This is a genomic window from Bacillus sp. FJAT-27445 (genome assembly GCF_001510665.1).
Lineage (GTDB): Bacteria > Bacillota > Bacilli > Bacillales > Cytobacillaceae > Bacillus_D.
Window position 1 is genome coordinate 55,893 of sequence record NZ_LMTI01000008.1, and the last position, 44,443, is coordinate 100,335.

General features: G+C 39.5%; 42 protein-coding genes and 1 other annotated feature. Of the genes, 9 read left to right on the forward strand and 33 right to left on the reverse strand.

All coding sequences use genetic code 11. The annotated features are described in order from the left end of the window. Window positions 1–54: 54 nt before the first annotated feature. The 3 genes from AR337_RS21000 to AR337_RS21010 form a co-directional block, all read right to left on the reverse strand. On the reverse strand, window positions 55–735 hold the full coding sequence (locus tag AR337_RS21000; protein WP_059174010.1) for a hypothetical protein: 681 nt from the start codon (window positions 733–735) through the stop codon (window positions 55–57). Between the two features lie 112 nt (window positions 736–847). Continuing rightward, a complete protein-coding gene (locus AR337_RS21005; protein WP_301335737.1) occupies window positions 848–1,303 on the reverse strand; it encodes a GNAT family N-acetyltransferase in 456 nt (151 codons plus the stop codon). Between the two features lie 81 nt (window positions 1,304–1,384). Continuing rightward, window positions 1,385–2,851: an amidase family protein gene (locus AR337_RS21010; RefSeq protein ID WP_059174012.1), complete on the reverse strand. Its 1,467-nt coding sequence runs from the start codon at window positions 2,849–2,851 to the stop codon at window positions 1,385–1,387. Between the two features lie 126 nt (window positions 2,852–2,977). After that, window positions 2,978–3,217, forward strand: a binding site (T-box leader). Between the two features lie 59 nt (window positions 3,218–3,276). On the opposite strand from AR337_RS21010, the gene ileS reads away from it, so the two are divergent. Continuing rightward, window positions 3,277–6,369, forward strand: a complete 3,093-nt coding sequence (ileS, locus tag AR337_RS21015) for an isoleucine--tRNA ligase (protein ID WP_059174013.1) — start codon at window positions 3,277–3,279, stop codon at window positions 6,367–6,369. Between the two features lie 166 nt (window positions 6,370–6,535). Here the strand turns inward: ileS and AR337_RS21020 are convergent, their stop codons facing one another. From AR337_RS21020 to AR337_RS22940, 6 genes are all read right to left on the reverse strand, one after another. Continuing rightward, entirely contained in the window at window positions 6,536–7,867 is a 1,332-nt protein-coding gene (locus AR337_RS21020; RefSeq protein ID WP_059174014.1) for an FtsW/RodA/SpoVE family cell cycle protein, read from the reverse strand. Further along, window positions 7,864–8,298 (reverse strand): PadR family transcriptional regulator, encoded by a 435-nt coding sequence (locus tag AR337_RS21025; RefSeq protein WP_059174015.1) that lies wholly within the window; start codon window positions 8,296–8,298, stop codon window positions 7,864–7,866. The genes AR337_RS21020 and AR337_RS21025 overlap by 4 nt, the downstream gene beginning before the upstream one ends. Before the next feature lie 3 nt (window positions 8,299–8,301). Continuing rightward, window positions 8,302–8,853, reverse strand: coding sequence for a sigma-70 family RNA polymerase sigma factor (locus tag AR337_RS21030; RefSeq protein WP_059174016.1), 552 nt, complete (start codon window positions 8,851–8,853; stop codon window positions 8,302–8,304). A gap of 384 nt (window positions 8,854–9,237) precedes the next feature. Further along, window positions 9,238–9,636: a VOC family protein gene (locus tag AR337_RS21035; protein ID WP_059174017.1), complete on the reverse strand. Its 399-nt coding sequence runs from the start codon at window positions 9,634–9,636 to the stop codon at window positions 9,238–9,240. 1,037 nt (window positions 9,637–10,673) lie between these two features. Next, entirely contained in the window at window positions 10,674–11,057 is a 384-nt protein-coding gene (locus AR337_RS21050; RefSeq protein WP_059174020.1) for a VOC family protein, read from the reverse strand. 212 nt (window positions 11,058–11,269) lie between these two features. Then, entirely contained in the window at window positions 11,270–11,431 is a 162-nt protein-coding gene (locus AR337_RS22940) for a DUF3934 domain-containing protein (RefSeq protein WP_082687108.1), read from the reverse strand. A 549-nt stretch (window positions 11,432–11,980) separates the two neighbouring features. On the opposite strand from AR337_RS22940, the gene AR337_RS21055 reads away from it, so the two are divergent. Further along, window positions 11,981–12,865, forward strand: a complete 885-nt coding sequence (locus AR337_RS21055; protein ID WP_059174021.1) for a TIGR01777 family oxidoreductase — start codon at window positions 11,981–11,983, stop codon at window positions 12,863–12,865. Window positions 12,866–12,918: 53 nt separating this feature from the next. On the opposite strand, the gene AR337_RS21060 is transcribed toward AR337_RS21055, so the two are convergent. The 6 genes from AR337_RS21060 to AR337_RS21085 form a co-directional block, all read right to left on the reverse strand. Next, window positions 12,919–13,182, reverse strand: coding sequence for a hypothetical protein (locus tag AR337_RS21060; protein WP_059174022.1), 264 nt, complete (start codon window positions 13,180–13,182; stop codon window positions 12,919–12,921). A 34-nt stretch (window positions 13,183–13,216) separates the two neighbouring features. Continuing rightward, a complete protein-coding gene (locus tag AR337_RS21065; RefSeq protein WP_059174023.1) occupies window positions 13,217–13,633 on the reverse strand; it encodes a hypothetical protein in 417 nt (138 codons plus the stop codon). A gap of 107 nt (window positions 13,634–13,740) precedes the next feature. Then, a complete protein-coding gene (locus AR337_RS21070; protein WP_059174024.1) occupies window positions 13,741–14,343 on the reverse strand; it encodes a VanZ family protein in 603 nt (200 codons plus the stop codon). 497 nt (window positions 14,344–14,840) lie between these two features. After that, the gene (locus AR337_RS21075; protein WP_059174025.1) at window positions 14,841–15,389 is read right to left on the reverse strand and encodes a DUF4240 domain-containing protein; all 549 of its coding nucleotides are present in this window, start codon (window positions 15,387–15,389) and stop codon (window positions 14,841–14,843) included. Window positions 15,390–15,484: 95 nt separating this feature from the next. Beyond that, a complete protein-coding gene (locus AR337_RS21080; protein WP_253702048.1) occupies window positions 15,485–15,919 on the reverse strand; it encodes a hypothetical protein in 435 nt (144 codons plus the stop codon). A 104-nt stretch (window positions 15,920–16,023) separates the two neighbouring features. Continuing rightward, window positions 16,024–16,260: a hypothetical protein gene (locus AR337_RS21085; RefSeq protein ID WP_082687120.1), complete on the reverse strand. Its 237-nt coding sequence runs from the start codon at window positions 16,258–16,260 to the stop codon at window positions 16,024–16,026. Between the two features lie 784 nt (window positions 16,261–17,044). Between AR337_RS21085 and AR337_RS21095 the strand changes: the two genes are divergently transcribed. Then, window positions 17,045–18,307, forward strand: coding sequence for an NAD(P)/FAD-dependent oxidoreductase (locus tag AR337_RS21095; protein ID WP_059174027.1), 1,263 nt, complete (start codon window positions 17,045–17,047; stop codon window positions 18,305–18,307). Between the two features lie 24 nt (window positions 18,308–18,331). After that, entirely contained in the window at window positions 18,332–19,198 is an 867-nt protein-coding gene (locus tag AR337_RS21100; RefSeq protein WP_059174028.1) for an RNA polymerase sigma-70 factor, read from the forward strand. 134 nt (window positions 19,199–19,332) lie between these two features. On the opposite strand, the gene AR337_RS21105 is transcribed toward AR337_RS21100, so the two are convergent. The 9 genes from AR337_RS21105 to AR337_RS21145 form a co-directional block, all read right to left on the reverse strand. Beyond that, window positions 19,333–19,794: a GNAT family N-acetyltransferase gene (locus AR337_RS21105; protein WP_059174029.1), complete on the reverse strand. Its 462-nt coding sequence runs from the start codon at window positions 19,792–19,794 to the stop codon at window positions 19,333–19,335. Between the two features lie 204 nt (window positions 19,795–19,998). Beyond that, on the reverse strand, window positions 19,999–20,958 hold the full coding sequence (locus AR337_RS21110) for an NAD(P)-dependent alcohol dehydrogenase (RefSeq protein ID WP_059174030.1): 960 nt from the start codon (window positions 20,956–20,958) through the stop codon (window positions 19,999–20,001). Window positions 20,959–21,605: 647 nt separating this feature from the next. Beyond that, the gene (locus AR337_RS21115) at window positions 21,606–21,806 is read right to left on the reverse strand and encodes a hypothetical protein (RefSeq protein WP_059174031.1); all 201 of its coding nucleotides are present in this window, start codon (window positions 21,804–21,806) and stop codon (window positions 21,606–21,608) included. Window positions 21,807–21,892: 86 nt separating this feature from the next. Next, entirely contained in the window at window positions 21,893–22,459 is a 567-nt protein-coding gene (locus AR337_RS21120) for a dihydrofolate reductase family protein (RefSeq protein WP_059174032.1), read from the reverse strand. Between the two features lie 373 nt (window positions 22,460–22,832). Then, window positions 22,833–23,762: a nucleoside hydrolase gene (locus AR337_RS21125; protein ID WP_059174033.1), complete on the reverse strand. Its 930-nt coding sequence runs from the start codon at window positions 23,760–23,762 to the stop codon at window positions 22,833–22,835. 22 nt (window positions 23,763–23,784) lie between these two features. Beyond that, window positions 23,785–24,966 carry a NupC/NupG family nucleoside CNT transporter gene (locus tag AR337_RS21130; protein WP_059174034.1) on the reverse strand — a complete coding sequence of 394 codons (1,182 nt, stop codon included), beginning with the start codon at window positions 24,964–24,966 and terminating at the stop codon, window positions 23,785–23,787. 111 nt (window positions 24,967–25,077) lie between these two features. Then, window positions 25,078–25,995, reverse strand: a complete 918-nt coding sequence (locus AR337_RS21135) for a pseudouridine-5'-phosphate glycosidase (RefSeq protein ID WP_059174035.1) — start codon at window positions 25,993–25,995, stop codon at window positions 25,078–25,080. Then, window positions 25,979–27,091, reverse strand: coding sequence for a carbohydrate kinase (locus tag AR337_RS21140; RefSeq protein WP_059174091.1), 1,113 nt, complete (start codon window positions 27,089–27,091; stop codon window positions 25,979–25,981). The genes AR337_RS21135 and AR337_RS21140 overlap by 17 nt, the downstream gene beginning before the upstream one ends. 208 nt (window positions 27,092–27,299) lie before the next feature. After that, window positions 27,300–28,247 (reverse strand): DMT family transporter, encoded by a 948-nt coding sequence (locus tag AR337_RS21145; protein ID WP_059174092.1) that lies wholly within the window; start codon window positions 28,245–28,247, stop codon window positions 27,300–27,302. A 372-nt stretch (window positions 28,248–28,619) separates the two neighbouring features. Between AR337_RS21145 and AR337_RS21150 the strand changes: the two genes are divergently transcribed. Further along, window positions 28,620–29,717, forward strand: a complete 1,098-nt coding sequence (locus tag AR337_RS21150; protein ID WP_059174036.1) for a carbohydrate kinase — start codon at window positions 28,620–28,622, stop codon at window positions 29,715–29,717. A 1,186-nt stretch (window positions 29,718–30,903) separates the two neighbouring features. On the opposite strand, the gene AR337_RS21155 is transcribed toward AR337_RS21150, so the two are convergent. Next, entirely contained in the window at window positions 30,904–31,881 is a 978-nt protein-coding gene (locus AR337_RS21155) for an NAD(P)-dependent alcohol dehydrogenase (RefSeq protein WP_059174037.1), read from the reverse strand. A gap of 510 nt (window positions 31,882–32,391) precedes the next feature. After that, window positions 32,392–32,622 carry a hypothetical protein gene (locus tag AR337_RS21160; protein WP_156424494.1) on the reverse strand — a complete coding sequence of 77 codons (231 nt, stop codon included), beginning with the start codon at window positions 32,620–32,622 and terminating at the stop codon, window positions 32,392–32,394. Window positions 32,623–32,782: 160 nt separating this feature from the next. Here AR337_RS21160 and AR337_RS21165 point away from each other — a divergent pair, with 160 nt between their 5' ends. Beyond that, window positions 32,783–33,088, forward strand: coding sequence for a monooxygenase (locus AR337_RS21165; protein ID WP_059174039.1), 306 nt, complete (start codon window positions 32,783–32,785; stop codon window positions 33,086–33,088). Window positions 33,089–33,171: 83 nt separating this feature from the next. Here the strand turns inward: AR337_RS21165 and AR337_RS21170 are convergent, their stop codons facing one another. From AR337_RS21170 to AR337_RS21200, 7 genes are all read right to left on the reverse strand, one after another. Beyond that, entirely contained in the window at window positions 33,172–33,588 is a 417-nt protein-coding gene (locus tag AR337_RS21170; RefSeq protein ID WP_059174040.1) for a hypothetical protein, read from the reverse strand. Between the two features lie 162 nt (window positions 33,589–33,750). Beyond that, window positions 33,751–34,332, reverse strand: coding sequence for a hypothetical protein (locus AR337_RS21175; protein WP_059174041.1), 582 nt, complete (start codon window positions 34,330–34,332; stop codon window positions 33,751–33,753). A gap of 91 nt (window positions 34,333–34,423) precedes the next feature. Then, complete coding sequence (locus AR337_RS21180; RefSeq protein WP_059174042.1) at window positions 34,424–34,633, reverse strand: hypothetical protein; 210 nt, start codon at window positions 34,631–34,633, stop codon at window positions 34,424–34,426. 33 nt (window positions 34,634–34,666) lie between these two features. Then, a complete protein-coding gene (locus AR337_RS21185) occupies window positions 34,667–35,044 on the reverse strand; it encodes an SET domain-containing protein (RefSeq protein WP_059174043.1) in 378 nt (125 codons plus the stop codon). A 221-nt stretch (window positions 35,045–35,265) separates the two neighbouring features. Beyond that, entirely contained in the window at window positions 35,266–36,498 is a 1,233-nt protein-coding gene (locus tag AR337_RS21190; protein ID WP_059174044.1) for an RtcB family protein, read from the reverse strand. Between the two features lie 93 nt (window positions 36,499–36,591). Beyond that, complete coding sequence (locus tag AR337_RS21195; RefSeq protein WP_059174045.1) at window positions 36,592–37,209, reverse strand: NUDIX hydrolase; 618 nt, start codon at window positions 37,207–37,209, stop codon at window positions 36,592–36,594. Between the two features lie 215 nt (window positions 37,210–37,424). Continuing rightward, entirely contained in the window at window positions 37,425–38,009 is a 585-nt protein-coding gene (locus AR337_RS21200) for a Crp/Fnr family transcriptional regulator (RefSeq protein ID WP_059174093.1), read from the reverse strand. Window positions 38,010–38,166: 157 nt separating this feature from the next. On the opposite strand from AR337_RS21200, the gene AR337_RS21205 reads away from it, so the two are divergent. The 3 genes from AR337_RS21205 to AR337_RS21215 form a co-directional block, all read left to right on the forward strand. After that, window positions 38,167–39,129 (forward strand): NAD(P)-dependent alcohol dehydrogenase, encoded by a 963-nt coding sequence (locus AR337_RS21205; protein WP_059174046.1) that lies wholly within the window; start codon window positions 38,167–38,169, stop codon window positions 39,127–39,129. A gap of 379 nt (window positions 39,130–39,508) precedes the next feature. After that, window positions 39,509–43,624 carry an Ig-like domain-containing protein gene (locus tag AR337_RS21210; RefSeq protein WP_059174047.1) on the forward strand — a complete coding sequence of 1,372 codons (4,116 nt, stop codon included), beginning with the start codon at window positions 39,509–39,511 and terminating at the stop codon, window positions 43,622–43,624. Window positions 43,625–44,010: 386 nt separating this feature from the next. Continuing rightward, window positions 44,011–44,443, forward strand: a 433-nt coding sequence (locus AR337_RS21215) for a sigma-70 family RNA polymerase sigma factor (protein ID WP_216637396.1), incomplete at its 3' end; no start/stop codon positions are given.

Here is a 44,443-nt window from a genome sequence, read left to right on the forward strand (position 1 = left end):
CAGCTCTATCTTTATATATATTTATACAACTTTTCATCCTTTAGTTCCTAAGTATTAATCGAGGAGTATCAATCTCAGAATTTCTACTTCTCCATTTCCAAAATCATTGTCCGCATCTACTGGTTTTTCAAGTGCTACCAAGACTTTTTTCCCTTCTGTAAAGTCTTCAATGCCCAGGTAATTGCCAACTTCATCAGTAAATGTTGTGTTTTCTGTAATTTTTGCGGTACAAGGTTTACCCGGTTTTCCTTGATAAGTCTTAGAACAATCGACTTCTAAAAGGTCATCCTTAACTGCAGTAATTTTTCCGTCAAAGGCTTTTGTTAAAAGATTGGTGGTCACTCCAAGCCAAGCTGTTTTTGTTTCATCAAGGAACTTTACTTTTACTTTAACTTTTTTCCCATCCACCTCTACCACCTTAAGCGGTCTATCCTCCCCAACAGTGCAGTCAATTGTATTTTCTTCCATATCCATTTCAAATAATGTTGTCATGTCATTGTTTGCTAGAGCTTCGAAGTATTTTTCAAGGTCCTCTTTTTCATAAACCAAACAAGTGCCACCCAATAAAACTGCCCTGTCACCTGGTTTAAAAACGGGATCCAAATATCTCTCCTGGCTGATTTTATTGTTAGTTGCATCTGCTTTCCCTTTAACTTTCTTTTCTTCGGTCCCACACCCATACAAAAACAATGGCAAAACGAGCAATAAAGCAAACAATTGACAGTACTTTTTCATCTTTTCCCCCAAAAAAATAAATTTATATTCATTTAATTCTCCGTGATACCATAATATTCCTGCGAGGAGGAATCTACGCGCTTGAATTATTTAGGGGGAAGTTTATATAACCTTAGTTAATTTCATACACCAACCACTCCGATTGTTTCCCACCCATTTTCTCATACAGGGATTGGGCTACCAAATTATCCTTTGAGGTTTCCCAGGTCATGGATGCAAAATTGTTTTTCCGTATGTACTCCAGGCTAGCTTGAAAAAGCTTTTCTCCGACCTTTTTGCCTCTCGCCTTTGAAACCACAAATAAATCATTTAGGATTGCCTGTCTTTTTACTTTCAGGGTGCTGAGTGTAAAATACAAAGTGGCGAATCCGATCAACTCCCCATTTTCCTCCGCCACAAACTGAAGCCCGCTTGAAGGGTTTTCAAGTAAATGATTGATTAAGCCCTTTAATTTATTTTCTTCAGGTCCAGGCTGCTCGTAAAAATCAACGATGTACTGTCTCATCAGTTCATACAACTCACTCACATCTTTTACTGTTGCTGGCCTTATTTCTATATTTTTTTTCACACGGTTTCTCTCCCAATGGCAGATTTTTTGAAACATATTATCTCTTTTTTTGAAATTAATTTATTTAAAGACACTCTAGCGTCAATTCAATTTGGGAGGCTTCCGATGCTTGGCAGCCTGTTCAAAAGCATATGCAAATGTAATTAATGCGCCTTCACTATAGGCTGTGCCAGCAAATGTAATTCCAAACGGTCTGCCGCTTTCCTTATAGCCTGCTGGGACTGCAATCGAGGGATACCCCGCTTTTGCGCTGATTGTTGATCCTATATATGAAGGGAATAGAATTGCATCCAAATTGTATTTTTTCAACGCAAGGTCGATGCCCTGCTCCTGGGAAAAATACAAGTCTTCCAACTTTGCCCGTAAATATTCGGGATCCCTTAATGTGTTTGGAAAGGCCGCTCGCTGTTCCAACTTATCCTGTCCATATTTCAGGGCCGTTTCTTTATTGAGCTGATTGTATTGAATCAACTCCTTGATTGAATGTACTGGCAGATTCGCCGATAGTTTAGAAAGATAGTTTTCCAGACTATGTTTCAGTTCGTAATAATTCACTCCCCACTCCCACTCTCTATGGAAGGAAGGGATATCTATTTCTTCTAAAATAGCACCTTGGTCTCTCAGAACTTGAATAGCTGCTATGAACAGGCCTTCATCGTACTCATCCGATTCAAGAAATTCACTGGATGCATGATTAAAGACGCCGATTCGGGCTCCATTAAGGCCATTGGAATCAAGGTAACTTGCATAGTCTTTCTCGATTCTACCTTCGCTTTTTAAAGTTGCAGGGTCATTTTTATCGACACTGGCAAGTACACCGAGCAGAATGGCAGCATCGGCAACTGTCCTTGCCATTGGCCCAGCCGTATCCTGCGAATAGGTAAAAGGGATAATGCCGCTTCGGCTAATCAATCCGACAGTTGGCTTGATTCCCACCACCGAGTTTTGTGTTGCTGGGCTAAGAATGGAAGCGTCTGTTTCTGTACCAACTGACACTACGGTGAAATTGGCAGCAACCGCCACAGCGGAACCCGAACTGGAGCCGCCCACAAACAGGTCAGCGTCACCATAAGGATTTACTGTCTGGCCGCCTCTTGAACTATAGCCGGCCCACATTGTAGTAGACATGGCATTTGCCAGCTCAGTCATATTCGCCTTTCCTAAAATGACCGCACCTGCTTTACGGAGCTTTTCAACAAGAAATGCATCTTTGGCCGCAAGATTATTTTCCAAAGCAATCGTCCCTGCACTGGTATGCATGGAATCTAAAGTTTCGATATTATCTTTTAAAACAACAGGAATTCCGTGCAACGGTCCCCTTATCCCTTTTATGTTTCTTTCATGATCAAGAGCTTCGGCAATAAAAATTGCATCTGGATTTATTTCAAGGACGGAGTTTAGTTTTTGTCCGTCCTGATCATATTTCGCTATCCGGTCTAAATAGTACATCACCAATTCCTTAGAAGTTATCACCCCTTCTTTCATAGTATTTTGTATATCCTTTATCGTTAATTCTTCTTTTAAAAAATCGTTAAATTTAATTGTCATTCATATACCCCTTTAGAAATCACATTTGCCTAATTTTAACATACAATATAATCCATAGTTTCCGATAAAAATTAATACCTTGACGGTTCAACCACAAGTTGTTACAATAAATTCCAATAAAAGCATACAAATTCGTTGATGAGAAAAAGTAGCGTTTCGTCTTGATCCACAGAGAGCCGGCATTTTGGTGGAAGCCGGCGTTCGAGTGTTGCGTGAAAATCCTCTCTGAGAAGCCAGGCTGAAAAGATTGAGTAAGCCTGGACGGGAGTCCGCCGTTACAAGGAACGCGTATGATTGTACGTTGCTAAGTGCTATTGATCGGATCAATAGAATTAGGGTGGTATCGCGGTTAACCCCGTCCCTTGCTTGGGATGGGGTTTTTTGTGTGCTTTTAGAATACTTTTTTTAAAAAAGGAGCGATATCAATGAACTCTAATGAAAAGCAGGAATCCGTTGTTCGGCGCGAGGAACGGATTCGGAGCTACTGGACGGAAATGAATACTTTCAGGGAGTCGGTTCAATTAAGGCAAAGCGATACCCCGTTCGTTTTTTACGAAGGACCTCCGACAGCCAATGGCCTTCCCCATGTTGGCCACGCCTTTGGACGGACAATTAAGGACGTGGTTGCCCGGTACAAGACGATGCAGGGATTTCTCGTTGAACGAAAGGCCGGCTGGGATACGCATGGGCTTCCCGTCGAGCTTGGGGTTGAAAAACAGCTCGGTATATCCGGCAAGCAGGAAATCGAGAACTATGGCGTTGAGGATTTTATAAACAAATGCAAGGAGAGCGTGTTCACCTACGAGAAGAAATGGCGTTCTTTTACGGAGGAATTGGGTTATTGGGTCGATATGGACCAGCCATATTTAACGTTGAGCAACGAGTATATCGAAAGTGTTTGGAACATCCTGAGCAAGGTCCATAATGATGGCCTTTTATATAAGGGCCATCGTGTTTCGCCCTACTGCCCAAGCTGCCAGACATCGTTAAGCTCGCACGAGGTTGCCCAGGGCTATAAGGATGTGAAGGATTTATCGGCGACCGTGAAATTCAAACGGACTGATAAGGAAAATGAATATTTCCTTGGCTGGACCACCACGCCATGGACGCTGCCGACAAACGTCGCGCTGGCCATGAATCCTGAATTGGCGTATGTCCGGGCACAAAAGGATGATAACGTCTATGTTGTCGCAAAATCGCTCGCTGAAAAGGTGCTCGGGGACTGCGAACTGCTTAGTGAGCATAATGGGCGGGAATTTGAAGGAACAGGTTATATTCCACCCTTCAATTATGCTGCTGTCGAGAAAGGCCACCAGGTTGTAATGGCGGATTATGTGACGGATAACAGCGGGACCGGGATTGTCCATATTGCCCCCGCTTATGGCGAGGATGACTATAAAACTATTCAGCAAAATGGGTTTTCGTTTGTGAATGTCGTCGACGCGCGTGGCTGCTATACGGCTGAAGTGACGGAGCTCGCGGGAAGTTTTGTTAAGGATTGCGATGTCGATATCATCAAAATGCTCGCTGAACGGGGAACGCTTTTTCATAAAGAGAAATACGAACACAGCTATCCGCACTGCTGGCGCTGCGACTCTCCCCTGCTTTACTATGCGACCGACAGCTGGTTTATCAAAATGTCTGCGTTGAAGGAAAAAATGCTTGCCAACAATGGTGGGGTGAACTGGTATCCTGATCATATTAAAGAGGGGCGGTTCGGGAACTTCCTTGAAAATCTCGTTGATTGGAACATCAGCCGGAGCCGGTATTGGGGAACGCCTCTAAATGTTTGGGTGTGTTCAAATTGCGGGCATGAGGAATCACCTGGGAGTATCGCCGACCTCAAAAAACTCGCGGCAACAGAAGTGCCGGACGGTATCGAGCTTCACAAGCCGTATATTGACGATGTCCAATGCACTTGCCCTACATGCAGCGGAGTCATGTCACGAACGCCTGAAGTCATTGATGTCTGGTTTGACAGCGGCTCGATGCCGTTTGCCCAGTACCATTATCCGTTTGAAAATAAGGAAAAATTTCATTCTCAGTTCCCTGCGGATGTCGTTATCGAGGGAATCGACCAGACACGAGGGTTTTTCTATAGCCTGCTGGCGGTTTCGACTCTTTTTACAGGAAAAGCGTCTTATAAAAATGTGTTGTCGCTCGGCCATGTCCTTGATGAACACGGCCAGAAAATGTCCAAAAGCAAAGGAAATGCGCTTGACCCTGATGATCTTATGAAGGAGTACGGAGCGGATGCTCTGCGCTGGGCTTTCCTAGTTGACAGTTCGCCGTGGAATCCGAAGCGTTTTTCGAAAAAGATTGTCCAGGACGCCAAATCGAAGCTGATCGATACACTGGATAATACGTATAAGTTCTATGTCATGTATGCGAAAATCGATGGCTTCGCCTATGATCCAGATAAAACAGGAAAACGGACTATTTTGGACCAGTGGGTGCTTTCACGGTTGAATCGGACAGTCAGGGAAGTTGAAGCCTACATGAATCGATTCCAATTCACTCAGGCTGCCCGCGATATTGCGGCATTTGTCGATGAACTAAGCAATTGGTATGTACGGCGGTCGCGGACGAGATTTTGGGCCAGCGGACTTTCCGAGGATAAAATCGCAGCCTATTCTACACTATTTGAATCGATCAGCACCATCAGCCGCTTGCTTGCTCCGTTTGTCCCATATGTTGCCGAGGATATCCATTTGAAGCTGTACCAGAGAAGTGTGCATCTGCAGAACTATCCGAAGGCCAACACGTCACTAATCCATCCTGAGCTGGAAGAAGATATGGAAACAGTTTTGAAAATAGTAGAGCTCGGCCGCAGCATCCGGAACGCCAGTAATCTGAAGGTTAAGCAGCCTCTGCAACAGCTCATTGTGTGGCGTAAAGTTGGGGTACGCGTTTTGGAAGACTATGCCGGCATCATCAAAGATGAGCTTAATGTGAAAGAAATTGTCTTTACGGAAGATTTGTCACGCTACGAAACAACTGTTTTTAAACTAAATTATAAAACTGCAGGTGTGGCGTTCGGAAAACTTGTAAACCATGTCAAAGAATATGTTGACCACATTTCCGATACAGAAAAGAAGGTATTGTTGGAAAATGGCCAGCTTCAAATTGAGGTAAGTGGGCAAAAGGTGGCTTTGGGTAAGGAGCACGTCCATATCGACCATGTCGTTGCAGTGGGCTTCGAGATTGCGGGCGATCAGCAGATGAAGGTCTTATTGGATGTAAAACTCACCCCCGCACTCATGGAAGAAGGCCAGGTCCGGGATTTAATCCGGGCAATCCAGGATACCCGCAAAAAATTGGATTTGCCGGTTGAACAGTATATAGACATTGCACTCTCGGCAAACGAAACCACCCAAGGAATACTCCAGCGGTTTGAGAGGCTCATTAAGGAAAACGTACTTGTACGGCAGGTAAACTTCGGTCAGCTAAATGATACCGATAAATTCATTGAAGTGAAATTCGGGGATGAGGCAGTAAAAGTATCGTTGAGTTATTAACTAAAAAAAGCACTGCGAACAGGGTTAATTTCAACTCTGTTTTCAGTGCTTCTTTTTGGGTGTTTAAAACTATTCTTTTATTCAACTAAAGCACCCGATCAATAAGGGAAGGGCGACAACCATTAATTAGCCGTCGCCCTTTTTATCAACATTTACATGTTTGACTTTAACTTTTAATTTCATCTGCAATCGTGGGTTCTACAAGATCTTTTCTTCTATAAACATTTAAAATGAGTCCTAAAACAGCAGCGTAAAAGAGTATTGCACTGCCTCCATAACTAATAAAAGGCAGAGAAACTCCCATTATCGGCACGACTCCAAAGCTCATCAAGATGTTCCAGGCAGTAGGAACCGCAAATAATGTAGCACCACCAATTACGATCAATCTCCCATACAGGTCCTTTGTTTTAAACGCATTTTTCGATATCCTTGAAATAAATATCAGTAGGATTAAACAAAGAACGATACCGAATGCCCAACCAAGAGAATAGACGAGGAAGGGGAAAGAAAAATCTGTATGTGCTTCTGGCAACATTTTGAAATTCAAATCGTTGGTAAGTCCGTGACCGAACCATCCCGCTTGTGCAAGGACATTTCTAGCTGCCACATACAAATATCCTGCTCCATTTGGATCGGCAGTTGGGTTTATAAAAGCAGATAGTCTCGTAAACAAATAGTCTTGTTTTGAGGTCATAAAGAACATAATAATGAAAATGGTACCAGCCAATAGGTTTGTTAGAGACAAATTTACAGCTAATTTCTTTTGGATTCGAGCGAAAGCAAACATCGCAAGTGTACACAGAAAGTAACTAATACTCATCATAAAGTCTGCCACCATCATGTAAAGCATGATGGGAGTCCAAAACAAGACAAGAAGGAAACCTTGTTTTTTCCAACTCTGAAACTCATTAATCTTGTTAAAAATACCAGCCCATGCAAGAAAAAAGAAAAACAAGCTCAACATGGTGCCATCGACCATCAGGCCTGGGAGGGAAACCCACTTCTTTGCTCCGTTGACCATAATTCCAAATAAATGGAGATATAAATGAATCAGCAAGCCGCCAATATAAAAATACATCCAAAAGTTCTTTAATTTTTGGTAATCAAAGAAAAGGAATCCAATGATTACAAGAACAGAAAGTGTGTACCAAATCGCCTGCCGCCACATAAAATGGGTACTTGATAAGGAGAAATCAGGAATTCCATCAATTAATGGAAGAAAACTAAGGCCAGCAAAAATAACAAATAAAACAATCAAAAGCCAATCCATTTTTGGCTTATGGAGTGGATTTAAATTCTCTCCAATAGTAAATGGATTTCCCATTTCTTGAATGGCCTTTTCATCTGCATCCTCTTGAGAAAATCCTCTCTTTTTATAAGATTGACTCAACTCTTGCAGATGATTAGTAAGCTCTTTTTTTATCTTGTTGTGTGCTTCCTTAGATTTTACTTTGGACATTACTTTACTTAAAAATTCTTCAAATTTGGGAGAACTCATAAGGACGCCTCCTCTAGTAAGTGTTTAAGGGATAACTCTTGTTTTGAGTTATCTTGTTTATAGGTAGCTAAGTATTTTTTTCCTTTGGAATTTAAGGAGTAATATTTCTTTTTGTTTATCCATTTTGAAGTAAGAATTTCTTTATTTTCTAGTAGATGTAGAAGTGTATAAAGCTGCCCTTCATTTTTTTGGAAAGTACGTTCACTTTTTCGAAAAAGTTGGGTAGAAATATTGTAGCCATCCTTTGATTCATGCTGAACCGATTCTAATATAGCTATGATGGTTTCTATCTTCCAAGAATGAAATTGTGATTGAGATTGTCTCATACGAATGGATTCTTTCACCGCATTTTTTCTTTCATTGGAAAAAGAAAAATCCTTGAAAATTGATTTTTTCATTGAACTCTTCAGGTTAGTAAATGGATCATTCATCTCCTAAACCTCCTCGATCATCTTGTCTTTTAATAATTCTTTCGCCCGCTTTAATCTTGTTTTTATTGTATTGATATTTACTGTCGTAATCTTACTTATTTCAGCTAAAGACAGTTCTTCATAATAATGCAGAAATACTACTTCTCTGTACTTTAGAGGTAAATTCATGACAGCATTTGTTAAGTTGTTTTCTTCACTATTCGAGATAATCTCCTCTTCAACCTGTTTTGATTTCGAAGGTATATAATCCAAAATTTTATCGTTAAGCGTTATTTTGCGATAATGCCAGCTTCTTAAGTAGTCCTTACAATGATTACTGGCAATACGATATACCCACGTTTTTATTGTTGACTGCTGATTAAACTGATTTAACTTTTCATAACACTTTAAAAATATCTCCTGCGTTAAATCTTCTGCTGTCGCTCGATTTTTTACATATGTATATACGAGATGCAGAATATCATCGCTATATTCATGCATTAGTTGATCAATTATCTGCTCTCTCTCATCCAGCATACTTTCATCTGTCACCGCCAGTTGTTTTAGTCCATTCATCTAGTTATCACCCTCTCACATATTATAGACGTAGCTAACCTTCATCTGGTTTGAAAAAATAAAAGATTTTTATGACCATCTGTAATCTAGAGTATAAATGGAAAAAGGAACAACCTCTTATCAGATTGTTCCAAAATGTTGTAGGTAGGTTAGATGGCTTATAAGACTACTTATTCGACTAATGATACCTTACTTCTCAGAAGGAACTGCAATGTCAACAGCTCCTAAATTCAGTATTACTTATCGTTGTAAATCTGCATTTTCCTGACGCTACCCCTTTTTCAACTATCCTCCCCTTTAGCTTAATACGGAATTCAACAAAAATAGCGTTAATCCTCCTGGATCAACGCGAGTGGTTGAATACGCCATTATTTTTACAGGATGTTATATTTCAACATTGCCTAATATGGTTCTTATTCTCTCATTTTTCTCCTTTTCACTGATGTATTCAAAGAAGCCAAGTTGGTTTCCCCAAGGATCAGTAAATGTTGCCCATTTTACAGGTACCTCTTCTCTAGAGTAGATTTCAAACGAATCGACATTCAACTCCTTAATCATCCTATTTCGTTCAGTTTCAATAGAAGATACACCAAGGCGTATTGGTCCACTACCTTTGGATGCTGTACCTTCGGCAACCTGGAGCCAGCAACCTGGAATTAGCTCCCATTCCGCAAAACCTGCGTGAGGGGTATAATCAGGTCCTTTATTTAATAATGTTTTATACCACCTTTCCCCTTCTTCAAAATTAGATACGCGAACTTGATAGGTCATCTCATAAATCATTACTGTCACCCCCTGTAATAAAGACCCATTTCTATGTATTTCGTTTAATTAATTACATATTCCTTCTTAAGCTGACCAGCCCGTTAGTTGAAGAAGGGTGCTAAAATTAGCATTATTACTGACCAAAGAATCAGAGAAATGCCAACTTTTTTCGAGAGTTTTACCTTACCTGCTCCTTTGTAAAATCCAGAAAATTGAAGTTTATTTTTATACAAAACAAAAATTAAGATAAGGATCGATATTCCAACTAACCAAGCACCATTGGTATTATCTACATTTATTCCAAAACTCGCATATATTAACTTTACGAACGCTCCTATTAAACCACCAAGAATGAGAAGTATTACTATAACTCGAATAAATTCCAAGATTACTCTCAATTAAGCTCATTCCCTTCCGAAATCCAACAATAAATTCCCGAAAATCAAAATTCACACACTAAACTTATTGCACTGAATTTCCATAAAAATCCATATCCTTGTTCAACTAAACTCCCCGTAGCTGAATAAATCAATTTTGAAAAATACGGTAAATCCATCTTGGATAGAGCACCCTATATTCGAAAAGGGTTAGGTTTTATTTTCAGGATACTCCAACAATCAATGATGCGAAGGTAACAATAATCAAAGTGAAAGAAACCACAAGCCATAGTGAGTTTATACCGGTATTTTCTTCATTTTTTACCTTCTTTAAGATTGAGACTAAATTTAAACAAAAAACAATACTATATAGAGGTAATAAATAAAAACCAATTACTCCAAATATTTGAATCATTAAGATCACTTCCATTTATAAGACTAACCAAATTTTAACATATGTACTATGGGTGACAGATACTTTATATAAATTCTTTTCATACAAAGTCTCCTAGGGCACGAGAAGAGTGAAACCACACGGATTTATTCCCAACTAAGTGGTAGGCTCAGGCAGGATATCAAAAGTATTTCTAAACAAAGAGCAACGCCCCTTATGCGTTGCTCCCCTGCTCTCGTATCCGCTCTTTAATTATAATATTTTACAATTGTGACCCTAGTTGTCTACTCTTTGTATTGAAAACCAATCTCCCAATGGAAACCAAATGGGTCAACCAAGCGTCCCACCCGCCAACCGTGTGCATCTTGCACAGGAAAAACTTCTGATGCACCACCAGCTAGAGCTTTCTGGAATACCAAATCTGGGCTTTGCACTGTCAAGATCATCCGAACTGCATTGCAGTTTTCCGCTCCAGTATCTTCACTTACCCAGAATTCCGCCCCGCCTACTGCAAGCCTTGACACTATAGCACCACTTTGATCTTCTATATGATAGACTTCCTTTGCTTGAAAAGCACTTTTGTAAAATTCGACTGCTCGTTCTCCATTACGTACCGACAGCCAAGGAGCTATCGTACAGACTAACGAAGAAATATCTGTCTCCTTCACGTCAATCAACCTCCTATTCCCAGATTTCAATAGCCAAACAATTAGTTTACGTCTTACATTATAAACTACAATCTAATCAGATAGTCCTATCTTCTACCTTCTTTGCAATCGTGGTCGTTATTAGATGGATTACCTTTTATCCTCAGACGTTGTTGTACTAAGCTCCCGTTATTTGAATAAGAAAAAGCGATCCTTCTTTCGGAAAAGTGACTTTACCTATTGCTCGTGGAGTCATTTTCAACATCCGTTTTTTTAATACCTTTACTTATATAAGGTTTTGCACTCTTTTTCTTGTTTGCACCAGCCTGCCAACGATTCCAACCCTTCTTGTCTGTTCCTCTTCCTGTTCCGCCTTTTCCTTTAGCTTTACTCATAAAATCACCTCATTCTTATTCTAGGTTGAGTTACCTATCTAGTTCTAGTTTTCGTATTTACTCGGTTATTAACCAAGTTTACCCATACTAGTACGTATCGTTTTTAAGCTATCCTATCCTTTAGCCCTATAAGGAATTCAACAAAAAAGGTGCTTTTATCCTTTTGACAAAGCCATTCCTGGATCACAGACCCGTTTGTTTTAAAAGAATGCCAAACAACAAGTTCATCTCAATAAGAGAGGCGTGCAGTTTCGTTTCCTTTTAAGCTTAAATCCTTTTCAAATAAATTAATTTAAATTATAACACTGATACGAAAGTTACTAAATTTCGTAATTGTAATTGCTTCTTAATGAAACCCTCTCTCCCTCACATTTGAGCATTAGGCTTATTCAACTATCCTCGTTCAGCAAACCCATTTTTAAGGTTAAATGACAAAGTTAATGTTACATTTATTATAGATTGTTAAGAACCGTTCTTAAAGTAACGAATAAGTTTGGCTGAACAAAGCTTTGAAAAGTTTAAAGAGCGAAAGACTAACGGGGTGGTCTTATGAAGAAAATTGTATTGGCTGGCGGAACAGGTTTTATCGGTGAGTATCTTAAAAACCGATTCAGTCAATTAGGTTTTGAGGTAATTATTATATCAAGGCAAAATCACACTGTTTCATGGGAAGATAGACATGGCATTGTCGATGCTTTGGAAGATGCGGAGCTTCTTATCAACCTCGCTGGAAAGTCTGTCAATTGCCGATATAATGAACAGAACAAAAATGAAATAATGAAATCAAGGATGCTTACTACCTCAATCCTCGGAGAGTGTATACAATTATGTAACAACCCGCCTAAGACATGGATGAATTCGAGTACCGCAACCATTTATCGCCACGCAGAAGACCGCCCTATGACAGAAGAGAATGGCGAAATTGGCACCGGTTTTTCTGTTGATGTCGCTAAGAACTGGGAGAACACCTTTTTCTCTTTCACATTGCCTAAAACAAGACAAATCGCATTGCGCATTGCTATCGTTCTCGGTAAAGATGGCGGCGTGATGTTGCCTTATCTAAATTTAGTAAGATTTGGTCTCGGGGGTATTCAAGGGAATGGAAACCAAATGTTCAGTTGGATTCATATTGAAGATTTGTTTCAAATTATCCTTTTCTTAATCGGAAGGGAAGATTTGGATGGGGTATTTAATTGTTCTTCTCCAAACCCTGTTTCGAATCGTGAATTTATGAAAGAGCTGCGGAATGCCATGAATGTCCCGTTTGGTCTTCCTTCGCCCAAATGGTTGTTGGAAATGGGGTCATTGTTCATAAACACTGAAACGGAATTGGTATTGAAGAGCCGATGGGTTATTCCAGAACGGTTGCAAAAGGAAGGTTACACTTTCTCATTTGAAAGTCTTGATAGCGCCCTGAATCAGATTTTAAAGTAAAACTCGAACTTTCTTGATATTAATGTGGAAATGCCCCATATACTCGAATGCTATTAAAAAGGCATTATTCCCGAGGGGATAACGCCTTTTCGTCTTTCTTTTTCTTCAAACCAATCAGCGAACCTGAACGCCAATTGTCCGGTACCACACCCTAAATCAAGCATTCGGCCATTACCATCGAGGGAAAACTTATCTATTAAATACCTTATTAAAGATGCTGGATATATTGGCCTGTAACGTGAATAATACCAAGCTGTATCCTTGAACAATTCATCACCATAATCTGTCATTAACAATACAACCTCTCTTATTTTCAAAAAGGTTCCTTCATTCTTCTTGGATTAACGCCCGCTAGTTAAATTGCATTCTCTTTATATTCTCTATTGGAATTCCTGCTTCTATATAACTTCTTACCAATTTCCAATCATTAGAACTATCTTTTTTAAAGGTCTGGAAAAATAAATTTGCTGAATTTAAACGCTCTCCTTTTATGAGAATCGTTGCAGATATGATAACCAACATCTCATCGGCTCTTAACGGAATAATAGAAATTAAGTTCAATTCCCATTGGGCGTTATTTTCTTTAACAAAATTAAACCCTTGTTCCCAACCAAGCATTGATTCTTCAAACCCAAAATCAACAATCTCATCCCCCGTAATTTCTCTTCCCTTATAATTACTTGATAATAAATCCCTAATTTCTGTTAATGAGGAAGAACGCCAAGCATCTAAATAAGAGTCTAGAAATTTTCTAAATTGATTATCCATAATATCCCCCTAATCTTTTTTATCATTAATTCTATCTAACAATGTATTATTCCTTTATTGATCTACCTGGCCCGTTGGCTCAATAAAATATTAAATAAAAAAGGCGGTTAATCCAGTGCTTTTATTTTAAATTTTTCACCAGTTTTGATGATAAGAACATAAATCAGGTAGCCCAAAACAACACCTATTACATTACAGATAACATCATCAATATCAGTAACTCGTCCCCATCCACCGCCAAAGGATTGTAACAACTGAAAAAGTTCAATAGTTACGGACATTGCTAAACCCAGAATAGTAACTGTTTTTAAATCTTTTATCTTTTTACTTACAATTGGCACTAAAAATCCGAATGGCATAAATAATAAAATATTTCCTCCCACGTTCCTAACAATAAGAGAAATCATAAAATAAACATCGCCTTCATAAGCAGTTCCAATCTGACTTATATCCCTAATAATTGATACAATGGGCACAACATTTATCGAGCGGAAAAGATTTTTATAGTCATTCTCAAACCCTATTGGTATAGGGAATAAGGTAACAGAAATAACCAAACAAATGTAGATGCCAAACACTAACTTCAAAATTTCCTTAAGCCAGTATATTTGTACTTGGTTCCTGTACTGCCATCCAATAAAAATGGAACGAACAATAAGATAGATTAGGACTCCTAAGACAACAAAAAAACTGCCATTAATCAAAATCAATCTCTTCCAACCCCTATTTCTTATTACTTTTCCCACCCTTATTTTACCATATAATCACTTAACTAACCTGCTCCCTTTAGCTCTATAAGGAAAAGCTTCCAGTTCAATAGCAGCCGTTTTAGAGTCTTCCGCATGACAGTATTTTAAAGGATTATCTTCATGTAAAATTCCATAAATAAGGGGAGTAATGTGTGTATATCACCGGTACACATCTTACACCGGCAGCAAAGCAATTTATCTCAATGCTGGATCAAAAATTCGCCTAAGAAATTGATATTAAGTTAAAAAAGACTCTCAGTTTCCCTTTGAACATGAAACAAAAAAAGCGCACTGCCCCTTAAGTACCAAGGGTTTTTGGCGCTTTTTCATTTTGGTTTTCGAGTTAATTTATTTTTGAACTCTTCGTTAGAAGATAAAAAGGAAGCAATAAATTAGGCCGTTTAGCAACTGTAGAAGGGCTGTTGTTAAAGATAAACACTTAATTAAGTTTTCTCAAATTAACCTAGTGGTTCTTCTCCAAATCTTTCCCAAAGAATAGGAAATAAATCTTCCAGATCATCTTCTTCCCAATCAAATTCTATGTCAGTTGCAGGCTGTAACCCCTTTTTGTCAAGAGCTTCTAATAGCTCATCGTATATACTGTCATTCCATTCAATATCACCTGTCTTTATCAGGTTATAGGCATCAAAGCCAACCGAGAGCAATTCTTCATTTTGCGGGTACCCTTCATCATCAAGGTTATCTTCATTTATGTATTCTGCTAAAAATTCTGGGTCTTTCATGACCTTGTTAAATATTTCTTCACCCTGCCCAATCAGCCATCCACGAAAATAATCAAAAGCATCATCAGAACAGCCACCCATCAAAACAAATGCCGCTCCCCATAAACGGGATTTATAACTATAGTTCATTAATTCTCTAAATAAAAATTCAAACTCTAAAACTTCCTCTAATCCTTTTTGAGCTAATACCTCAGTTAACAATTCCGCTTGATCATCATGTTCCCTGGACTTTTCAATTAAGCACCAAAATTCTTTCTGTTCCACTAAATAACCCCCCATTTTACTTAAAACAATTATTAAATTCGACTTGAAATTAGCGTCTTCCTTGTTCTAGACACGCACCCGTAAGTTTAATGAAGTTACTTACTATTATTATGCAGTTCAAATGACTCTTCAAAGTCATCCCATTTTACCTTTACTTTTATAACTTCATCCTTACTTACTTTTGCCCCACCTTTTGAACTACCTGAAGACGAAAATGTTACTGTTGATGGGGGTTCCGTGAGCTCTTCAGTTCTTTTCCCACTACTACTAATAGTTTCATAAGAGTATTCAAGTTTTTGTAATGAAGACAACTCTTCTAAAGAACCTTTATATTTTAATACGAATTCATAGCTATCTTCGTTCGAATAAGTTTTTTTCCCGTCCTTTTCTCCCCATTTTTCTGTTCCTTTATAGGAGTATTCAGCTTCCCAATGTTCACTTTCTCCACTAAATTGATAATCATTGGTCGTAGTTTCTGAACAAGCTGTTAAAAGCATTATTGTAAATAATAAAGTAATTATTTTCTTCAAATTTACTCTCCCCCCAAAAAATATTGAAGTGGAACATTCCCACATATTACTTATTTCAACATACTTCTAATAATGCCTCTTCTTTCACTAAACTGCCCGTTCGTTTAATAAGAAGGTGAATAAATCCTATCCGTATCAGTATCAATAACAAAATCAATTTGAATTTCACTGTCATAAGGGAGTTGTTCAAAGTTATGAAGAAGCGAGAACACGTTACCAAGTTCTTTAATATCAGTCGTTAAAGCCTTTGCCTGGAGATATTTTTGTTTTAATTCCTTTTTGGAACATTTTTTTCCTGTTAAAAGAGCTTGATGAAAATACCCGTCCACTTCAATAATCACTTTTATCACGGCTGGTTGCTAATCAGCCTTATAGCTTCAATTTTTATTTCTTAAACTTAACCCCGTTTGTTCAATAAGGAATTCAACAAAAAGGTGCTTTAATCCTTTTTGGATCAAAGACACCCGATACTCGAATAAGGAAATATAGTTTATATACTTACTATTACTGAATAAACAAATAATATTGCCAAAACAATTCCTATAACATATTTGGAGAAATGTTTAAGTTTATCGCTTTCAAAAGTCTTAATTAACAAGTAAAAAAAGCCGATTACCCAAATTCCATTTTGAAAAAAGGTAGAAATAATATTTTTAAACATATTGAAAAAGAAAAATAAGTCCATAAATACCCCTCCCATAGTCTAACAACATTTTACCATAAATATCCAAACTTTTGTTCAACTAATCTCCCTATAGTTCAATTGTAATCCTTCACAAACGACCATATCAGCAATACATAAGCGTTCAATTTTCTTGTGATTCTTCTTCCTCTATTTAAATGGTCTTATATTGTAATGACTTTTAGGGAGTAATACTCATTAAACCAATAACAACCATATCAGCAATACACAGGGACTCTTTTCCTCGTAGCAACTTAAAACTCATTCTTGTGCATCTCATTCCATTCTTTTAACAAACGCATTGGTGCGGCGCGTAAATAGGCTTCTTGAATCAGTTCGTATTACCTTAAGATACACTCCATCCAAAAACTTTTACCCCCATTTTGTCACAGAATCATTCACTCATCCGTTATGTTTGTAAATAATCGAAAAGGATGATTACGATGACAAAATATGAAGTGGCTATTGTAGGCGGGGGAATTGCAGGTTTAACGAGTGCGATCTATGCAGCAAAAGCAGGAAAACGAACCATTGTATTGGAGCAGCAAAAACAATTGGGAGGCAGAGCAATCACGAACAAAAGGCAAGGGGTATATTTCAATTTGGGCGCGCATGCACTGTATAAAGGGGAAGCATATGAAGCATTCCGGGAATTCGGTTTACGACTTGAGGGAAGCACACCATCTATTGATGCTTACGGGATGTGGAAAGAACAATTATTGCCTTTACCCACGAACGCATCCTCCTTTTTTCAATCGCCGCTCCTAAGTTTGAGCGGAAAGCTCGAATTAGCAAAGTGGTTCATTAAATTAGGAAAAATGGATACAAGCGTTTGGAACCAGATCAGTATCCGTGATTGGATTGAAACTCAATTAAATGATCCAATGCTGCGTAACGTCTTCTATGCACTGCTCCGGACATCCACTTATGTGCTTGCTCCTGAATTACATGCTGCTGGTCCTGCCTTAAAGCAGCTGCAGCGTGCACTAAAAGGAGTGTTGTATCTCGATAAAGGCTGGGGGAAAATTGTAGAAGAACTGCGTGAACTTGCTGTCCAACAAAGAGTGGAGATAGTCACCGGTTGTAAAGTGGCTACAGTCGAACATCAAGATCAAACAGTACATTCGATTTTATGTGAGGATGGCACTAGAATAGAAGCAGCGAATGTTATACTAACCACACCACCTTCTGTTTCTCACAAACTAGTTCCACATGCGGATCAAACAGCACTCGACAAGTGGAACAAGCAAGCGATTCCTGTGACCGTTGCCTGTCTAGATGTTGGATTGCTCCAGCTGCCGATACATGAGCACCAATTTATCTATGGATTGGATCAACCAATATTCCTTACACATCAAACACGAGAGGGAAAACCAAGGCCAGCTATCATGAGTGATGATGGGACAAAACTGGTCTCACTTTTTAAATATCAGGGGCCGCAAACAGATGCAGTGAAGGATGAGGTTGAGTTGGAGCGAGTGTTAGATGTTGTTCAACCCGGCTGGCGGAATGAATTAGTTATCAGACAGTTCCTTCCGAAAATGACAGTTGTCCATGACTTTCCTCATATAAAAAGAATCGAGAATCCAGGTCCATCTGTTCCTGAAATTGAGGGACTATATGTGGCTGGTGACTGGGCCTCGCACGGGGAACTGGTCGTTGATGCATCCGTAGCTAGCGCGAAACGAGCCGTTTCACAATTATGAAAAAACGAGAGAGGAAATCAAATTATGAGCATGGAAGGACTATATCGAACCTATCAACCTCTGCTTTTTTCCTTAGCCTACCGTATGTTAGGCAGTGTGATGGACTCAGAAGATATTGTCCAAGAGGCCTTTATAACTTTTGATCAGCTCCCCAGCCGCGAACAGATTGAAAATAAAAAAGCGTATCTATGTAAGATCGTCACCAATCGCTGTCTGGATTTGATACGGTCATCCGCAAAAAAACGCGAGGTATATGTCGGCCCGTGGCTTCCAGAACCACTGCTTGAAATACAGAATTCACAGAACGATCCTTCACAAGTCTTTTTGCAACAGGAATCCATCTCAACCGCATACTTGCTATTATTACAGCAACTAAATGCAACGGAAAGAGCCGTCTTTTTACTTCGTGATGTCTTCCAATACACGTATGATGAAATAGCTGAAATTCTTGGAAAAAGCAATGCAAATTGCCGGCAAATATATCACCGTGCGAAAAAAAGCATGAACTACCATCCTAAGAAACAACCTTCAATTTCAATTGCGGAATCGACAGTAAAAGAGTTTGTACAGTCGATCTTAAATGGCAACGTTAATCAATTATTGGATCTTATTAGTGAAGATGTGGCAATGTACTCAGATGGTGGCGGAAAAGTAAAGGCAGCCCAGATACCTATATTCGGTGCTACTGGAGTAATCCAATTGCTTCAAAACCTATTGAAAATGTATGCAGGAAAGTTCACCATCACATTTGCTACAGTCAACGGATGTCCAGGACTGATATTAACAACCGATGATCACCTGCAATATGTTTACTCCTTTGCCTTTAACGACAATCGAATTCAGACGATCTACACAGTTGCTAATCCAGATAAACTACGACATTTGCAATAAAAGACCCTATTAAATTGCAGTTCTTACTCTTTCGATAGGCAAAAAAAAAAAAACAGCTGGTTCATCTAAGCCAGCTGTTATTATTATTCCCCGAGTACATTGAGCTCTCTGAATTTAAGTTTTTTTAAAAAAAATCAAAGTTTGAGCTTTAAACCTTCATGTGTTGCTTTAAAACCTAAACGTTCATAAAATCTTAACGCGTCTGGTCTTTTTTTATCGGTTGTCAGTTGTACTAAATGACAACCACGTTCTTCCGCACGTTGAATTGCCCATTTTATAAGTTCAGTCCCTACACCTTTACCCCTTACAGAAGCTGAAGTTCTCACTCCTTCAATAGTAGCTCTCCATCCACCTTGATGTGTTAAGTAAGGTGTAAAGGTAATTTGTTGCACCCCAATTACTTTATTCCCCTCACAAGCCACTATTAACTCGTTATTAGGGTCAGATTTAATAGCCTCAAATGCTTTTATGTAACTATTAGGAAGTGGATGCTCATATCGTTCACGTTTACTTCCTAAAACATCATCAGCAAGCATTGCAACAATACTATCTAAATCTTTTTCAGTAGCCATTCTAAATCTAATTTCAGTCTCCAATAAAACCCCTCCTCTTTTTAGCCTTTAGCTACTATCTATGCTAACAGCTATGCAGTATAAGGGTAATTATAATTTTTTTATGACGTTTCATAAGTTTTTACATATATAATTTGTAGATTTTCTCTTTTTCTCTTCTTCCTCGATAAGAAGAAGTTCAACAAAAAGGTGCCTTAATCCTGATTGGACTAAGGCACCTGATATGTATTACTCCATTTTGATTTTAAGAACAATTTTCCCCTTTGTACGCCCACTTTCAATGTGCCGGTGAGCCTCCACGATTTGTTCCAAAGGAAAGCATTTCTCAATAACTGGTTTTAATTTTCCTTCTTCCACAAGACCACGTAAGAAATCTAGGTCTGTATCATTTGGTTTCGCAAGATGGATCTTTGCTTTCTTGCGGCCAATCAAAGAACCGACTATCATTTGAATGGGGTGATACTTTGGGTAGAGTGGATTTTCTGTAATGTAAACTCCCGTATCGGTTAGAGAACGCAAACAACTGAAAAAGGTCCGCTTCGCTACCGCATCGAGAATGACATCGTACTTCTTCCCACTTTTCGTAAAATCTTCCTTGGTATAATCAATCACGTAATGTGCCCCCAGTTCTTTAACCCACTGAAGGTTCGACGTACTGCAAACCGCGGTTACTTCAGCCCCGAAGTGTCTGGCAAGCTGAACAGCAAAGTGCCCAACGCCGCCTGAGGCGCCATAGATTAAAACTTTTTGTCCCTGCTTTACCTGGGCAACATTTCGTAATGCTTGCAGCGCAGTTTGGGCAGCACACGGTATAGCCGCTGCCTCCTCAAAAGTGGCGTTTTTAGGCATATGACTTAATGAATTCTGACGCGGTGAGACATATTCGGAATGGGATCCGAAACAACTCCCAAAAACATGGTCACCTGCCTTAAATCTTTGTACGTTTCTACCGACAGCCTCAATCGTACCCGCAACATCTATGCCCAGTATCGAATTTTTTGGTTTTGTCAGTCCATTGTCCAACCTTGAAGGCAAATAGCCCTTTCGGTACAAATTGTCTAAAGCATTGACCGAGGCACAGTGGACTCTAATCAGCACTCTATCATCATCTTTGAGGAATGGCTGTTCGACATCCTTTATCTCCAACACTTCAGGGGGACCAAATGTACTGTAAATAGCTGCTTTCACCTGTATTACCTCCTTAATAATTTTCCTGGGGGTGAACGTGTCATCTTATGTGAATCTATTCTCTTTCCAATAAAAAAAGGAGATACAATCAGGCTCCAGAGGAAAAGAAAGCAGTTGTATTTGATATTCGATTTTGTAGTTAGACGATGAAAAAATCGTCTTTTTAATATATTCTTCATACGAATATTCATAACCTTCTGAATAATAAAAATTATTAATGTGAGATGTTCATCAAAGAATACTTCTTATCCTTCAACACACTTTTGCTTCTTAAGTAACTTTCCGTTTTTGTTCAACAAAAAATGCGCTAATCCTCACTGGATCAACGCACTTTTCGATGATTATTTCTTATTTGCTAAAGAAAGCTTTTCTTTTGACGGAGTTTCATATTTTATTGGTTCATTTTTGCCAACAAATAACTCGCCGCCAACTCCATAAACACCATAATCACCAGGAGTATACGAATACACTCGATAAACTTCACCTGGTTCCAAGTAGCGAACAAGTATATTCTTTCCTTCTTATAACAGTAACACTCGAAAGAAATGATTACCATTTATCCGACTCGTCCTACTTTAAATACCTCATTGAGTCTTTTTTTTTATATACATCAAAGGAGTAAACTACCCCTTGCTGGTTGGCATTTGTCAGCCACCTTCTATACAAGTTGTTGTAGAACTTCCAACCGCAGAGTTTAATTCTCTAAGAAGTGAAGAAAGGTTATCCCCTTCAACTATTTCCTCCAAAGTACGTTTTGTCATAGGGATGTTATACTTTTCAAAAATAACTGCAGTAACTTCCCAAACATTTACGATTCTATCTGGCGACATATTCGCTTGTATAACCATTTTTGCTCCCCCTTACTTTTCATCTTCAGTTGCTACGCTTGTTCAATAATTAGTTTACAAAGTGGGACCTGTATACATGTACCCGTTTATTGACTAAGGTGATAGCATAGTTGAACAACGCCGGAGGAAAAGCTTCTTGTATTAACGAGTTTTAGATTCATTCTCTGCTTTATGTCGATAAACAATGGTTTTCCTTCTCCCAGGATTACAGGGTGAACAGATAATCTGAATTCATCAACAAGCCCTAAATTTATAAAAGTTGTAATAAGACTCGATCCGCCATACAGCCAGATGTCTTTACCAGGCATATTCTTTAGATTATTAACCTCTTCAAGGATATTATCGTTTATAAAAGTTGCTTCATCATCTGTCCCATTTTGCGATCTTGAGAATACAATTTTCTTCTTACTATGGACCAGTTCCCAAATTTCCTTGTCGGTATCAGAAACCTCAGTTCCTGGAGTATATTTTCCCCATAGATCATAGCTTTTTCTTCCATATAAAATAGTATCTATTTGATACAAGAAATTAGTGAACCCCATATCAGAGTCCATGATGCACCAATCCACTTCTCCATTTTTTCCTTCTATAAAACCATCTAAAGTAACTGCTAAATCCAGAATTACTCTTCTAGGTCTGTCATTATTGGACATGGTTATTCCTCCGATACCAATGTATTTTTCAAGAGTTTCCGAACGTTTTTATTAAAATAAACAAGGAACTGGCATAAGTAACTTTAACACAATTTTCCTTAAAACGTATTAAAGGACTCCCTTCAACCGTTGGGTGAATATTTAAAAACATAAAAAACCCGGCTTCAATTTAGCCGGGTCTGGTTACTATTTGTAATCTATGAAGTCTATATGGTGAGAGCAGGGAAATTTGATCTGAATTAAAATGATCCGATGGTTTAAGTGACATCCTTTCCGAATTTTGCTCGGACATTGTCACTCAACGGGATTTGTGCAACACCTTTTCAGCTTTTCACCAAATCTTTGTCGCTCAACCAGGCACCGCCACCCCGAATCAGTACTTTTTCAACGCGTCAATCATGAGCTTCCAGAAACCCTCTACATCCAACTCCAGCCCAAACTTAGCATTCACTTCTCTGCCGGTGACCCCATGCAAATCTACCAACGTCGTTCCCGCTGTAAACTCGCCTTTGGTTTCTACCGTAATATTTACATCTTTCATCTTAAATAATTCTGGAGCAACACAGTATGCGACAGTTAAGACATCGTGTACGGGTGCTCCATCGAAATCGAACATCTCTTTATAGGTAGAAGCAAAGAATACTAATAGTTCTCCAACGATATTGGCAACCTTATTATCAATTTGATTCACTTGAGCAATCACTTCTTTTGTTGCCAAGGCCTGGTGTGTGATATCCAGTCCCATTACCGCGATTGGAACGCCACTATCGAATACTTTTTTTGCTGCTTCCGGGTCGGCCCAAATATTAAATTCAGCCGTTGGCGTCCAGTTACCGAAAGTCCCCCCGCCCATTAGAACAATTTCTTCTATATTATTCTTAATTTCCGGTGCTTTCACTAAAGCTAATGCAATATTTGTTAATGGACCTGTTGGCAGAATAGTAACAGGCTCTTTGGATTCCTTTACTAATCTAATAATCGTGTCAGAACCATGTTCATCACTCCAGCTGCGGGACGGTTCAGGGAGCTCCGGACCATCCAAACCTGAGTCACCATGAATACCCGGTGCTGTTTCCCGGAAGCGCATCAAAGGCTCGCTTGCACCTTTTGAAACAACAACATCTGTTAAAGAAACCAAATCACAAATTTTCAAAGCATTATCGGTTGTTTTTTCAATTTCAGCATTTCCTGAAACTGTTGTGATTCCTAGAATCTCCAATTCCGGCCGTGCAGCAGCTAGTATAATTGCGATTGCATCATCATGGCCTGGATCGCAATCGATAATAATTTTTCTTTTACTCATACCATTCACCTCATTAAAAGTTTTACATTACAAGACCCATCATTGTTCCTGAAATGACAGATGCTAATGTTGCACCCAGCAAAAGTTTCAAAGAAAATTTTGCAACATGATTACCTTGCTTTTCACTAATTGCCTTGATGGAACCAGCAACAATTCCTACAGTTCCGAAGTTGGCAAAGCTAACTAGATAAACAGATACAATTGCGACTGTTTTATCGGAAAGCTGGTTTGAAATTTCACCAAAATTCAACATTGCCACAAATTCATTTGTTATTAGCTTAGTGGCCATAATTCCACCTGCCTGGACTGCTTCCGCCCATGGAACACCCATTAAGAAAGCAATTGGTGCGAAAATAAAGCCAATAACCGTTTGGAAAGAAATCTGGAAAACGCCAAGGAAAACGACATTGATCATTTCCATTAAGGAAATAAACCCTAATAGCATAGCAGCAACAATAATAACGAGTTTAAATCCATCCATTACACTTTCTCCAACCATTTGGAAGAATGGAAGTCTTTCTTTTTCTTCTATTTGGATTAAATCTTCATCTTCGTCCAAATCATATGGATTGATAATATTCGCAATGATTAGAGCACTAAATATATTCAATACGACAGCGGTTACAACAAATTTCGGCTCTAACATTTTCATATAAGACCCAACCATCGCCATACTGATCGCACTCATTGCTGATGTACAAATCGTATAAAGCCTTTTTGGCGTTAGCAGTGGAATTTGTTTGATAATTGTCAAGAACACTTCTGGTTGTCCAAGTGTAGCAGTGGATATTGCGAAATAGCTTTCCAGTTTTCCCATGCCAGTTATCTTACTTAAAAATAAGCCTAAATATTTGATGATAAATGGCAATACTTTTATATAATTTAAAATCCCAATCAACACGGATAAAAATACTAGCGGTAATAAGACTGAGATGAAAAATGTAAATCCGCCTTCATTCACCATTCCGCCAAATACGAATTGAATCCCTGCATCAGCAAGCTTCATTAATTTTTCAAAAAACACGCCTACTTTTGTAATCGCAACTAAACCGATATTGGTATTCATCATAAAGAAGACTAAGAGGATTTGTACCCCTAACATGATTAGAATACGTTTATATTTAATATGTTTTCTATCATTACTGACTAGGAAGCCAATAACAAAAATAAACAAAATTCCAGTCAATAAAAAGATAAAATTCATTTAAAGTCCACCTTCTATTGTTAGCGTTTTCAGCTTGCTTTTTAAAAAAACAACTTCTATAAAGCTTTGACACTTTATAGAAGTTGAGGTTATGCCATTTTAACAATTCAATTAGTTTGTTTTGCTGTTGAAGCTAACTGCTAGTTGAGATCCTACTTTAGCATTGTGTTTTACCAATTCGATATTGGCTACAAGGCTCTTGCCTTCAGTCATTTCTTTGATTTTTCCAAGCAGGAATGGCGTTGTATCTTTACCGGAAATGCCTTTTTCTTCTGCTTCTTTAACCGCGCCAGTGATAATGCCATTGATATAATCTTCATCCATCGCATGCTCTTCTGGAATTGGGTTGGCGATTACTGCTCCACCTTTAAGGTTCAATTCCCACTTCGTTTTTAATGTGTCAGCAATCACATCAAGTGAATCAGTATGGAAGTTCAATTTATGTTCGCTTCTTCTAGTGTAGAATGCAGGAAGAACTTCAGTTCCGTAGCCAATGACAGGAACTCCTTTTGTTTCAAGGTACTCAAGCGTAAGGGCTAGGTCTAGGATTGATTTCGCACCTGCGCAGACGACCGCTACATTTGTTTGTGCCAATTCATCAAGGTCTGCTGAGATGTCCATAGTCGTTTCAGCGCCTCTGTGAACTCCGCCGATACCGCCTGTTACAAAGATGCTGATGTCTGCTAATTCAGCACAGATCATTGTTGTAGCGACAGTTGTCGCACCCAATTTTTTAGTTGCAACGATTGCAGCCAGGTCACGTCTTGATACCTTCGCAACGTCCTTGCTTTTACCAAATAGCTCTAATTCATCATCTGTTAAGCCGATTTTGATTTTTCCGTCGATAATCGCAATTGTTGCTGGAACCGCACCATTGTCGCGAACGATTTGCTCAACTTCGCGAGCCATTTGAACGTTTTGTGGATAAGGCATACCGTGTGAAATGATTGTAGATTCTAGTGCTACGATCGCTTTGCCTTCCTCTTTTGCTTTTTGTACCTCTGCAGATAGTTCAATATACTGTTTCATTTTGAAATTCCTCCATATCCAAGTTGAATTGTTGTTGGGATAACTCTTGTCTAACTGTATATTTAGACATAATGGTTTTGTGCGCATTGACTAAACCAGATTTAATAATGTAGTCAAGTTCTTTCTTTTGTAACCAGGAATAAATAACCCCTGAACAAAATGAATCCCCTGCACCAGTCACATCGACAACCTTTGGTGTTTCAATAGCCGGGGAATAGTAGATCTCGCCACTTTCAACTCCCGACATTACACCTTTTGAACCATTCGTTACGATGACATTTTTTACTCCTAAATCGAGCCACTTCTTAACGGCTTCTTTCCAATCATGTTCATCATTGATTTTCATATTCATGTATGTTTCAGTTTCGTCCCTATTTACAATGAGCCAGCTTACAGCATTCAAGGTTTTTGGAAGCCTGTTCATTTTTGGCCCCGAAACAGGGATAACAATTAGTGGAATATGATATTTTGATGTGAAAGCACTGAGAAAATCAATCGTTTCTCCTGGACAATTCAAATCAACAACGATACATTTTGCTTTTCTAAGAATATTACTGTTTTTAATTAACAACTCAGGTGTTATATGTTCATAAATATCCATGTCGGCTAATGCGACTGTTAAATCGCCGTTCTTATCTAAAACTGCAGTATAGGAACCTGTTGACGAATGTTCAAATTGGGCGACATGCTCCAAGTTCATAAATGGTGAGGATAATTCATAAATCATGTCCCATTCGGAATCATCGCCTCTGGCTGATAGTAAAATTACTTCCTCGCCTAATCTTCCTAAGTTTTCAGCAATATTTCTTGCTACCCCTCCTACCGAAGTAGAAGATTTCACCGGATTGGACGTTTCGTTCGTAATTTCCTCTTTCGCGTAGAACTTTCGATCAACGTTAGCCCCGCCAATGCAGATAATAGGAGTTGCTTCGTTTATTACAAAAGCCTTGCCTAAAACATATTCTTTCTTGACTAGTTCAGAAATACTATTGGCAATGGAGGAAATAGGTAATCCCATTAATTCTGATAATTCCTCTTGCGAAATAAATGGATTTGCCCGAACCATTTCCAAAACCAATTTTTCGCTTCTTGTAATATCATCCGTCACCGTACAACCTCCTTCCGTGACAAAAGTTTATCAAATAAACATAAGTTTAGTATACGTTTTCATTTCTGAATGTCAACAATATTATCTGAAAAAATAAATCCCATAATTAGCCACCATCTGCAGAAATGGACTGTAAATGCACTGATTATGGGCGTTTGTTAGCTTGTCTGCTGCTCGAAAAAATGAAATGCCAATATTAACTAGTACGTTTTTCTAATCCACCTAACATGTTTTGAGTTTTTTCATGTTGACTTGACGTTATTTTTTTTCTAAATAAACGATTCATATTAAGGATTGTTGGCAAACTCATTCCGAGAAGGATGGTAACAATTCCGGCAATTTGCAAAGCCGTAACCTTTTCGCTTAATAAAATCACGGACACCATTACAGCGATTGGAAATTCAATCGCACTCAAGATCGACGACATTCCCAATCCAACTTTAGGAACGGCAATCGTGAATAAGAAAACAGGTATAATCATGCCGAATAATCCCAATGCCAGGCCATACATCCAAAGGCCTTCGTTAAAAAACGTCCCGTTCCATATAATTTCCGGAGACTGGAATGTTGACGTAACCATAAAAGCAAAGAAGGAAACGAAAACTAACCGATTGGAAGTTGTCATATTTCCGGCTGCCTTTCCATTTATAAACAAAAATAAAGAATAACAGAGAGCTGCCGCTAACCCCCATAGCCACCCTTGGATAGGGATTTGCGACAAATCAACATCAATCAAACCAGCTGCCGGTATCGTTCCGGCTACCAGGACGATTAAAGAGATGAGTTCAACTCTGGTTGGGAATTGGCGTTTTGATATGCAGGAAATCAGCATGCCTATCCATGTAAATTGAAACAGAAGGACAACTGCCAAAGAGGCTGGCAGGTAATTTAATGATTGGCCATACACGATATTTGTTAATCCTGTTAAAATGCCCGCAACAATTAGGATTTTCATGCCGACAAACGTGAATTTTGATCTGTTTGCAATGAAAAAAATACATAGCGCGATAAAAAAGCCGCTAAAAAATTGGCTTGTAACTGCCTCCGAAACGGAAAAACCACTACCCATCGCCAGCTTTATGATGGTCGAAACGACACCATAACTGCTGGCTCCAATCACTACCAACAAGGGATAGAGATACATCTTCATTATTCAACTTCCTCCATTCATTTATTCAGCAATACATTTGCATAATGATTTTGACTATCAAAAAAAAATCATAGCTTCCACTATAAAACACAGATTGGCCATTTTACAATTATTTTTTTGTGGCAATAGGAAATTGACTATCGTTTGTTTGTCCTATTTCAATAGCGTATAATTTATTTGCCAAATGAATGAAAATCTGAGTATGTTTGGGATTAACGTTTTAAGGGTGGGTTGTAAAAAACGATCTTCCTTGTTAGCCATTGTTGTGTACCAAACAGAATTTTTTTTGTTAATCCTTGTAAAATTAAGCGTTTACAAACCTTTGTTTATAGATTAATCTATTGTTTAAAGTGAGGGAGATCTTCTATGGATAAAGAGAAGCAAATTTTGCATTATATTAGAATGAACCCTTTTATTTCCCAACAGGAATTGTCAACTAAAGTGGGTTTATCACGGCCTGCCGTTGCTAATTATATTGCCAATTTGATCAGGCACGGTGAGATAAAGGGACGAGGCTATATTTTAAGGGAAGAATCGTCGATTATATGCATTGGAGGGGCTAACACGGACCGGAAAGCACGAACGGAAAAGAAAGTGCGCTTGTATTCTTCCAATCCGGTCAAAATAACTGAGGCTTGTGGCGGGGTTGCACGCAATTTCGCGGAAAATTTAAGCCGGCTCGGCGTGAGCGCTTCTCTAATGACTTGTGTCGGGGATGACATAGAAGGGAATTGGATCCTGAAGGAAACAAAAAGCCAGGGAGTTGACGTTAGCCAGGTATGGGTGCTGCCAACAGAAAGGACAGGAACTTTTACTACTTTATTAGATATTGATGGTGAAAGCATTGTCTCCATGGCTGATATGAATATATACGAAAAATTGACCATTTCCATGTTTGAGGAAAAATGGTCTCATATCGCTGCCTCACAAGCGGTTTATTTGGATACGAATATTCCCCGGGATTGTATAAGTTACCTGATTAATCGCTGCAAAGATGAAGACATTCCTATATTTATCGACCCTGTCTCTACGGCAAAGGCACAAAAACTTCCTTTACGCCTTGATGGAGTCAAACTATTGCTTCCAAACCGGGAAGAAGCGGAAACCCTTGCCGGAATTAAGATTGACTCAATTAACGATTGCCAAACAGCTTGTGAAAAAATACGACAGCGCGGGGTTCAAAACGTGATTATCACTCTGGGGGATCAGGGGGTATATTATTTCTCTGCTGAGGAATCGGGGCATTTGCCCGCATTCCAAACTGAGGTTGTTGATGTCACAGGAGCCGGCGAAGCATTTGCGTCCTGTACAATATACGGACTCATGAACGGTAATTCGTTATCGAGCGCCTGCCAATTAGGCCTTGCCGGTTCTGCTCTCACCCTGCAGACGGAAAAATCGATCTCACCCTATTTAAAACCTGAAAAAATTCATGAACTCGTGGAGGAGTTTTCGGGAGAGTAGACTTCTCGGGCTAAGCTGTCATACATTTGGGCTTAGGGTGACAGCTTTTTTGGATTTTGGCGGGCGGTTGTCACATATACGGGCTTAATCTGACAACTAAACCGGATTTCGGCTTGCGCTTGTCACATATCCGGGTTTATTCTGACAACTATACTGGATTTCGGCTTGCGCTTGTCACATATCCGGGTTTATTCTGACAACTAAACTGGATTTCGGCTTGCGCTTGTCAAATATCCGGGTTTATTCTGACAACTACACCGGATTTCGGCTTGCGCTTGTCACATATCCCGGTTTATTCTGACAACTATACTGGATTTCGGCTTGCGCTTGTCACATATCCGGGTTTATTCTGACAACTACACAGAATTTCGGCCTGCGCTTGTCACATATCCAATCTTATTCTGACAACTAAACCGGATTTCGGCTTGTGCTTGTCACATATCCAGGCTTATTCTGACAACTAAACTGGATTTTAGCCTGCGCTTGTCACATATCCAGGCTTATTCTGACAACTAAAACGGATTTTAGCCTGCGCTTGTCACATATCCAGGCTTATTCTGACAACTAAACCGGATTTTTCCCTGCGCTTGTCACATATTCGGGTTTATTCTGACAACTAAACCGGATTTCGGCTTGCGCTTGTCACATATCCGGGTTTATTCTGACAACTAAACTGGATTTCGGCTTGCGCTTGTCACATATCTGGGTTTATTCTGACAACTAAACCGGATTTCGGCTTGCGCTTGTCACATATCCAGGCTTATTCTGACAACTAAACCGGATTTCGGCTTGCGCTTGTCAAATATCCGGGTTTATTCTGACAACTACACCGGATTTCGGCCTGCGCTTGTCAAATATCCGGGTTTATTCTGACAACTACACCGGATTTCGGCTTGCGCTTGTCACATATCCCGGTTTATTCTGACAACTATACTGGATTTCGGCTTGCGCTTGTCACATATCCGGGTTTATTCTGACAACTAAACTGGATTTCGGCTTGCGCTTGTCACATATCCGGGGTTATTCTGACAACTAAACCGGATTTCGGCCTGCGCTTGTCACATATACAGGGTTATTCTGACAACTAAACCGGATTTTCCCCTGCGCTTGTCACATATCCGGGTTTATTCTGACAACTAAACCGGATTTCGGCTTGCGCTTGTCACTTAAGAGTTTTTATGTGAGACTAAACTGGATTTATTACATTAATAACCACCTTTCCCTTGGCATGTCCTTCTCCAAGGTACCGAATACCTTCTTCTGCCTGACTTAAAGAGTATCGTTTATCTATAACAGGTACTACCTTGCCTGCCAAAAAAAGTTCCTTTAAAAAGTCCTGATCCTTTATGTTTGGTTTATGAGCTAGGATGGCCAGTTTCTTCTTTTTAGTTTTTGAAATCAAGGGTCCTAGGAGCACTATTTGTAAAATTAACGAAATGGATCCACCGACCATAACATATGTACCATTAGGGTTTAAGACGCGCTCGTAATCAAAAATTGGCCTAGTTCCTACAACATCTAGAATCAAATCGTATAGCTGCTCATTCTGGGTAAAATCCTCTTGAGTGTAATCAATGACATGGTCCGCCCCAAGGGATTTGAGCATACCCAATTTCTTTGTACTATCAACACAAGTCACTTCAGCTTTATACATGTTGGCGATTTGCAATGCAAAAGTTCCGACCCCTCCGCCAGCCCCATTGATTAAAATCTGTTGGCCCGCCTGAATCCCGCCTTTATCCCGAAGCCCCTGCAAGGCAAGAACTCCTGCTTGAGGGATCGCCGCTGCTTCCTCGAATGTCATGTTTGCTGGTTTCAAAGACAACGCATCTTCACGAACGCATACGTATTCCGCAAATCCACCCCAACCACACCAGGAAATATCCCCAAACACCTCATCTCCAATAAGAAGGTGTTTTACATCTCTGCCAACTGCTTGAACACTCCCCGCTATATCCGCACCGAGTATAGGATATTTTGGTTTTAGCAGTCCCCCAATCCGAGACAGAAATGGTTTACCTCTCAGGAGATCCCAATCCCAGGAATTTACCGATACTGCATGAACTTTTACCAATACTTCATTGTTCTTTGGAGCAGGAATTTCTACTTCCGTTAAATTGAGAATGCCTGTTGTTCCGTATTTAGTGTAGACCATCGCTTTCATAAAGAGTTCTCCTTTTAATTTTCGTTTCGGCAGGAATCATTTTTGAAAATAATGATGGTGTGGGACTGGAATGCTGTTGGCGATGATGGTAGAGCTAAATAAAGTCCTATCTTGTTACCATTTCAACCAGCTCTTCAATAGTTCCAAGACACTTCTCCACTTCTGGTAGATGATAAAACGTACTAGTCGTCTCAAAATTAGTAACTTCACCATCCGGTGAATATAAAACTATTCTTTTCCATTGTCCTAGGGCAATTCCTAATTCCATATGGCTGCCTTTCCCCGCGGGGAACAATACTATTAAAAAATCAGCTTCTTTTACTGCCTAACACTACTCCGTTTATCTTTGATCGGTTGCTATTTTAAAATGACTTACACGATTATTTTCATCAAAGTAAATGACCAGCCAGGCGTCAAGAATACTGATAAAGCCCGGTCCGTGCCTAAATTATATGCCAGGGCATTGTCGCTCCTATTTCCCCTATGGCCTAGATCTGTTGCTCCTAATCCCTACAGTTCCCCCACCTTAACCAGCCCATAAATAAACAGAAGCAGTCCCAGCAAAATAACTCCTCCCATGACTGAGAACACGAAATCAAAGAGAAATGATAGAGTACCCATTTTTTTGTTTTCCATAGACTTTGCTTCATGAACAAAATAGAAAATCGCTCCTACTATAAGAATTAATCCCAGCAATGATACGAAAAGCCAAACCATCTGCCCCGCTCCAATCTTTTTCAATCTCCAAAATGGTTGTAAATTAAGGTGAGCATACCATTTAAACCCATCCAGGAAACACAGCTTAAATAATGGAAAAACCCTCCCTATACACAAATTTCAGACTTGAGCAAAATTATCGCTAAAGTGATAGTATAGTTAAAAACAGCTAGGAGTGTTTATCGTGAGATATTTATTGCAAATCGATTTTAAATCGGATGGCCCATTTGGGGATGAAAAGGCAAAAGAGAAAGTTGATTTAGCAAAAAGCATTAATGATGAGCCAGGTGTTATCTGGAAAATTTGGACTGAGAATTCTGTTACGAAAGAATCTGGCGGGGTGTATTTATTCGAATCCGAAGAGACTGCTCAAAAATTCTTGGAGATGCATTCAGCCCGTTTAAAAAACTTTGGTTTTGATGACATTCGCGCGAAAATTTTTCAAGTACACGAAGAATTATCACTAATCAATAAGGCACCAATCAAATAATGAAGAAATTGATTCCAGGAGCAGCGGCTGCAAAGTCGTTGCTCTTTTCTGTAGTGGATATCTCCCCCTTATGTGAAAAAGGCCTATGGTTTAAAGTTTAACAATCCCAACAATTTCGCTGTATCACCTTTAAAGTTAAATACTAAAGCCCTGCCTTTATCGTCAAAAAACATAAGGTATGGATTTTCATAAGCGGGAAAAATAATGATTACCTCATCCACAGGTCCATTAAACAATGAGGTTTTCACCATAGTTCTGGGTTCAAAAGGAACTCTAATCATAAAACCTTCGCTTGGAACAGGATTTAATTTGGGGTAAATACCTGTTATCCCTGTAAGGAACTTCTTTACCTCTTGTTGTACCTTTGGATTCGGTTGTGCGGTTTTAACTACTTTTCCTTTGGCAATATCAAATATTTCAATTTGTTGGTGCGTTTGAGCTGCAGTGGGTATTGAAATAAAAGCCATTATTATAACGCATACGACTATCTTCTTAATCACTCATACCACCTCAAGGGTATTATCCCCTTCAGCGGATAAAAATTTCGACTATTTTAAGCAGGACTGTTGTTTCATTTTGTTCTTTAGGAATTCTACAAAAAAAGCGCCAATCCTTCCTGGATAAACGCCATTAGCTGGAAAAGTGAATCCCCATATAAGAAATTAAATTAGTTCTGCTGTTTTTAATACATTTTTAAAATGTGATATTTCATTTAACTTTGGATATTTTTCGTTAAGGTGCAAAAGATAGTTTTTAATAGAATTAATACTTCCTTCAATAACATCCTCTTTCATTAAGACATTCACCCCGGAGACAGGTATTACTTCTTGAACAGAAACCTTTTCCCCATCATACCAAGTTTGTTCTTCGGCAAAAACACCGTCCATTATTGCAATCACTAGTTTTCCCTCTTGAATGTCTAAGTCCATAACAATCGATTTGCTACTTTGCCAAGTATGCTCCGTAATTATAACTGTTTTGTCTTCAGCTCTTATTTTGTCGACCCCTTCCAGAATGGCTTCAATCATAGGAAATACGGGTACAGCAATTCCTCGCTCTGAAATCGTAGAAGTTCCTTCATAATATTTTTCATAAAAGGATGGTCTGAAGCTTTTAAAAAAGGATTCCCCATCGACAAGGATATCCATGAATCCCCAGAAATCGTATTCCTCATATTCATTTTCAAATATCTCCACCAGGTTTTCTTCGGGTTCAGTGGTAAAAACTATTTCAAATTTGGCCATGCTCTCCCTCCTAGAGCTATATTTGGGTAAAATAAAATAAAAAACAGCGCCAATTCCTAATAGAAATCGGCGCTTGATTAAGGTTTATTGATTAGCGTGATACTTTCGGCGGCTGGCACACGTCACATTTACGCTGGTGGTTATTTTTGAATTTCGTAAATGTTTTTTCGAAATTGCTGCCACATGCACATTTAAATAGCAGCTTTTGCGAAAAACCGTGATACTCCGTTGATAGCAATTTGCTTTCTGAATTTTTTTCAACAAATTCCTTGATCCTATCGATTGTCCATCGTTTATTCATTTGGAAATTCCTCCGAAATTGGCGCGCATCTTTTTAGTCCTTATTAAACCACAGTTCTTCTTTGTCATCAACGTCGCCATTATAATTGATTAAAATTTCTTCTCCCGCTTTTATATCTGTGTAAGCGTAGAAATCGAACGTGTGGTTATCAAAATTAATATCATACGTTGCATTCGGTTCATACGAATGGTTAAATAGCATCCCATAACCAAGAAGGATCGCGGTATGGTTTATGCCATACTCAAAAGCGTAATCAGCAAGTAATGTTTTCTCTATATGTTCATGCTGGTCGTTTGGATAGGAAATGACGGGTGCTTCGTGTATAAGCTCCCCTTTTTTGATATCACGTTTCGCAAATACGCCTCTATTGAATTCTCCATTACTAAGTGAAGATGTTTTTATTTCAATCATGCACTTCTCCTACTCACTTTTAATATTTTCTTTCTAACTGTACCATGAATTTACTACTTTGGCTCATTTTCTTTAGGGTATCCAATTTTATCTTTGGCAATTATTAATTGGGTAAACTCCCCTTTGAAAAAAGAATTGTTTTCTCGTAACTATCGCTGCTACAATTGATAATAAAAATGCGCCAATCCTTCATGGATCAACGCACTGTTTTGAGGAAGCAATTATCTTTTCTTTTTGTATCTTCCCGGAATATAGTTTTCGCTAGCTTTGAAGTTATAAACCGGCTTAATAATAGTGGAAATTGCAACGGTTTCCTCAGCCTTTTCTAAAATCTCACCCATCGACTTGTACGCCATCGGTGCTTCGTCCAGCGTCTCTTCGGAAACGGATGTCGTCCAAATGCCTTTCATCGTAGAATTGAATTCATCCATGCTTAGCGTTTTTTTCGCTTTCGACCGGCTAAGAATACGGCCGGCTCCATGTGGGGCGGAATAATTCCACTCCTCGTTTCCTTTGCCGACTGCAAGGATCGATCCGTCCCTCATATTGATTGGAATGATGAGGCGTTCTCCTTTTTGGGCGGATACGGCTCCTTTTCGTAAAATCAGGTTTTCGGTATCAATATAATTATGCACCGTATCGAATCGGTCCAATTCTTCAAATCTCATATTGTCGACAATTACTTGGGCAATTTCTTCCCGGTTTGCCTTTGCATATGCTTGAGCTAATTTCATGTCATGCATATAATCGAAAAAATCATTGCCTTCCAAAAAAGCTAAATCATTTGGAATGACAGGAGTCTTTTCTTGGTAGCTTTGAATGACGCTTTGGATTTCCTTTTGGCGCCCTTCAGCTTTCAGTTTTTCAATGATCTCTGTTAAATCCTGACTGCGAAGTTTAGAGATCGCAAGTTTTTGATAATAGGTGGCGATTCGTCCTCCGACAAAACGGCTGCCAGTATGAATGGTCAAGTAGTGATGGCCATCCGAATCAGCTGAAACTTCTATGAAATGATTCCCTCCACCCAGCGTTCCCAAGGAGTGCAGGCTTTTATTTTCACTAAGGATATGCTCGGCTTTAAATTCTTTTACAGGTGGAAAACTCGTCTTAATTTGCCCCACAGTCTCCTCGGTGTGAATATCCATTCCACTAGGCACCCTGTTTCGAATAACCTGATCCAGTTTATTGAAATCAACCTTTTTATCTGAAAGCTTCACAGTTAGGACGCCGCAGCCAACATCAACTCCAACCAGGTTCGGAACAACTTTATCCTTTAACTGAATGGTTGTTCCTATCACACAGCCTTTTCCTGCATGATAGTCCGGCATAATGCTAATCTTCGCATCCTTCAAAAAAGATTGATTGCACAATTCTTGAATTTGCTCAAGCGCGGTATCCTGAGGATAATTGGAAAATACCGTAGCTTCTGTGTGTACGCCTTTTATTTTTATCACGAGTTCTCCCTCCCTTTATTTAACAGAATACTATTAGGCTAGCACGGGGAACCCGTTTAGGCAACGGCATTTCGTGCGACAATTTAATGAGAATCAATCAAACCAAACAGGTTCTTTCGGATTATGCAGGTGTTTAAAGGCGAGTTGAATTTGAGATTTTGTATTTCTTTCTATTGAAAGCGGCGGCAACCCATTTTCCGAAAAAAACCCGACTGCGCTTGTTTCAATGCCTTCCTTAGCCTCCCCGCCAATGATTTCGCATTGGAAAAACAGTTTATATGTATGATAGGGAGATGGAGGATGCGGATGGCACTTTTTATCGAGCACCCCGATTAGTTTTAATACTTTGACATTAAACCCTGACTCTTCTTTTACTTCTTTGACAGCAACTTCACTAGGTGTTAACCCTATATCAGCCCAGCCGCCTGGCAACGACCATCCGCCGTCTGTATTTTCTTTAACCATTAAAATTTTGCTTTCCCTGAATACAACAGCCCGAATATCGACCTTCGGAGTAGCATAGCCCGTTTCATTGGCAAATAAATCCGCAATTATGTTTGCCTTCAATGAAGTGTGTTGGGACATGATTTCAACGCTTATTTTTCTTATCTCTTCAAACCTCTCCAAGTCATATACATCCTTGGAATACGTCAATCCTGCCTGTGCAATCGATTGAAGCTGCTTCGCCCATTCCAGCCATTTAGGTTCCATACCTAATCACCGCCAGTCTAATAATATTAACTGTCTTCATTATAAACCCGATGAAGACACTTTCGAAGCGGAATAGCGTTTGAAACTTTCTCATAACCAATTTCCGGGCTCGTCTCTTGACTTAAGTCAATGCAGGTAAACATCCCCCTATTTATAATGTAATCATTACTTAAACTTAGGGGGTTTTTCATGGCTAAACGAAGATAGGTTATCGGTCAGCGAAGGTCTTGGTGGATTCTTTTTTTAATTCTGCTTAGTGACTCTGGAGTAATGCCGAGATAACTGGCCAATTGATGTTGGGGTACCCGATCGATGAGAGATGGGCGTTTCATTTGCAGCGTCTTGAAGCGTTCTTCAGGCGAAGAAGCGATAAAAGCAGCGAATTCCTCTTGGACCTGACTAAAGTTCTCCTCGATCATCCTGCGAGTCATCGTCTCCAATTGTGGGTGTTTGTCGTACATGTCCTTTTCCATATCCAGGTCTCCAACGACCATTGCTGAGTCTTCAATGCACGTGTAAGTGTAATCGGACGACTTGTCTGGTTTGTGATGATTGAAAATGGCGATGGCTTGCTCTTCGGTGTAGAAATTGGATGTGATCTCCCTACCATCCTCATCGATAGCATACTGCCTTACGCAACCTTTTAAGATGAAATAACATTTTGTAGGGGCATCTCCTTGTTTAAAAAGAACTGTTCCCTTTTTAAATTCTTCTATACGAATCTCGTCCACTATGGCTTGCTGATCTTCCTCGTTAAGGGAAGTCCATCTTGACATATACTTGTATAAAATATCTTTCATTACCACGTTCCTTCATCTCCTTCCCTTCCGTTCTGCTCATATTCATTATCTAACGTTAGGGAGCCTTTTGTATAGGACCGTTGCAGTGGATCATAAAAATTTACCGTTTCTATTGATATGTTCTACAAATAAAATACTAAAGAATAGAGGGAAACCCATGAGAGCCATGGTCCAAATCTCGTATGGTCCACCGGAAGTAATTGTCCCGCAAGATATCGCAAAACCATCGCCTGGAAACAAAGAAATACTCATACGTATCCATGCTGCCAAAGTAGGGCCGTCCGACTGCACTTTTCGCAAGGGTGATCCGTTTATGATTAAATTGATATATGGACTGTCCAGACCGAAATTTGCAATTGGAGGAAGCGAATTAGCCGGAGTGGTCGAAGCGGTCGGCAAAGAAGTAAATCATTTTAAAGTGGGTGATCGTGTTTTGGGAATGAGCGTCAAAAACTTCGGTGCTTATGCCGAATATAAGTGTCTTTCCGAAGAGACCGCCCTTGCGGTTATACCGGATAACATCTCCTTTGAAGAAGCAGTCGGCGTCTGTGATGGGGGTGCCACCGCATTGACGTTTCTAAGAGATAAGGCAAAGTTGCGGAAGGGACAAAAAGTGCTGATTAATGGTGCCTCGGGGGCTGTCGGCATCTATGCCGTGCAATTAGCCAAATACTATGGCGCTGAAGTAACCGGTGTTTGCTCTGCCGGCAACGAAGGCCTGGTAAGAAAAGCAGGGGCAGATTTCATTATTGATTATACCCAGGAGGATTTCACGAAGGCGGACAAAGCCTATGATGTCGTATTTGATGCTGTAGGTAAACGCTCTTTCTCGACATGCAAGCGCGTACTTACGGCCAAAGGAATTTATTTGACTACCTTACTTAAGCTCTCTATCATTACACAGATGTTGTGGACTTCCCTGTTTAAAGGCAAACGGGCTATTTTTGCAACAGCCGGCCTAATGCAAAACAAAGCGAATTTGGCGTTTCTCATGGAACTCGCAAGAAATGGAACGCTGAACGCCGTGATTGATCGTCGATATCCTCTGGAACTACTGCCGGATGCACACAAGTACGTAGAGACCGAACGTAAAAAAGGGAACGTGATTATTACGTTCTAATGTCAGCCGTGGCCTTCTCGCTCAAAAACTTGCCGCTACTTATGATAAGGATCATCGCATTGTATGTACCGGCAAGTTACCTTTTCAACCTATTCATTTGTCCATTTTAAGTATCTCTGACTCATAGGATTGAAAAACATTTTCTAGGTCCATAATGACATCTTTAATTATCAAATAACCCCTAGTGTGAACCTCCAAGTCTGGATTTCTTCCCACATGTAGTGATACTGTCCTATATTTTCTGTTTATCTCACATTCTTTATTTTTTCTAACAAAAATCCAACATTTCCTAAAAAAGGAAGGATAAGTGTCTGAATTCATCGAATGTTGTAATGCTTGGAATATAAATGGAAGAATATGATTATGGGGGAATATGATTATGAAGGTGTTCAGCAAGAAAAGAGTTACAGCATGGATATTAATGACAGTGCTGATTCTTTCTACTTTTGGTGGACTAAGCAGTCCAGCTGCAGCCAATGAACTAGTAGAAAACAGTCAGTCAAAATCGATGTCAAATGTGCAATTTGATTTAGAATCAGCAGTCTCGCTCAACAACACACCACAGCAAATTACACAACAAACAGCTGTAGTATCCTTCCCGCAAAAATTGACGGACTGGATATTGGATAAAGAAACAGGCATGATTTATGCAATATCTGACTCAACAAACAAGCTGTACTTTATGGACAAACAAACATTGGGAGTCACGAAAGAAATCCAACTTAGTGGCGCGCCGACAGATATGTATAAGTTTGAAAACAAACTTTATATATCACAAGAAAATAATTTGATTCAATCGGTTGATTTAACAACGAAATCATTGGATGAGCAATATTCGACCAACATTAAACCTACAGACGTGGCTGTATCATCCACACACATTTTTTTCGCTTCGGATTCGTATGTTTATTCGATTGACCGTACGACAAAAGCTTATAAATTTTACGACAATATTCGAATGAGTTGGTATGTGGATATTCAGGTTGGCAGTGATAATCGTACACTCTATTTGGCTGATAGAGTTTCGTCATCAAGCAAATTCTATTCATACGATAGTGTTGAGAAAAAAATGATTAGTGTTGCCAACAATGGTTTCCGAAGTCCTTCCGGGGAAATTATCTTAGACGACACGAGTGTCTACTTTGCTGGTTATCGAATGAATAAAAATGACTTGTCGGATTTCTTGGGTGAGTATCAATGGCTAGTGGGATATCCTTCCTATGAGGCGATAAAAATCTTGAGTGTTAGCAGCAATTATGTTTTAACAGCTCAAGGTATTTATGATAAAAATACCTCCCTTGATCTGGCGACACTACCCTTTGAGCCAACTCAAGGCATCTTGGATGAAGATGGCTCAGTGTACCTTTTCAAATCAGAAGCTTCAGCTGCAAGCAATAAAATCTATCGGTACGCCATTACGGTAAATCCACTTCCACAGGTTCAAATGAAAAAACAAGGTAATACGTTAGAAAGCAATTTTACCATTACGGACTGGGCAACGACTGAAGAGACGCCATACATTTACGCCATCTCCGAAAAAGCCAATGCGTTAACGGTTATCAGAAAAAGTGATTTCAGCCCTATTAAAAGCGTTTGGATTGGCTCCCGCCCAGTGGATGTCGAAATCAATAATGGGAAGGTGTATGTTGCCTTAAAAGGAGAATCCTATATAGCCCAGTTCAATATTGCCGATACCGAGAAATCTAATATGGGCATTGAAAAGCGATTAGTCAAGGGACTTCCGATCAAAATAGAACCGTATAAGGGGAAGGTTTTTTACACTATTTACGGTGAAGGGCGTAAAATAAGAGTTTTAACCGAAAGGAACGAGCACAGTGAACTGCCAGTTGATAGCAATTATTATGATTTAGATGCAAAGGAAGAAGCGTTGTATGTCATTGGATCGATCGACCACAAGAAAATTGATGCCAACACACACAGCACCATATTATCTGGCAATTATCACATCGTTGTATCTGATGAAAGAGATGACCTCATAAAAGAGGGTGACTTCCTTTACTTTGGCGATAGGAGATTAAGCGCATCCGATTTATCAACGTTAAACGGGACATTTCCAGAAAAAATTCTCTATGCCAAGGATGAACTTGTCTTCGGCAGCAGGGCCGTATACGACCGCAATACTTTTTCAAAAATCATCGACTTGCCATCGGTTATTTCCAAAGCGTATGTAGCGGATGATCAATCCATCATCGTTTCATCGGAGAAAAAGTTAATTAAGTATGCAAACCTTGACGAAGCCGACAGCAATAACATCACTCCCATCTATTCTGTATTTATAGATACCGATGACCGGGAAGGATGGGTAAGCGGATATTTATACATCGTTCCAAGGGAAACTTCCCAGGCAATTGAATCTTATAATGTCTATTTTACTGATTCCTTAAGGAATAAATTTGTAAAACTTAATATGGTTTTAGAATCACAAAAGAATGGAGTATTAATTTATAAACTACAGGGAAGGTATTCGATTTCTGATTCGCCTCTACTTGGCATCTATCCAGTTTTACCAGGCGGGATTGAGCATGATCAATTTTCCACCACTGAGGTTTGGGACTTACCAACTTATTTGGCAAGAGACATTCGTTTAACCAATACTGAATTCACTGAAAATGGATTTTCAGGAACCGTAACATGGGAAAAAGCGATAAAACAACCAGCAAACACTGCCTATCTAATCTACTTCATGGATAAGGAAGGCCCTGTCGGAGACCCGATTGAATTCGTTACAGCGGATCAACTATCCTATTCGGTAAACATAAATAATGTACCAATTCCAGATGGAACGATTGGACTTGCAATTACATTAATAACATCTAATGGCTACGTGCCTCCTTTCATCACAGGTGCTATTTTTGATGAGTTGAAAAGTCCAGCACCACTCCCTGAAAACATCATCATTACGAATAATCAATCATCAAACGATACAGTAGGTGTCAAAGGACTTACCGCAGGTGATACCATTCGTGTCTATAATGAAGCTGAGACGGCCCTTTTAGGCGAAGGAACGGTCGCAGCTGGCCAAACTTCAGTAACAATCTCGATTCCGAATATTGGATCGCCTGGCCAGAAGGTAAGCGTGACCCGCGAAACGATCGAATTATATGAAAGTGCTGGAACATTGGTTGTCATTCCTGAAACAGCAGCACCACCAGTGGTGACGCCGCCGCCTGTGGTAACGCCGCCGCCAGCAGTAACGCCGCCTCCTGCCGCAACACCGCCACCGGCACCAGCGCCTGCGCCGAAGGGCCATACCATCACCGCGACTGCGGGTACGCATGGAACAATTAGCCCTAATGGCAGCGTTGCAGTTGTTGAGGGAGCAAACCAGACGTTTACGATTACACCCGAAAAAGGGTATGAGATTGATAAGCTGCTAATTGACGGAATAGATGTATCGGCAACAAGCAATAGTTACACGTTTACGAATGTAAAGAGTAATCATACAATCAGCGTCACGTTTAAAGCAGCAAAAGATGTAACTACGCCATTAGAACTTTTTGTGGATGAAGTGACAAATACAGGAACAACCATTACAGGCACAACTGAACCACGTGCCAAAGTAACGGCTAAGGTTGGGACTAAGGTCATCGGCGAAACGGTTGCGAGTAATTCCGGACAATTCCAAATCAAAATTGCCAAGCAAGCTGCTGGAACGACAATAGTTGTAACCGCCACAGATGACACAAATAATGCAAGTGAACCCATTGAAGTAATCGTGACGGATGTAACTCCTCCCGCGGCACCTCAAGTGAATGAAGTGAAAGATTCATCCGGGACGGTTACAGGGAAAGCAGAAGCCGGATCCACTGTGACAGTATCTGTAGGCTCTAAGGCAATTGGAAAAGGAACTGCTGATAAAAACGGGAACTTCACCATCAAGATACCAACACAAAAAGCAGGTACAGTCTTAAAGATTGTGGCAACGGATGGGTCAAACAATACTAGCAAACCAACCAGCATCACTGTAGTTGATAAAACGCCGCCGGCAAAACCTACTGTAAACACTGTAACTTCAACGTCTGTTAAAGTAACAGGAAAAGCAGAGGCAGGCTCGACTGTAACAGTATCTGTCGGCTCTAAGGTAATCGGAAAAGGAACGGCTGATAAAAACGGAAACTTCACCGTCAAGATTCCAACACAAAAAGCAGGTACAGTCTTAAAGGTTGTGGCAACGGATCGTGCAAAAAATACTAGCACCCAAACTAGTATCACGGTAGTCGATAAAACGCCACCGGCAAAACCTACTGTAAACACCGTGGCTTCAACTTCAAGTAAAGTAACAGGAAAAGCAGAAGCTGGTTCAACTGTTATTGTGAAGGTTGGCAGCAAAGTAATTGGTACAGCAACAGCAGGAAAAGATGGAGCGTTTAGTGTGAAAATTCCTAAGCAAAAGGTTAAAGCCGTATTAACTGTTAGTGCCAAGGATAAAAGCGGCAATGAAAGTGTTGCGGTAAAGGTAACGGTAAAGAAATAGAGTTGTTGTGAGGCTGTCCTTTTGGGACAGTCTTTCCTATGATAAGCTTATCTGTCTTAAGTAAGAATCTAAACTAGCCAAATATAAACAAGTTTACAACTTGTATATATTTGGCTTTTACTCTTTTATGAAAAGGTTCAACGTAACTATTATTTATGGATTCTTATTACTCAAGTAAAAATTTGCTAGTATGTTTATATAGATTACACTGTTTTACCAAAAAAGGTTATTGATGATAATTCGTTATGCGATAGATTTACTAATTTTATTGTCATGATAGTATAGATGGCGTTTTTCAGGTGCATTATTCCATTTTCCGAAACTTTTTTAAATAGAATGAACGAACGATTGGACTAGTGCATCTAATTAGTAAAGGAGGCATGGAGATGGAAGAAATCGAACTTGCCAGACAAGCGATTAATGGAAATGAAGCTGCTCAACTTCAGCTTTTAAATCTATATAAAGAGCCTATGTATCGAATTGCTTATAGCTACATGCGAAATGAACATGATGCAAATGATGCTCTGCAAGAAATGACGTATCAATGCTTGAAAAACATTCATAAAGTTCAGAAGCCCCTGTATTTAAAAACTTGGCTCGTGCGCATTGTTATTAATACATGTTTAATGATGAAGCGGCAGAGAAAGCGAGATTTCGTAACGAATGACTTTCATGAAGAGTCTCAGCATATGGCAGAGCTATTTGAACTAAACGATTTCATATCAAAACTGCCCATTGAACAGCAGGAGCTTGTTCATTTGAAGTACTTTAAAGATTTAAAGAATAGTGAAATCGCAACGCTACTAAATGTTCCTGAGG

Excerpts from the sequence above, each read along its gene's own strand:
- AR337_RS21000 (WP_059174010.1), bottom strand. The coding sequence starts at position 735 with ATGAAAAAGTACTGTCAATTGTTTGCTTTATTGCTCGTTTTGCCATTG.
- AR337_RS21010 (WP_059174012.1), bottom strand. The coding sequence starts at position 2,851 with ATGACAATTAAATTTAACGATTTTTTAAAAGAAGAATTAACGATAAAG.
- ileS (WP_059174013.1), top strand. The coding sequence starts at position 3,277 with ATGAACTCTAATGAAAAGCAGGAATCCGTTGTTCGGCGCGAGGAACGG.
- AR337_RS21020 (WP_059174014.1), bottom strand. The coding sequence starts at position 7,867 with ATGAGTTCTCCCAAATTTGAAGAATTTTTAAGTAAAGTAATGTCCAAA.
- AR337_RS21025 (WP_059174015.1), bottom strand. The coding sequence starts at position 8,298 with ATGAATGATCCATTTACTAACCTGAAGAGTTCAATGAAAAAATCAATT.
- AR337_RS21030 (WP_059174016.1), bottom strand. The coding sequence starts at position 8,853 with ATGAATGGACTAAAACAACTGGCGGTGACAGATGAAAGTATGCTGGAT.
- AR337_RS21035 (WP_059174017.1), bottom strand. The coding sequence starts at position 9,636 with ATGATTTATGAGATGACCTATCAAGTTCGCGTATCTAATTTTGAAGAA.
- AR337_RS22940 (WP_082687108.1), bottom strand. The coding sequence starts at position 11,431 with ATGAGTAAAGCTAAAGGAAAAGGCGGAACAGGAAGAGGAACAGACAAG.
- AR337_RS21055 (WP_059174021.1), top strand. The coding sequence starts at position 11,981 with ATGAAGAAAATTGTATTGGCTGGCGGAACAGGTTTTATCGGTGAGTAT.
- AR337_RS21065 (WP_059174023.1), bottom strand. The coding sequence starts at position 13,633 with ATGGATAATCAATTTAGAAAATTTCTAGACTCTTATTTAGATGCTTGG.
- AR337_RS21095 (WP_059174027.1), top strand. The coding sequence starts at position 17,045 with ATGACAAAATATGAAGTGGCTATTGTAGGCGGGGGAATTGCAGGTTTA.
- AR337_RS21100 (WP_059174028.1), top strand. The coding sequence starts at position 18,332 with ATGAGCATGGAAGGACTATATCGAACCTATCAACCTCTGCTTTTTTCC.
- AR337_RS21115 (WP_059174031.1), bottom strand. The coding sequence starts at position 21,806 with ATGGTTATACAAGCGAATATGTCGCCAGATAGAATCGTAAATGTTTGG.
- AR337_RS21120 (WP_059174032.1), bottom strand. The coding sequence starts at position 22,459 with ATGTCCAATAATGACAGACCTAGAAGAGTAATTCTGGATTTAGCAGTT.
- AR337_RS21125 (WP_059174033.1), bottom strand. The coding sequence starts at position 23,762 with ATGAGTAAAAGAAAAATTATTATCGATTGCGATCCAGGCCATGATGAT.
- AR337_RS21130 (WP_059174034.1), bottom strand. The coding sequence starts at position 24,966 with ATGAATTTTATCTTTTTATTGACTGGAATTTTGTTTATTTTTGTTATT.
- AR337_RS21135 (WP_059174035.1), bottom strand. The coding sequence starts at position 25,995 with ATGAAACAGTATATTGAACTATCTGCAGAGGTACAAAAAGCAAAAGAG.
- AR337_RS21145 (WP_059174092.1), bottom strand. The coding sequence starts at position 28,247 with ATGTATCTCTATCCCTTGTTGGTAGTGATTGGAGCCAGCAGTTATGGT.
- AR337_RS21150 (WP_059174036.1), top strand. The coding sequence starts at position 28,620 with ATGGATAAAGAGAAGCAAATTTTGCATTATATTAGAATGAACCCTTTT.
- AR337_RS21155 (WP_059174037.1), bottom strand. The coding sequence starts at position 31,881 with ATGAAAGCGATGGTCTACACTAAATACGGAACAACAGGCATTCTCAAT.
- AR337_RS21175 (WP_059174041.1), bottom strand. The coding sequence starts at position 34,332 with ATGGCCAAATTTGAAATAGTTTTTACCACTGAACCCGAAGAAAACCTG.
- AR337_RS21180 (WP_059174042.1), bottom strand. The coding sequence starts at position 34,633 with ATGAATAAACGATGGACAATCGATAGGATCAAGGAATTTGTTGAAAAA.
- AR337_RS21185 (WP_059174043.1), bottom strand. The coding sequence starts at position 35,044 with ATGATTGAAATAAAAACATCTTCACTTAGTAATGGAGAATTCAATAGA.
- AR337_RS21195 (WP_059174045.1), bottom strand. The coding sequence starts at position 37,209 with ATGGAACCTAAATGGCTGGAATGGGCGAAGCAGCTTCAATCGATTGCA.
- AR337_RS21200 (WP_059174093.1), bottom strand. The coding sequence starts at position 38,009 with ATGAAAGATATTTTATACAAGTATATGTCAAGATGGACTTCCCTTAAC.
- AR337_RS21205 (WP_059174046.1), top strand. The coding sequence starts at position 38,167 with ATGAGAGCCATGGTCCAAATCTCGTATGGTCCACCGGAAGTAATTGTC.
- AR337_RS21210 (WP_059174047.1), top strand. The coding sequence starts at position 39,509 with ATGAAGGTGTTCAGCAAGAAAAGAGTTACAGCATGGATATTAATGACA.